Here is a 55900-nt window from a genome sequence, read left to right as displayed (position 1 = left end):
GATCGCTTCAAGGCGGTCAACGACACGCTGGGCCATCCGATCGGCGACCGCCTGCTCGGCCGCGTGTCGGAGCGGCTGGCGACCCTGGTCGGCGAGGGCGAGACCGTCGGGCGGCTCGGCGGCGACGAATTCGCGGTGGTGGTGCCCGATGCCGGCGACCCGCTGCGCGTCGAGCAGCTCGCGCATACGATCATCGACACCCTGTCGCGCCCCTATGAGGTCGATCAGCACACGCTCTACATCGGCGCGTCGGTTGGCGTCGCGACCAGCCCGCGCGACGGGCGCAGTGCCGAGACGCTGATCCGCTCTGCCGATCTCGCGCTCTACCGGTCGAAGGACCAGGGCGGCGGCGTCTTCCACGCCTATGAGCCGCAGCTCCACGCCGAGGCCGAGGAGCGCCGCGTGCTCGAACTGGCGCTGCGCAAGGCGTTGGAGAACGACGAGCTGTACCTCGATTACCAGCCGGTCGTCGACGCGCGCACCGGGACGCTGCGCGCGTTCGAGGCGCTGCTGCGCTGGCGCCACCCCGCCTTCGGGCAGATCCCGCCGTCCAAGTTCGTCCCCATCGCCGAGGAAGCGCGGCTGATCGCGCCGATCGGCGAATGGGTGGTCCGGACCGCCTGTGCTGAGGCCGCCGGCTGGCCCGATCCGATCCGCGTCGCGGTCAACGTCTCGCCCGAACAGCTCCACAATCCGCAGTTCGTCGCGATCGTCGCCGACGCGCTGACCACCAGCGGGCTGGCCGCGCGGCGGCTGGAGCTGGAGGTGACCGAAAGCGTGTTCCTGCGCGAGGGCACCGGCGCGACGCGGGTGCTGCGCGACATCCTCGACCTGGGCGTCGGGCTCAGCCTCGACGATTTCGGCACGGGCTATTCGTCGCTGGGCTATCTCAGCTCGACGCGCTTCTCCTCGATCAAGATCGACCGCAGCTTCGTGCAGACCGCCGCGACCGGGCGTGCGGAGGCGATCGCGATCATCCGTGCGGTCGTGGCGATGGCCGACAGCCTTGACATGACCACCACGGCCGAGGGGGTGGAGACCGAGGCGGAACTGCGCATGGTGCAGGAACTCGGCTGCCGCAGCATCCAGGGCTATTATTTCGGACGCCCGCTGCCCGTCGCCGACGCGCGCGCACTCGCCGGACGCTCGCTGCACACCCGCGCCGCATGATCGCGCCCTCGGGCGATGATGGAGGGACTTGACGCGCGCGGCCGATCCGGTAACAGCGGCGCCCGCACAGGAGTGTAGCTCAGTTGGTAGAGCATCGGTCTCCAAAACCGAGGGCCCACGGTTCGAGTCCGTGCACTCCTGCCACTTTCTCGACATTTCCGTCCGCGTTGCCGGCGTCACGGCGTGCGTTGCTATCGGCCTGAGCGGCCCCGGTCGGTCGATGGACCGCGCGCCGCAGCGTGAGCAGCATTAATTTGTAAGGAACGGAGCCAAGCCGCGCCTTGCGTGTTGTGCGTCGCAGCGCCATAGCGCGATCTGGGTTAAGTAACCTCAAGGGAGTTCCTCATATGCGTTCGATCCTCGCCGGCGCCGCTGCGCTCAGCCTCATCGCCACCCCGGCGCTCGCCGCCACCGGCAACCCGGCCTCGAGCCTGTCGGTCGCGCAGTCGCGCGCCGCGACCCCGTCGGCCAAGAAGAGCGAGCTGGCCGGTGCCGGCATCTTCGCCGCGATCATCGCCGCCGGCATCGCCGCGATCGGCGTCGTGGCGATCGTGAACGACAACGACGACGATTCGGACAGCAACTGATCCGGTCCGCGCGGCGCTCCGGCGCTGCGCGGTTCGTTGCACCGAAGGGGGTCGGACGCGGCGCGTTCGACCCCTTTTGCGTTCCCCGGGGTGGTATATTCGCCCGCCTTTGGGCACCGCTTGCGTTTTGGCGGGCACGATCCTATGTCCGCTGGCATATCCGACAGCGCGGACGGCTTGCCAACCGCTTCCCGGTTCTTCTCCGGGCAGCGGTAGCGGGCCCATGCCGGGACTTTTCTTTCAGGCTCAACCAGGGCCAGGGCTCAACGAGGGCGCAGATCCGTGGCGAAGACGACCCCGACCGAATTCATCCGGCAGGTCCGCACCGAAACCGCAAAGGTCGTCTGGCCGACCGGGCGCGAAACGGTGATGACCGGGGTGATGGTCGTCATCATGACCACCGTGCTGGCGCTGTTCTTCCTCTCGGTCGATTCGATCTTCAACGCCGTGGTCAAGGCGTTGCTGAGCCTGGCGCAGTAAGGACGGAATTACAGACGATGGCGCGCTGGTACATCATCCACGCCTACTCGGGCTTCGAGGGCAAGGTCCGCGATTCGATCATGAGCGAGGCGACCCGCATGGGCCTCGAGCAGCTGGTCGAGCAGATCGAGGTGCCGACCGAGACGGTGACCGAGGCGCGCCGGGGCAAGAAGATCGCGGTCGAGCGCAAGTTCATGCCCGGCTACGTCCTCGCCAAGCTGGCGATGAACGACGACGTCTACCACCTCGTCAAGAACACGCCCAAGGTGACGGGTTTCCTGGGTTCGTCGGGCAAGCCGCAGCCGATCTCGGATGCCGAGGCGGCGCGGATGTTGAATTCCAAGGAAGAAGCCGCCGCCGCGCCGAAGACCAAGGTCAAGGTCGATTACGAGATCGGCGATGCGGTCAAGGTGCTCGAAGGGCCGTTCGCCAGCTTCAACGGCACCGTCGAGGAACTCGACTTCGACAAGTCGAAGGTCAAGGTGTCGGTCAGCATCTTCGGCCGCGCGACGCCGGTCGAGCTCGACTTCGAACAGGTCGAACGCAGCAAGTAACCATCCCCGCAAGGTGCGGCATGTCGGGCGGGGCGTCGGTCGCAAGGCCGGTGTCCCGCCCGATGCGTTTGCGACCGATTTCCGGCGGGTTACGCCACCATGCCGTCGCGCGCGCCCCCCTCGTCGCGCCACGGCGCGGCGACGACGTGCGGCGCCAGGTCGACGCGCTTGCGCTGCTGGCGTACCTCCAGCCCCGGCGTGAACAGCATCGTCGCGGAGCGGCGGAATTGCGCCGGGGTCATGCCGACGAACTCGCGAAACTCGCGGTTCAGGTGCGAGGCGTCGTAGAAGCGCAGCTCGGCCAGTTCGTCGGCGGTCGGCACCGCCAGGCCGCGCATTACCGCCGCCATGTCGAGAAAGCGGCTGCGGCGCAGCACCGTCTTGGGCAGGTGCCCGAAATGGGCGCGCACCGCGCGGTCCAGCCGCCGCCCCGACATGCCGAACTCCGCGGCGATCTCCGCCACCGGGCGCACCGGATCGACGCGCGCGACGCGCTCGAACGCGGCGCTCACCGGGTCGGCGGGGGCGGCGCGCACGATCACCCGCTCGTGCACCACCTGCTCCATCCGCGCGAAGGTCTGTTCGTGGTCGTAGATGTCGGCGGTGGCCCAGCGCAGCGCCGCTCCCCAGTCGCCGCCGATGGGAACCAGCCGGTCCGCCATCGCGTCGGCGGGTTCGTCGCAGAAGGTGAACCAGCCGCCCGGACGGATCATGAAACCGGCCGCGACGACCGGACCGCGGCACCGCACCTCGAACCGCCGTTGCTGCGCACCGAACAGCATCGGCCCCTCGTACCCCGTCCACACGCCGTCGATCGACGTCTCCCACGTCCCGATCAGCGGGACGCGGACATAGGCATATTCATGGAGCAGGAAGTCCTCGAGCAGCGCGTCCTCGGGCCGCTCGATGATCGTCACGAAGAAGCGCGCGACGTGATCGGCGATCGCGCCGGGCGGGGTTCGGCTGAGCGACAGCGGCGCCCCGCCCAAAGATGCACCGGTCCGTGGAATCGCCCCCGCCATCCGCCGTGGCTAGGACGGTTCGCGACGCCAGGCAATGTCTCCTTTATCCAGATCAATCCAAGTTGGTCGCGGTGGACATCGCTCATCGCACAGGGCCGTTGCGCGACTCGGCCGGATCCGCTACGGGCGCACGCTTCCAGTCAGTATCGATCGGAACGTGCGGGAGGATGTCGCGACGCGGCGTCCGGACGAACCGCTAGACTTGAACCGGGCGTGACCCTTGCGGCTGCGCCCCGTAACAGAGTGAGACGCATGGCAAAGAAGATCACAGGCTATATTAAGCTGCAGGTCCCGGCCGGTTCCGCCAACCCGTCGCCGCCGATCGGCCCGGCGCTGGGTCAGCGCGGCGTGAACATCATGGAATTCTGCAAGGCGTTCAACGCGCAGACCGGCGACATGGAGAAGGGCGCGCCCCTCCCCACCGTCATCACCGTCTATGCCGACCGTTCCTTCTCGTTCGTGACGAAGACGCCGCCGGCGACCTTCCTCATCAAGAAGGCGGCGAACCTGAAGTCGGGCTCGAAGGAGCCGGGCAAGGTGTCGGCGGGCAAGATCAAGCGGTCGCAGCTGGCCGAGATCGCGCAGACGAAGATGAAGGATCTGAACGCCAACGACATCGACGCGGCGACCAAGATCATCGAAGGCTCGGCCCGCGCGATGGGCCTCGAAGTGGTGGAGGGCTGAGATCATGGCGAAGCTGACCAAGAAGCAGAAGGCCGTCACCGTCGATCGTGAGAAGCTGCACGGCGTCGACGAGGCGATCGCGCTGGCGAAATCGGGTGCGACCGCGAAGTTCGACGAGACGATCGAAGTCGCGCTGAACCTGGGCGTCGACCCGCGTCACGCCGACCAGATGGTCCGCGGCGTCGTCACGCTGCCCGCCGGCACCGGCAAGACGGTCCGCGTCGGCGTGTTCGCGCGCGGTGCGAAGGCCGATGAGGCGCGCGCCGCAGGGGCCGACGTCGTCGGCGCCGAAGACCTCATGGAGACGATCCAGGGCGGCACGATCGACTTCGATCGCTGCATCGCTACCCCGGACCTCATGGGCGTCGTCGGTCGCCTCGGCAAGGTGCTGGGCCCCAAGGGCCTGATGCCGAACCCGAAGCTGGGCACGGTGACGATGAACGTCGCGGAAGCCGTTAAGGCGGCTAAGGGCGGTCAGGTCGAATATCGCGTCGAGAAGGCGGGCATCATCCACTCGGGCATCGGCAAGGCGTCGTTCGCGCAGGAAGACCTGCGCCGCAACTTCGACGCGCTGGTCGATGCGGTGGTGAAGGCCAAGCCGTCGGGCGCGAAGGGCAAGTATGTCCGCAAGGTCGCCGTCAGCTCGACGATGGGCCCGGGCATCAAGGTCGACACGGCCGAAGTGGCAGGCGCATAAGGCGCGCGCGGATAGCAAAGGCTATCCGCGGGACGCCTGGCGCCGGCCGGCGCGGCCGAGGCCGCGTCCGACGTCGGGGACCGGATCCACGCCGGTCCCGCGCTGCAGGAAGAAGAGCCGGCGCACCCCGCAAGGGCGCGCCGGCTTTTTTCGTGCGGATCTGACAAAAGCAGCGGTCATCGCGCGGCGAGTGTAAAATCGGACCGGGGTGACTCCACTCCACGTCCAAAAGCCCGTTATCCGTGGCTCCTGCGCAGGCAGAGGCCCATCTCTGCTACAGGACCCTAGGCACACCGTGTCGTGTCCGAACCAACTCCGATCGCTTCAACGACGAATCCACTCACCGCACTCCGCTCGACAATCCACCCTACCCCGGCCACTCTCCCATCGCAGGAGAGGCACATGCCGCATTACGGCGACTATCAAAACGCGATCTACATCGCGGGCCTGTCGGGCACCGTCCCCGAATGGCCGGTCGACCACGTCACGCTGCGCGCCCGCGCGGAGGCGCACTGGCCCGCTGCGGTACGCGACTATGTCCAGGGCGGCTGCGGCGACGAGCATACGCAGGACGCGAACGCCGCCGCCTTCCGCCACTGGGGCATGATCCCGCGCATGATGGTCGACACCGGCACGCGCGACCTGTCGTGCACGCTGTTCGGCCACCCGCTTCCCTCCCCGCTGTTCATGGCGCCGATCGGCGTCAACGGCATCTGCACCGACGACGGACACGGCGATTTGGCCGCCGCGCACGCATCGGCCGCGACCGGCGTGCCCTTTTGCGCTTCGACGCTCGGCAACGATCCGCTCGAGGATGTGCGCGCCGCATGCGGGGAAACGCCCGCGCTGTTCCAGCTCTACACCTCGCGGGATCCCGATGTCGCCGCCAGCATCGTCGCGCGCGCGGAGGCAGCGGGCTATGGCGCGCTGGTCGTCACGCTCGATACCTGGGTGACCGGCTGGCGCCCGCGCGACCTGAACACCGGCAATTTCCCGCAGCTGCGCGGCCACGTGCTGGCCAATTACTTCACCGACCCCGCCTTTCGCGCGCTGCTCGCGCGCCCGCCGGAGGAAGATCGCCAGGCCGCGATCATGACCTGGGCGGCGACGTTCGGACGCGTCCTGACGTGGGAGGACATGGCCTGGCTGCGCTCGCTTACCCGAATGCCGATCGTGCTGAAGGGCATCTGCCACCCCGACGACGCACGCCGCGCGATCGATGCCGGTGCCGACGGCATCTACGTCTCCAATCACGGCGGGCGGCAGGCGAACGGCGGGATCGCCGCGATCGACCTGCTGCCCGGCGTCGCGCAGGCGGTCGCGGGGCGCGTGCCCGTGCTGTTCGACAGCGGGGTGCGCTCGGGTACCGACATGGTCAAGGCGATCGCGCTCGGCGCCGATCTCGTCGGACTGGGCCGGCCGTACTGCTATGGCCTGGCGCTCGGCGGGGCGGACGGCTGCGCGCACGTACTGCGCAGCGTACTGGCCGAGGCCGATCTGCTGATGGCGGTCAATGGCTGGCCGACGCTCGCCGCAGTGCGCGACGCCGGCGCACGCCGCACCTGACGCCGCTGTCCTACATCCTCCAACATCTGCGAGCCCGCGATTCGTAACACAGATCAAGGAATCGCAGATGCAGGAATGGGTGGAACAGGCGATCGACGCGCAGGGGCGGCGCGGTACCGGCGGGCGGCGGCGCGTCACCGTCAATCGTCGCGAATCGCCGCTGGCATGGCTGGCGGCGCGAGGGTTGGTCACCGCGCGCCAGAACGAGGCCGGCGAGCGGTTGCAGGCCGACCACGAACGCGCCGCGCTCGGCGCCGCGGTCACGATGCGCTGGACCCCGCGCGTCGACGGCACCGGCACGCGCCTCGACCCCGCCGAGGCGCAGCTGGCCGCCAGGCGCCGCTTCGACGCCGCGATCGCCGCCGCCGGCCCCGGCCTGTCCGACATCCTGTGGCGCGTGGTGTGCGCTGGCGAGGGCCTGCCCGACAGCGAGCGTGCGCTCGGCTGGCCGACGCGCAGCGGCCGGCTGGTCCTGACGCTCGCGCTTGACCGCCTCGCCGATCATTATCGCCTGCCCTGAACCCTTGCCGTGCGCGCCCCGCCGCCGCAGATAGCGCGCATGGAATGTCGCTTCATCAAATGTCACGGCTCGGGCAACGACTTCCCGCTGGTCGACGGTCGTGCGCTGACGCTGTCCGAAGCGGACTGGACGCAGCTCGCCCGCGCGCTCGCCGACCGCGCGGGGCCGGTCGGGGGCGACGGATTGCTGGTGCTGACCGGACGCGACGGCGACGCCGCGTTCGGCATGCGGATGTTCAACAGCGACGGGTCGGAGGCGGAGACCTGCCTCAACGGCCTGCGCTGCGTGGCGCGCGCCGGGTTCGAGGCGCTCGGGATCGACCGCGCCACCGCCCGGCTGAAGACCAGCCGGGCCACCGTCGCCGCCGCCGCGCCGCTGGCCGAGGGGGTCTACACCGTCGAGGAGACCGCCGGCCCCGCCACGCTCGACCTCGCGCGCTGGCCGCTGACCGGTGCGGGCGAGCGGTTGGTCGATGCGCCGCTTGCCATGCTCCCGACCGATCGCCGCTTCACTGCGGTCGCGATGCCCAACCCGCACCTGGTGGCGTTCGTCGACCGCGTCGACGAGGATGAGCTGGTGCGCGTCGGTCAGGTCTGCGAAGGCGCGCCCGACTGGTTGCCGAACCGCGCCAACGTTTCGTTCGTCGAGGTCCGCGACGACGCCACGCTGTTCGTCCGCACCTTCGAACGCGGCGTCGGGCTAACCGACAGTTGCGGCAGCGCGATGGCCGCCTCCACCTATGCCGCGTGCCTGACCCGGCGCATCGCCTTCGACCGCGACGTGACCGTCCTCAACCGCGGCGGTCTGGTCCGCGCACGCGCCACCGCGGCGGCGATGGTCACGCTCCACGGCAATGCCACCTGGGAGTGGGAGGGCGTGGTCGACGTCGACCTTTCGGAGGCGCGCGCCGGGAACCTGCGCATCCTGCACCGCCACGACGACGAGGTCGCCGCCTGGGCACGCGTCGCCGCCGCCGCGCGCTGACAGCTCGTCAGGCCCCCGCGCGCACGACCCGGTTCTTGCCGCCGTTCTTGGCGGCGTACAGCGCCAGATCGGCCGCGCTCAGCGCGTCGCCGCCCTCCGCCGCCGCCACCCCGGCGGAAAAGGTGATGTGTCCGATCGTCTGGCCGCTGTCCTGATGGATCAGCGAGCGTACCGACAGCCGCTCGCGCACATCGTCCAGCGCCTCGACCGCCTCGCCGGGGGTCATGTCCTCGAACAGCAGCGCGAACTCCTCGCCGCCGTAGCGGGCCACCACCACCTTGCGCTGCAATTGCGCGCGCAGGAAGCCGGCGACGAACTTCAGCACGCGGTCGCCCGCGGCATGGCCGAACCGGTCGTTGACCTGCTTGAAATCGTCGATGTCGATCAGCGCCACCGCCGCGCGCTGCCCCGCCTGTTCGATGCCGTGCAGCTTCTGCTCGAAACAGCGACGGTTAAGCAGGCCGGTCAGATGATCGCGCTCGGCGGCGCGCCGGGCGCTGTGCAGGTCGCGGCGCAGCGACTCGGCCTCCTCGCGGGCGCGATGCAGCTGCCCCTCCACCAGCCGCGACGCCGCTACCGCCGCCTCGGTCAGCGTGATGACCCGCGTCAGTGTCGCCTGCGGGTCCCGGCGCAGCTGCTCGGCCTCGGCGTGGAGCGCGCTGCCGAACGTCTCGGCATGATCGCACGACTCGCCGACCGCCGCGAGGCAGTCGCCGATCCGCGCCTCCAGCGCGTCGGCGATGCGCGACAGCGCGGCGGTTTCCTCGGCGTCCTGCGCCGCGGCGATCTGCGTCACGCCCGCATCGCTCAGCCCGGCACCGGTGCGCAACCGCTCCGCCACCGCGGCCCCGGTGCGCGGATCCTCGCCGGAGACATAGGCGTGCAGCACGCCATACGTCAGCGGCGAAGGGGTCAGATGATGCGAGAAGATCAGCGTGCCGATGTCGTCGAACAGCCGCCGGCGCAGCGCGCTGCGCTGTGCGCCGACGTCGCCGGCACGCGTCGGGCCGGGCTCCGCGCCGGTCGCGGACCGCTCGGCGCCGAACCAGCCGAGCACGCGGCGCCGGCGACGCGCGGCGACGGGGATCGAGGACGACGCGGTCATGTCGAAGCTCCCGGTACGAGAGGGATCGCTTGCAGCGGCGCGGTGCCCGCACGGATGGCCGCAGCGACTGCGCTCCACTCCGGGCCGAACCAACGCTCGCCGCATTCGGCGCGGTGGATCGGATCGGTATCGGGCGCGGCGATGATGTCGTGCTGCGGCACGAAGCTCAGCGCGGGAATGTCGTAGAAGACGCGGACGCGCGGCTCGGTGGGACGACGATCATTGCCCTCCATCACCAGCGCGAGCCGGCTCGAATGCAGCCGCACGAGTCCGCCGACCGGATGGATGCCGATGCTGTCGATGAAGCGCACCAGCAGGTCGGGGTCGAAATGCCCGGTCCACGATTGCATCCGCGCCAACGCCTCGCTGGGCAGCCACACGCGCTTGTAGGGCCGTTGCGAGGTCACTGCGTCGTAGACGTCGCAGATCGCGCTGATCCGCACCGCCAGGCTCAACTGCTCGCCGGCCAGCCGATGCGGGTAGCCGCGTCCGTCGATCCGCTCGTGATGGTGCAGGCATACGTCCAGCACGACGTCTGGCAGCGCCGCACCCGCGCTCAACATCGCATGGCCGCGCTCGGGGTGGTGGCGCAGCAACACCACCTCCTCCGGCTCGAGCTGGCCCGACTTCTGCAACAGTGCCTTGGGCACTGTCATCTTGCCGATGTCGTGGAGCAGCCCGGACAGACCAAGGTCGCGGACCAGTGGCTCGGGCAGGTTCAGCGCCTGCGCGAAATGGATCATCAGCGCCGCGACCGCGATCGAATGGAGATAGGTGTATTCGTCGTTGCTCTTCAGCCGGGTGACGTTCAGCATCGCTGCCGCGTCGCTGGTCACCGATGCGAAGATCCGGTCGATGACGGGCACCATCGCGCCGGCGTCGACCGCCTTGCCCAGTCGCACGTCCTCGAACATGTCGCGGACGGCGTGCTTGGAGGCATCGACGACCGCCTGCGCGCGCTGCTCCGCCGCCGGCGCGCGGCGGCGCCGCACCGGTGGTGCAACGTGCACGCACGCGTCGCCCGGTTCCGACGGTGTCGCCCCGGTCTCCCTATCCCATACGTCCGGTTCCTCGACGTGCGGCGTCATCGCCTGTGCGGCGGGCGCGGCCAAGGGGCCGACTCCCTTGCTCAGGTCGATCACGACCTCGCCGACACCGGCCTTGCGCAGCTTGTCGAGATCCCCCTGCTTGGTCAGCACGAACTGCCGCCGCCAGAACGGGCTGGCCATCCAGCCCCCGGCAACGGCGTGGACGAACATGCCGATCCGTAGGTCATCGGTCTTGATCGTCACCAACACGCGCCAAAATCCCCCGCTATCCCAGGACTATGGACGCGGAATTATTAAAGCCGGGTATCGTGGATCGAGGATTTTTCGGCGATGTCGCGGCGGACCGTCCGGCCCGGACGGATGGTGGAAGGGGCTGGATTCGAACCAGCGTACACTTGCGTGGGCAGATTTACAGTCTGCTGCCTTTAACCACTCGGCCACCCTTCCACGAGCGGCGCTGTTCAAAGCGAGGGCGCCCAATGCCCGCGCAATCCGGGCCTGTCAACGCCCGTACGTGCGATCACGCAACAAAATGCCGGGCGGTTGCGCAAGGGGCGCGCGGCGCATAGCGTCGCCCCATCCTCCCCGACAATCACGGACCCGCTTCGTCATGCGTTCTTTCCCGTCCGCCCCGGCCTGCCCCCGCCCCCACCCCCGCCGGGGGGCTCGCTGATGGCGCGGCGCGGCCATCGTCCGAGCCAGACGCAGGGCAATCGCCCGCGGCTCTGGGGTCGCCACGCGGTGACCGCCGCGCTCGCCAACCCGGAGCGCGTCGTCCGCAAGATCTGGGGCACGCGCGAGGCGCTGGGCGCGCTCGATCTGCCGCCGGTGCTGCCGGTCGTCTTCGCCGACGCCGCCGATCTGGGACGGCTGGTCCCCTCCGACGCGCCGCACCAGGGGCTGGTCGCGGAGGTCGATCCGCTTGAGGACGTGTGGCTGGGCGACCTGCTCCAGCAGGGCAGCGCCGGCGATCCGGCGCGCCCGCGCCCGCTGGTGGTGCTCGACCAGGTGACGGACCCGCACAACGTCGGCGCGATCCTGCGCTCGGCGGCGGCGTTCGACGCGCTCGGCATCGTCACGCAGGACCGGCACGCGCCGCCCGAATCGGGCGCGCTTGCCCGAGCGGCCAGCGGCGCGCTGGAGACGGTGCCGTGGGTGCGGGTCGTCAACCTGGCGCGCGCGCTCGAGGAAATGGCCGAGGCCGGCTATTGGCGGATCGGCCTGACCGGCCATGCGCGCCAGACGCTGCCGCAAACGCTCGCCGACATCGGCGCATCGCGCGCGATTGCGATCGTGCTGGGCGCGGAGGGCGAAGGGATGCGCCAGAATACCGAGACGCATTGCGACGAACTGGCGAAGCTCCCGATCTCGCCGAAGGTCGAGAGCCTCAACGTCTCCAACGCCGCCGCCATCGCGCTGTATGCGGTGACGGCGCGGTAGCGCCACCCCTGCGTTAGGGCGAGCGGCCTCAATCCTCCGCGGCGATCCGCACCCGCAACCCGTCCAGCGCCGGCCCGAACTCGATTTGGCACGACAGCCGCGAGGTCGCGTCGCGTTCCGCCGCCGAATCGAGCAGGTCGTTCTCGTCTTCGCTCATCGGCGGCAGCCGGTCGGCGAACGCCGGATCGACATGGACGTGGCACGTCGCGCAGCTGCAGCACCCGCCGCACAGCGCCAGGATCTCGTCGATCCCGGCGTCGCGGATCACCTCCATCACCGAGAAACCGGTCTGGCCCTCCAGTTCGCGTTCTTCCCCGTTGCGGGTCTCGACGATAAGCTTGGCCATATGAACTCCACCGATGATCGCGCCGCTGATGGCGGCAAGCCTCGGCGCTGGCAATGGGGCTGAGCGCCGCGGACCTCAACGCCGGGCTCGACGCGCTGGCCGCGCGCGAGCCGGCGTTCGCCGCGGCGCTGGAGCGCGTCGGCTATCCCGCGCCGCGCATCCGCGCGCGCGGCTATGCCACCTTGCTGCGCACGATCCTGGGGCAGCAGGTGAGCGTCAAGGCCGCCGACGCGGTCTGGCGCAAGCTGGAGGCGCTCGGCGACCCGACCGATCCGGCGATGATCGCCAGGCTCGATGACGACAGCTTGCGCGCCTGCGGCTTCTCGCGCCAGAAGACCGGCTATGCGCGCAGCCTTGCCGAAGAGGTGCTGAGCGGCCGGCTCGACCTCGACCAGCTGCCCGCCGACGACGAAGAGGCGATCGCGCAACTCGTGCGCGTCAAGGGCATCGGCCGCTGGTCCGCGGAGGTGTACCTGCTCTTCGCGGAGGGACGCCCCGACATCTGGCCGGCGGGCGACCTGGCGGTGCAGATCGAGACCGGCCGCATCCTCGGCCACCCGACCCGCCCCAGCGAGAAGCTGACCCGCGCGTTGGCGGAGGCATGGCGCCCGCACCGCGGCGCGGCGGCGATCTTCACCTGGCACCATTATGGCGCAGGAGCGGATGCGGCGCCCGTGTGACGGCGTTTACACTGCTTTAACGACGTTGGCGAATAAGGCGCGGACGACACGGGCTGCGGGCAAGGGGTGATGACAGCGTTCGATCGCGCGCGCCGCGCGCTCAACTTTCTCGAACTGCACCGGCTCGATCCGTCGCCGTCGCATTACGAATTCGCGCTGGCGGTGATCGGCGCGCCGGGCTCGGCGCTGTCGGAGGCGGTTGCCGCGCACACCGACGGCGGGCTGCGCCTGACCGTCGCAGCCGTGCAGGCGCTGGTCGAGCAGCACCTGTCGCCACGCCGCGAGCAGACGCTCGACCGTCGCGAGCGCACCGTCATGCGCCAGGCGCAGGAACTCGGCACGCTGACCCACGACGCGCACCATCTCACCGCCGCGCTCGGCCGCGACATGGGCGCGATGGTCGAGCGCGCTGCCGACCTGCCCGCCGCCGCCACCGACTTCGTCCACCGCCTGTCCGATGCGGAGCGCGAGTTGGCCGACCTGCGCAACGAAGTCGTCCGGCTGCGCGACAACATCGTTCCCGCGCCGCCGCCCGCGGACGCTGACCGCGACGGCCTGACGCAGGCGCTCAACCGCAGCGGCGCGGCCGGGGTGATGGCGCGCGCCGACGCCGGCGGGCTCGGGCATGTCGCGGTGACGTTCAGCGTCGACGCGCTCGATGCGATCAACGATCGCTACGGCCGCGCGGTCGGCGACAACGTCCTCAACGCCTTCGCCTCCACCTTGCAGCAGACCTTCGACGACGAGGAGCTGATCCGCTGGAGCGGCAACGAATTCCTCTTCATCATCCGTGACCTGACCGCGGACGCCACGCGGCTGCGCGCCGAACAGGCGCTCGCCACCTTCGCCGCCCGCCGGCTGCGGCTGCGCGGGTCCGGTGAGCCGATCGGACGGGTCACCGCCTCAGCCGGCATCGCGGAGGGGGCCGCCGGCCAGCAGGAGCAATCGCTGATCGCCGCCCGCGCCGCCGCCGCGCTCGCCGCCAGCCGCGGCGGCGACCAGCTGGAGGGCTAGGCGCGCCTTATTTCGCCGGGCGCCAGGTCTGCGTCTTGCAGAAGAAGGCGATGCAGCCCTTCACCGCCAGCGTGCCGTCGGCGTTCTTCGCCACGATCGACTTGTAGGTCTTGCCGTTGCGCGGATCGTAGATCTTGCCGCGCCAGTCCTTGCCGGCGTCGGTGAACTCCGACAGGATCGGCATTCCCAGGACGGGACGCTTGCGCAGCGCGGCGTCGCTGTTGTTGACGTCGGTGTCCGCCGCGCCGGGGCGCTTGCGGAGAATCGTCGTCAGCTTGCCGCACACGCTGCCGCCGCACGGGCCGATCGTGACGATTCCGGCACCGTCCTCGGTGACGTAGCGTCCGGCGATGGGGGTGGCGGCGTGTGCGGTGGCGGGCACCGTGGCGGAGAGCAGCGCAAGCGCGGCAGGGAGCATGATACGCATGGTGCGAACTATCGGAGATCGGTCGTGAACAGGCAATGGACGATCGGCATCATCGGCGGCTCCGGCCTGTATGCGATCGACGGGCTGCAGGACGCCGAATGGCGCGCGATCGAGACGCCGTGGGGGGTGCCGAGCGACCACATCCTCCACGGCCGGATCGGCGAGGTCGCGATCCGTTTCCTGCCCCGCCACGGCCGCGGCCATGTCCACCTCCCCGGCGACATCCCCGTGCGCGCCAATATCGACGCGCTGAAGCGTGCGGGCTGCACCGACCTCCTCGCCATCTCCTCGGTCGGCTCGTTGCAGGAGGCGCTGCCGCCCGGCACGTTCGCGATCGTCGACCAGTTCGTCGACCGCACCGTGGGCCGCCCCGCCTCCTTCTTCGGCAGCGGCCTCGTCGCGCACGTGTCGGTGGCCGACCCGACCTGCGAACGGCTCGGCGCACTCGCCGCCGCCGCCTTCGCCGCCGTGGGCGGCACGATCGCGGAGCACGCCACCTACCTCGCGATGGAGGGACCGCAATTCTCGTCGCGGGCCGAAAGCCGCCTCTATCGCGACTGGGGCTGCGACGTGATCGGCATGACCGCGATGCCCGAGGCGCGATTGGCGCGCGAGGCGGAGCTGCCCTATGCGCTGGTCGGCATGGTGACCGACTATGACTGCTGGCGCGACGATCGCGCCGCCGTCGACGTGGGCGAGATCGTCGCGCAGATGGCCGACAACGGCCGCATCGCGCGCGCCGCGGTCGCGCACCTGCTGCGCCACCTGCCCGCCGAGCGCACCCCCTCGCCGATCGACACCGCGCTGGACGGCGCGATCATGACCGCGCCCGCGCACCGGGACAATGCATTGATCCAGCGCAACCGGGCGATCCTCGCGCGCGTGCTCGGTTGAAACCGTCACGCTTCTCCCGCATTCCTCCTCGCACATGACTTCCCCCGTCCGCTCGCTCGGCGACAGCTTCGCCTCCGTGCCCGTGCCCAAGGGCGCGGGGTTCTGGCGCAAGCTGCTGGCCTTTGTCGGCCCCGGCTGGCTGGTCGCGGTCGGCTATATGGACCCGGGCAATTGGGCGACCGACATCGCCGGCGGCTCGGCGTTCGGCTATACGCTGCTCAGCGTGGTGCTGCTGTCGAACCTGATGGCGATCGTGCTGCAATCCTTGTCGGCGCGGCTCGGGGTCGGGGCGGGACTCGACCTGGCGCAGGCGTGCCGGCAGCAATCGTCGCGCCCGGTATCGTGGATGCTGTGGCTGCTCGCCGAGGTCGCGATCGTCGCCTGCGATCTCGCCGAGGTGCTCGGCACCGCCATCGCGCTGAAGCTGCTGTTCGGGATGCCGCTGCTTTACGGCGTGCTCGTCACTGCGCTTGACGTCTTCCTGATCCTCGCGCTGCAACGCTACGGCTTCCGCCGGCTGGAGGCGTTCATCGCCGCGCTGCTGATCGTCATCGCCGGCTGCTTCGCGTTCGAGCTGTTCTGGGCGCGACCGGACTGGGGCGCGGCGGCCGCCGGGCTGCTTCCCTCGCCCGAGATCGTGCGCAACCCTGCAATGCTCTACATCGCGATCGGCATCCTCGGCGCGACCGTGATGCCGCACAACCTCTACCTTCATTCCTCGATCGTGCAGACCCGCGCCTATGGCAGCGGCGAGCGCGACCGGCACGAGGCGCTGAAGCTCGCCACGATCGATTCGACCGTTGCGCTCGGGCTCGCCTTCTTCATCAACGCCGCCATCCTCATGCTGGCGGCGGCGACCTTCCACAGCGCGGGCCGGTTCGAGGTCGCCGAGATCGAGGATGCGCACCGCCTGCTCGCCCCGATGCTGGGCGTCGGCGCGGCCAGCGTGCTGTTCGCGGTCGCGCTGCTCGCCAGCGGGCAGAATTCGACCGTCACCGGCACGCTCGCCGGGCAGATCGTGATGGAAGGCTTCCTCGACATCCGCCTCGCGCCGTGGCTGCGCCGGCTCATCACGCGCGCGATCGCGATCGTGCCGGCGGTGGTGGTGGTCGCCTCGGCGGGCGACCGCGGTGCGACCGACCTGCTGGTGCTCAGCCAGGTGATCCTCAGCCTGCAATTGCCGTTCGCGGTGATCCCGCTGGTGCTCTACACGTCCAACCGCGCGCTGATGGGCAGCTTCGCCGCGCCGCGCTGGCTGGCGACCTTGGCGTGGGCGATCGCGGGCGTGATCGTCGTCCTCAACGGCTATCTGCTCTGGGGCATGGCCGCGGGCTAAGCTCCCCTCCCGTTCATGCTGAGCCTGTCGAACCACGTGCCCCGCACCGCCCCCTAGCCAGCGCCCGCCCCTTCCCTTATCTGGCGCGCTTTCCTCAGATCACGACAGGTTCTCCCCATGGGTTTCCGCTGCGGCATCGTGGGCCTGCCCAACGTCGGCAAGTCCACCCTCTTCAACGCGCTGACCGAGACGGCCGCGGCGCAGGCGGCGAACTATCCGTTCTGCACGATCGAGCCGAACGTCGGCAACGTCGGCGTCCCCGATCCGCGGCTGGCGAAGCTCGCCGCGATCGCCGGCTCGGCCAAGATCATCGAGACGCAGCTCGGCTTCGTCGACATCGCCGGGCTGGTGCGCGGCGCCAGCAAGGGCGAAGGGCTCGGCAACCAGTTCCTCGGCAACATCCGCGAGGTCGACGCGATCGTCCATGTCCTGCGCTGTTTCGAGAACGACGACATCCAGCACGTCGACAACCGCGTCGATCCGATCGCCGACGCCGAGACGGTCGAGACCGAGCTGATGCTCTCCGACCTCGACAGCCTCGAAAAGCGCGTGCCGAACCTCGCCAAGAAGGGCCAGCAGGGCGACAAGGAGGCGAAGCTCGGCGCCTTGGTGCTCGGCCGCGCGCTCGACCTGCTGCGCGACGGCAAGCCCGCCCGCCTGACCGCGACCAACGATGCCGAGGAAAAGCGCGTCCTCGACCAGGCGCAATTGCTCACCGCCAAGCCGGTCCTCTACGTCTGCAACGTCAACGAGGAGGATGCCGCGAACGGCAACGCGCTGTCGCAGAAGGTGTTCGACAAGGCCGCGGCCGAGGGCGCGCAGGCGGTCGTCGTCTCCGCCGCGATCGAGGCCGACATTGCGACCATGCCGCACGAGGATCGCGCCGAATTCCTCGCGGAGCTGGGGCTGGAGGAAACCGGCCTTGCCCGCGTGATCCGCGCCGGCTATGCACTGCTCCACCTGCTCACCTTCTTCACGGTCGGCCCCAAGGAAGCACGCGCCTGGACGGTCGAGGCGGGGTCGAAGGCGCCGCAGGCAGCGGGTGCGATCCACTCCGACTTCGAACGCGGCTTCATCCGCGCCGAGACGATCGCCTATGACGATTACGTCGCCTGCAACGGTGAGGCGGGCGCACGCGAGGCTGGCAAGCTGCGGCAGGAGGGCAAGGAATATGTCGTCCACGACGGCGACGTGATGCTCTTCCGCTTCAACGTCTGAGGCGGGGCACGCCGTCGACGCCCCTACCCGTTCGTGCCGAGCCGGTCGAAGCACGTGCCACGCGGCACGCCCTTCGACAGGCTCACGGCGAACGGTGTACTGCGCTCAGCGTCCGCCCTCCACCACCGGCTTGTTCAACAGGTTGCCATAGGGCGCCTTCAGGTCCGCCCCTCGATCCGGCCGCGGCTTCAGCCACGCCGGCGCCTTCCCCGGCGCAGGCGTGATCTGCATCACCGGGGTGCGCGGCGCGGGCGCGGTCGCGCTCGGCAGCGGTGCCGGCGGGGGCGCTTTGTCCTCCTTGTCACCGCCTTTTCCGCAGGCGGCCAGCATCAGGCAGGCGGGAAGGATCAGGCGGCGCATGGCCTTAACAAACCGCAACCGGCGCGCGCGTTCCAACAGGTCTTTGTTCTGCAAGACGCGCTCGGTAAGGCGCTGACATGACGCCTCGCTTTTTCACCGTCGCCGCGCTCGCCACGCTGTCCGCCTGCACCTATCCCTACGCGCCGCCGGCCCTGCCCCCCGTCACCCGGCCCGCACCGCCCAGCAGCTACGCCGCCGCCGCCGAGCAGCGTGCGCCGGTCACGATCCTGATTTCCATCGACGGCTTCCGCCCCGATTACCTGGACCGCGGCGTCACCCCGAACCTGTCGCGGCTCGCCGCCGCCGGCGTGTCGGCCGCGATGCGCCCGTCCTTCCCGTCGAAGACCTTCCCCAATCACTGGACGCTCGTCACCGGCGTCGTTCCCGACCGCCACGGCATCACCGCCAACAGCATGGAGGACCCCGCCCGGCCGGGCGAGACCTTCACCATGGCGACCGACGACCCCTTCTGGTGGAACGCCGCCGAGCCGATCTGGGTCACCGCCGAGCGCGCCGGCATCCGCACCGCGACGATGTTCTGGCCCGGCTCCAACGTCGCCTGGGGCGGGACGCGCGCCAGCGTCTGGCCCTACGAGACGACCGGCGGCATGCGCCCGCACGACTGGCAGCAATATGCCGAGCCGGTCGACGATCGCCAGCGCGTCGATTCGATCATCGACTGGCTGCGCCGCCCCGCCGCCACCCGCCCGCAATTCCTGACGCTGTATTTCGAGGAGGTCGACACCGCCGGTCACCGCTTCGGCCCGGGCGACCCGCGCACCACGCAAGCGGTCGCGCACGCCGACGCCGCGATCGGGCGGCTGACCGCCGAACTCGCCGCGCTCGGCCAACCCGCCAACCTCGTGATCGTCTCCGACCACGGCATGGCGCCCACCGACTCGCGCCGCACGATCGCGCTCGATCGCGTCGTGCCCGCCACCGACGCGCGCGTGGTCGAGGCCGGGCCCTATGCGACGCTCACCCCGCTGCCCGGCCGCGATGCCGCGGTCGCTGCGGCACTGCTGCGCCCGCATCCGCACATGCAATGCTGGCGCTCGCGCCAACTTCCGGCACGCTTCCGCTACGGTTCGAACTCCCGTATCCCACCCTATCTATGCTTGGCCGAGGACGGGGCGGGCGGCGCGTGGACGATCGCCAAGACCGCACCCACGGCCCAGAGATCGGATGGCGCGCACGGCTTCGACAATGACGCGCCGGACATGCGCGCGCTGTTCATCGCCAGCGGCCCGGCCTTCCGCGCCGGACGCAAGCTGCCGACCTTCGACAACACCGACGTGGCCCCGCTGCTGCGCGACCTGCTCGGGCTGCCCGCCGGACAGGGGCTCGACGGCAGCGACCGCCCGTTCCGGGCCGCGCTGATCGCTGGACCGCAAGCGCGCACCCTGCCACACGGGTCGTGATGAACGCGACGATCCTCCACAACCCGCGCTGCTCGAAATCGCGCGCGGCGTTGGCGCTCCTGACCGAGGCCGGCGCCGACGTCAGGATCGTCGACTATCTCAAGCGCCCGCCGTCACGCGACGAGCTGGCGCGACTGTGCGCGCGCGCCGGCATCGCGCCGCGCGCCGCGCTGCGTCCCGACGCGCCGAAGGTGGACAGCGACGACGCCGCGCTCGACCTGATGGCGCGCGATCCCGCCACCATCGAACGGCCGTTCGTCGAGACAAAGAAGGGCGCGGTCATCGCGCGACCGCCCGAACGCGTGCGCGACCTGCTGTGAAGATCCCGAGCGACGCCCGCTGGCGGGTCGAACAGGCGACGCGCGCCGCCGTCGTCGTCGACGCCGACAATTACTTCCGCGCCGCGCGTCAGGCGATGCTGAATGCCCGGCACCAGATCCTGCTGGTCGGCTGGGATTTCGACGCGCGCATCCGGCTCGCCTGGGACGACGATCACCCGGAAGCGCCGACCGACGTGGGCGCCTTCATCACCTGACTGGTCAAGCGCACGCCGGGGTTGCAGGTCCACATCCTGCGCTGGGACACCGGTGCGATGAAGACGCTCGGGCGCGGCAAGACGCTGTGGACGCTCCTGAACTGGCGCTGGCGGCAACCGCGCATCCACCTCAAGCTCGACGGCCACCATCCGATCGCCGCCTCGCAGCATCAGAAGATCGTCGTCATCGACGATTGCCTCGCCTTTTGTGGCGGGATCGACATGACGGACGAGCGCTGGGACACGCGCGAGCACCGCGACGACGACGTGCGCCGCCGCTCGCCGGGCGGGCGCGCGTACAAGCCGTGGCATGACGTCACTACCGCGCTGCAAGGTCCGATCGCCCGCGCGCTGGGCGACCTGTGCCGCACCCGCTGGCGGATCGCGGGCGGCGCGCCGATCACCCCGCCGCCGCGGCGCGACGGCGATTGCTGGCCCGAAAGCCTCGACGTCCAGTTCACCGACGTCGACGTGGCGGTCTCGCGCAGCCAGCCCGAACATGACGGGCAGCAGGAAGTGCTCGAGATCGAGCGGCTCTACATGGCGCTGATCGCGGGCGCGACGCGGCGCATCTACGCGGAAAGCCAGTATTTCGCCTCGCGCCGCATCGCCGAGGCGATCGCGAAGCGGCTCGCGGAGGACGATCCGCCCGAGATCGTCGTCATCAACCCCGTCACCGCGCAGGGCTGGCTGGAGCCGATCGCGATGGACACCGCGCGCGCGCGGCTGGTCGCCGAACTGAAGAAGCGCGACCGTCACGGCCGCTTCCGCATCTACCACCCGGTGACGACGGGCGGCGCACCGATCTACTGCCATGCCAAGGTGACCATCATCGACGAGGTCGCGCTGCGCATCGGCTCGTCCAACTTCAACAACCGCTCGCTCCGGCTCGACACGGAATGCGACGTGACGATCACCGAGGAGCCCGAGACGATCGCCGCAATCCGCGCCGACCTGCTCGCCGAACATCTCGGCGCCGACCCGGCCGACGTGGCGGCGCGGATCGAACGCGACGGCCTGATCGCGACGATCGAGGACCTGCGCGGCGCGGGCCGCACGTTGATCCCCTATGAGATCGACGACCTGAACGGCGTCGAGAAATGGCTCGCCGACAACGAGGTCCTCGATCCCGAAGGCCCGGGCGAGATGTTCGAAAGCTTCGAGAAACGCGGGCTGTTGCGGCGCTTGCGGCGGCGGCGGAAGAAATAATCCACGGTCATTCCCGCGAAGGCCGGAATCCAGAATCCATGCCGTCACGGCTTCAGCGAAGACGGCGCGTCTGGATCCCCGCCTCCGCGGGGATGACGAAAGACGGCGAACCCGTCGCCCCTGCCTCCGAAAGGGAGGGACGCACACCCACTGCGCGCCCCTCCGCGCAACCTTCGCCAACGTCCACCCGCACCACACCGCATCTGGCATCCGCGCACGCCTCCCGCTATGCGCGCGGGCATGACCGCCATCACGCCCCAGATCGTCGCCGACCACGGCCTGTCTCCGGAAGAATACGACCGCGTCCTCCACGCGCTCGGCCGCGAGCCCAATCTGGTCGAACTCGGCATCTTCTCGGTGATGTGGTCGGAGCATTGCAGCTACAAATCCAGCCGCATCCATCTGAAGAAGCTGCCGACCGAAGGCCCGCAGGTCATATGCGGCCCCGGCGAGAATGCCGGCGTCGTCGACATCGGCGATGGCCAGGCGGCGATCTTCAAGATGGAGAGCCACAACCACCCCTCCTATATAGAGCCGTATCAGGGCGCGGCGACCGGGGTCGGCGGCATCCTGCGCGACGTGTTCACGATGGGCGCGCGTCCGGTGGCGAACATGAACGCGCTGCGCTTCGGGCGGCCGGATCATCCCAAGATGCGCCACCTGATCTCGGGCGTCGTCCACGGCATCGGCGGCTACGGCAATTGCGTCGGCGTGCCGACGGTCGGCGGCGAGGTGAACTTCCATCCCGCCTATGACGGCAACATCCTCGTCAACGCCATGACGGTCGGCGTCGCGGAAACAAACAAGATCTTCTATTCGGCCGCCTCCGGCGTCGGCAATCCGATCGTCTATGTCGGTTCGAAGACCGGTCGCGACGGCATCCACGGCGCGACCATGGCCTCGGCGGACTTCGGCGAGGATGCCGATGCGAAGCGCCCGACCGTGCAGGTCGGCGACCCCTTCACCGAAAAGCTGCTGATCGAGGCGTGCCTCGAGCTGATGGCCTCCGACGCGATCGTCGCGATCCAGGACATGGGCGCGGCGGGCCTCACCTCCTCCTCGGTCGAGATGGCGTCGAAGGGCGGCGTCGGCATCGAGCTGGTCATGGACGACGTGCCCCAGCGCGAGGAGGGCATGACCCCGTATGAGATGATGCTGTCGGAGAGCCAGGAGCGGATGCTCATGGTCCTGAAGCCGGGCCGCGAGGATTTCGCGCGCGCCATCTTCGAAAAGTGGGAGCTGGACTTCGCGGTCATCGGCCACGTCACCGATACGGGCCGCATGGTGCTGAGGTTCAAGGGCGAGACGGTGTGCGACATCCCGCTCGGCCCGCTCGCCGACGACGCCCCGCTCTACGATCGCCCGCACGTCCCCACCCCGCCCGCCAAGGCGCTGGTCGACGTGCCGGAGAGCAAGGATCCCGCCGCCGACCTGCTCGCGCTGATGGCCTCGCCTGACATCGCCAGCCGCCGCTGGATCTGGGAGCAGTACGACCATATGGTCGGGGCCGACACCGTGCAGCGCCCGGGCGGCGACAGCGCGGTCGTGCGCGTCCACGGCACGGACAAGGCGCTGGCGATCACCACCGATTGCACGCCGCGCTATTGCTTCGCCGACCCGGTCGAAGGCGGCAAGCAGGCGGTCGCCGAGGCGTGGCGAAACCTCACCGCGGTCGGCGCGACGCCGCTTGCGATCACCAACTGCCTCAACTTCGCCAACCCGCAGCGCCCGGAGATCATGGGCCAGATCGTCGGCTGTCTCGACGGCATGGCGCAGGCGTGCCGCGCGCTCGATTTCCCGATCGTGTCGGGCAACGTCAGCCTCTACAACGAATCGAAGGCGACCGGCGGCGGCTCGGCGATCCTGCCCACCCCGGCGATCGGCGGGCTCGGGCTGCTCAAGGACTGGCAGAAGAACGCCACCATCGCCTTCAAGCAGACCGGCGATATCATCGTGGTCGTCGGCACGCGCTCGGGCCACCTCGGCCAATCGCTGTGGCTGCGCGAACTGCATGGCCGTGAGGAAGGCCCGCCGCCGCGCGTCGACCTCGAGCTGGAGCGCCGCACCGGTGACTTCATCCGTGCGCAGATCGCCGCCGGGCACCTCGGCGCGGTCCACGACGTCTCGGACGGCGGCATCGCGGTGACGATCGCGGAGATGGCGCTGGCCGGCAACATCGGCGCGATGATCGACCGCGCGTTGCCCTACGACACCGCCGCCTCGCTCTTCGCCGAGGATCAGGGCGTGTACGTCGTCACCGTCCACGACCATGCGCTGCTGGACTTCCTGCAGGCCGCGCTCGACGCCAACGTCGAGGCCGAGCCGCTCGGCCGCACGATCGGCACGCGCGTGATCTTCGAACTGGCCGGCGGCGACTTCTGCGTCCCGCTCGCGGAGCTGCGCGCGGCGCACGAAGGCTTCTTCCCCAAGCTGATGAGCACCGAAGCGGCACTGTAACCCCCTGCCCCGTCATTCCCGCGCCGGCGGGGTTCCAGAACCATGCCGGCGGCGTTCCCGCAAAAACCTGCGGATCCGGATCCCGCCGGCGCGGGGATGAGGGAAGGCGTTGACGAAATGACCGCCGCCCCCCGCCTCGTCGCGCTGGATTTCCTCCGCGGCGCCGCCGTCCTCGGCATCCTGATCGCGAACCTGCCCGGCTTCGCGCTGCCGACCGAAGCCTACTTCTCCCCCGCCGCGTGGGGCGGCACCGCACGCGCCGATGTCACCGCCTGGGCGCTCACCTTCATTCTCGTCGAAGGCAAGATGCGCGGGCTGTTCGCCGCGCTGTTCGGCGCGTCGATGCTGCTGGTCATCCAGCGCGCCGACGCGCGCGGCGACAGCGGCGCCGCGATCCACCTGCGCCGCATGGCCACATTGTTCGTGCTCGGCTGCGCGCACCTCTACCTGCTGTGGAGCGGCGACATCCTCGCGCTCTACGCCCTGACCGGCTGTATCGCGCTGCTCTTCACCGCCGCGCCGACGCGCCTGCTGCTCGCAGCCGCCGGTGCCGCGCTGCTACTGACGCTGTTCAACGGCCTTGCGCTCCTGAGCCTCGGCCCGGTCGTCGAGCAGGTCTTCGGCCGCACCACCCCCGCGGCGCTCGCGCGCGAGATCGCCGCGCTGCGCGGCCCGTGGCCCGCCAACGTCGCCTGGCGCTGGCACGAGGAAGCCGGCCCGGTCACCGCGCTCCTCGCCAACGGTCCCGAGACGCTCGCCTACATGCTGTTCGGCATGGCGGGGCTGCGCAGCGGCTTCCTGACCGGCGCCTGGCCCCGCCACCGCTATCGCCTGATCGCCGGCGCGACGCTGGTGGCGACGCTCCCCGTCTACGCGTTGCTCGCCTGGCGCACCGCCGCGGGCGACTTCGACGCGCATGCGGTGGTCCGCGCCAGCTTCGTCCTCACGCCGCTCCTCCGCCCGGTCACGGTCACCGGTTATGCCGCTCTGTTGCTGCTCCTCGCGCGCGAGGGACGGCTGGCGGCGACGGGGCGCGTGGCGCTCAGCAATTATCTTGCCTGCAGCATCGCGTTCACCGCGCTGTTCTATGGCTGGGGTGCCGCCCAGTTCGCCCGGTGGGACCGCGCCGCGCTCTACCTGCTGATCCCGCCGGCATGGGGCGCGATGTTGCTATGGCCGCGCTGGTGGCTGGCGCGCTTCACGCACGGACCGGTCGAATGGCTCTGGCGCTGCGCGACCCAGCGTCGCTGGCTGGCGCTTCGTCGCAAAAGTTGCGAACGCGACGCAAAATAGCTTGCGACCCATTCGCAGTAGCGGTACCGATCGCGGGTCGGAAGGGAGCCGCCATGGTTGTGTGCGTCTGCAATGCGATACGCGAGTGTCAGGTCCGCGAAGCCGCGCGCTCGGGCGCGACCACCGCATGCCAAGCCTATCGTTGCTACGGCCGACAGGCCAAATGCGGACAGTGCGTCGCGTTCGCACGCGAGATCATCGACGACGAACGCGCCGCTGCGTAAGCGGCTATAGTCTCCGGTAGACGGTTTTCATCTTCCGCCCGCGCGGTCACATCGGTATCCCGCCTCCATTGCATTGGAGGCAGACACGATGAAGGGTGACCCGAAAGTCATCGATTTCCTGAACGAGTCACTCAAGAACGAGCTGACCGCCATCAACCAATATTGGTTGCACTACCGCCTGTTCGATCACTGGGGCGTGTACAAGCTCGCCGAGTTCGAGCGGCACGAGTCGATCGACGAGATGAAGCACGCCGATTGGCTGGCGGAGCGCATCCTGTTCCTCGACGGCCTGCCCAATTTCCAGCTGCTGGGCCGCCTGCGCATCGGCGAGACGGTCGAGGAAGCGCTGAAAGCCGATCTCGCGATGGAGATCGAGGCGGTCGCGCAGCTCAAGGCGGCGATCGCCTATTGCGAAGAGGTCAAGGACTTCGTCAGCCGCGAACTGTTCGCGCGCATCCTCGCCAGCGAGGAAGAGCATGTCGACACGCTGGAGCGTCAGTTCGAGATGATCGAGCGGATGGGCATCCACAATTACATCCAGCTCAACTCCATCAGCGAGCACGACAAGCCCGAGAGCGGCGCCGCCCCCTACCTGAAGGGCTGAACCGAGAGCGGCGGCGGCGGTGACGCGCCGCCGCCGCTATCCCTGCTTGCGCCCGAAACCGCCTGGGCCGCGCGGCCGCACCAGCGGGGCCGGCGCGAAGACCGGCGCGGTCGGCGCCGGCGCGGGAACGGAGACGGGCACCGCCACCACCGGTGCGCCGTCGCGCTCCAGCAGCGCCAGCGTCTGCAACAGCACCGGGCGCAGCGCCACGACATCCTCGATCGCACCCTCGGGCGAATCGTGATGCTCGATGCACAGCCGCGCGTGATCCTCGATCTTCTCCGCCAGTGTCGCCAGCGCGGTCGCGCCGAACTGGCGCGCCTCGCCCTTCAGCGTGTGCGCCGGGATTACCATCGCCACCGCATTGCCCTTGCGCACCGCTTCTTCCAGCGCGCTCAAGGATTTGACGCCGTCCTCGCGAAAATAGCCGAGGATGCGCGCGAAATCGGTGCCCAGCTCGGCACGGGCGCGCGCCAGTGCCGGAGCGTCGACCAGATTGCTCGTTTCCACCGACACGTACGTCTCCTGTCGTCCCCCCGACACCACCCGTCGGATAAACGCGACCGGTAAACGTCCGGTAAGCGGATTACTTGCCAAACGGGTTCTTGGGTGCGCGCAGCGTCAGCCGCACCGGCACCGCGCCGAACCCCAGGTCGCGACGGATGCCGTTGATCAGGTAACGCTGGTAGCTCATCGGCAGTTCGTCGACGCGCGTGCCGAACAGCACGAAGCCCGGCGGCCGCGTCTTGGCCTGCGTCAGGTAGCGCAGCTTGATCCGCTTGCCGCCCGGCGCCGGCGGCGGGTTGGCCTCGATCGCGCGCTCGAACCAGCGATTGAGCTCGCCGGTCCCGACGCGGTGCGACCAGGCCGCGCGCGTTTCGAACGCCGCGCCGATCAGCTGGTCGATCCCCTTGCCGGTTGCGGCCGACACCGCCAGCAGCGGCACGCCCTTCACCTGCGCCAGTCCCTCGTCCAGCGCCTTCTTCACGCCGTTGAACAGGCTGGAGGCATTTTCCGCCACGTCCCATTTGTTCAGCGCGATCACCAGCGCGCGGCCTTCCTCCAGCACGCGGTCGGCGATGCGCAGATCCTGCGCCTCCAGCCCGAGCGTCGCGTCGAGCAGCAGCACGACGACCTCCGCGAAATCGACCGCGTGCAGCGCATCGGCGACCGACAGTTTCTCCAGCTTGTCCTGCACCTTGGCGCGCTTGCGCATCCCCGCGGTGTCGATCAGCCGCACCTGTCGCGCGCCGTCCGGCCCTTCCCATGTCCAGTCGATCGCGATCGAATCGCGCGTGATCCCCGCCTCGGGCCCGGTGATCATCCGGTCCTCGCCCAGGATCCGATTGACCAGCGTCGACTTGCCCGCGTTCGGCCGCCCGACGATCGCCAGCTTCAGCGGCGCATCGGGGCTCTCGATATCGACCGGCTCCTCCTCCTCGGGCTGGAGCGGTTCCAGATGCGGCCGCAGCCCCTCGAATAGCTCGACCAGCCCCTCGCCATGCTCGGCCGAGAAGGCGACCGGATCGCCGAAGCCGAGAGCCATCGCCTCGTACAGCCCGCCCTCGCCCGCGCGCCCCTCGGCCTTGTTGGCCATCAGCACGATCGGTGTGTCCGACCCGCGCAGCCAGCGCGCGATCTCCTCGTCGAGCGGCACCACCCCGGCCCGCGCGTCGATCACGAACAGCGCGACGTCCGCGGCATCGACCGCGGCCTGCGTCTGCTGCCGCATCCGCCCCGGCAGCGTGTTCGGATCCTCGTCCTCGTACCCCGCGGTATCGATGACGCGGAATTCCAGTCCGAGCAGATGCGCATCGCCCTCGCGGCGGTCGCGGGTCACGCCCGGCCGGTCATCGACCAACGCCAGCTTCTTGCCGACCAGACGGTTGAACAGCGTCGACTTGCCGACATTGGGTCGACCGACGATCGCGACGGTGGGGAGACGGGACATGCGCGTGACCTAAAGATTTATCCGCGCGTGCGATAGGGTGCGCGCGAGCGCCCCCGCGGAACGATGATGCCGGCCGATCGCACGCTCAAGGCGTTCGTGCTGCGCCTGTCGAAGCACGTAGCCGGAGCACCGCGCATTGCGTGTGACACGCCCTTCGACCGGCTCAGGGCGAACGGGACTCCGTGAGGACGACGGCGTGGTCGGCCGCTCACCGCCAGGCGGTGATCACGCCCTTCTCGTCCAGCGTGTAGAGCGTCTGGTTCGCCACGATCGGGTTCATCGAAAAGGCCTCGCCCGCCGCGATCGTCGTCTGCACGCTGCCGTCGGTGACCGACGCGCCGACGAGCTCGCCGCGCGAGTTGGTCAGCCACAGCTTGTCACCCGCCAGCACCGGCCCGAACCAGTTGTACGGATCGGTGCGCTTTTCCTCGTTCTTGAACCCGCGCAACTGGCTGATCCAGCGCAGCTTGCCGTTGGCGCGCGACAGGCAGACCAGCCGCGAGTCGTCCGTCACCAGGAAGATCCAGTCGCCGACGATCCACGGGGTCGAGATGCCGGCGAGGTTCTGCTCCCACATCCGCTGGCCCGTCGCGATCTCCAGCGCGACCATGCGTCCGCCCTGCCCGATCGAATAGACGCGTCCGTCCTCGATCACCGGATCGGCGTCGATATCGGCCAGACTCGATACCGAGGTGGTGATCGAGGTTCGTGACAGCGCATCCTGCCACAAGGTGCGACCGTTCTCGTAGCGATAGGCGTTCAGCTCGCCGCTGGAGAAGCCGGCGACGACCGTGCCCGAACTCGCCGCGGGTGCGGCGACCCCGAACACGCCCTGCGTCTCCAGGCTGGCGGACTGCGTCCACACGACCTTGCCGTCCGCCTGGTCGAGCGCGAAGATCTGATTGTCCTGGCTCAGCACATAGACCTGCCCGTTGGCCACGGTCGGCGCACCGCGCAGCGGCCCGCCCGGCTTGGCGCGCCACAGGATCTTGCCGTCCGCGGCGCTCACCGCGACCACATCGCCCAGCCCGTCGGTGGCGTAGAGCTTGGCGTCGTCGTAGCTGACGCCGCCGCCGAACCGCGCGTCGCGATTCTCGTCATTGTCGGGCAGCGCGCGCGTCCACAGCTTCGCGCCGGTGTCGGCGGCAAAGGCGTGGAGCGTCGCATCGACGTCGACCACGAAGAGCTTGTTCTCGGCGATCACCGGCCCGGCGGCTAGCCGCGCGCGGTTGCTGCCGCCGTTGATCTGCGCGCTCCACACCTTCGCCGGCGTCGCCGAGGCGAGCAGCAGGTTGCCCATCGACTTGGCGGCATTGCCGCCCGGCTGCGTCCAGGCATCGTTGGCGGCCGCGACCGGCAGGGTCACGGGCACGTTCTCCAGCCCCTTGTCGACCGTTGCCTGATTCTCGGACATCAGGATCGGTACGCGCTGGCCCACGGTCGGCGTCTTCTTGGGCGCGCCCTTGAAGATCCCGCAGCCGCTCAAGCTCACCAGCGCGGCGAGCGCCAGGCCGGTCGCCACCCGTGTCGTCATCGCGTCGTCTTACCTTCGATCGTCGCCGGCGCGGAGGGCGCGGCTGGAGTCTTTTCGTCCAATACGCCGGCCATCTGAACCGCACGTTGACGCAGCGAGCGCGGCACCTGCGCGTCGGCGGCGATGCGCGCGAACACCTGGGAGGCTAGGTCGCGCCGGCCCTGTTGCAGATAGGCGGCGGCCATCAGCTCGCCAGCGCTGCCCAGCCACGGATTGCCGACGACGGCCAGCGGACGCATCCGCTCGACGATCACCTCCGGCTTCAGCGTGTCGAACTCCGCGCTGGTCTGGCGGATCAGCGCGAGGTCGCGGAACGGCTGCGCCGCGCTCGCATCCTGCGCCACGCTGGCGAACCGGGCGGCGGCACCCTTCAGGTCGTTCTTCTGGAGCAGCACGTCGGCCTGGGTGAAGATCGCCATCACCCGGTACCCGTCGCGCTTCGACTGCGCGAGCGTGGCGAGCGGCGCCGCGGCGGACGCGGCGTCGTTCGCCGCCAGCGCGTCATAGGCGCTCTGCAACTGCTCGCCCTCGCGCCCCGCGGCCTGCTCCTGCCGGTGCTGCCAGAACAGGAACGCGGCGAAGGCGGCGAGCGCGATCACCAGCGCGGCGATCAGCGCCTTGCCGTAGCGGCGCCAGACGTGCAGCGCCTGGTCGCGCCGCAGCTCGTCGTCGACCTCGCGCAGGAACGCTTCATTGTTTTGCGGCGTCAGGGCCACCGAATACTCCGGACTTCACGGAAAAACGCCCGGCGTGTAGCCGGTCGCGGGGATAAGCGAAAGGCCCGGCTAGTCCTTGGGGGCGTAGAGCTGCTCCGCGGTGGGAAAGTCCCGCGCACGCACCTCCTGCGCATATTGCCGCGCGCGCTCCGCGACGAAGCCGGCCATGTCGCCGTAGCGCTTCACGAACCGGGGGGTGCGCTCGAACAGCCCCAGCATGTCCTCGGCGACCAGCACCTGCCCGTCGCACGCCGCCGACGCGCCGATCCCGATCGTCGGGATCGCGACCGCGTGCGTGATCTCGACCGCGATCGGCTCCACTACGCCCTCGATCACCAGCGCGAACGCCCCCGCCTCGGCGACCGCACGCGCGTCCGACACGATCTTGCGCGCCTCCGCCGGGCTGCGGCCGCGCGCGCCGTAGCCGCCCAGCGCGTTCACCGCCTGCGGGGTCAGCCCGATATGCCCGACGACCGGGATGCCGCGCTCGACCAGGAACGCGATCGTCGCGGCCATCGCGGTGCCGCCCTCCAGCTTCACCGCCGCCGCGCCGGTTTCCTTCATCAGCCGCGCCGCGCTCTCGAACGCCTGCGCGGGCGACGCCTCGTAGCTGCCGAACGGCATGTCGACGACGACCAGGGCATGATGGCTGCCGCGCACCACCGCCGCGCCGTGCGCCGCCATCATCTCCAGCGTGACCGGCACCGTCGAGGGCAGGCCGTAGATCACCTGCCCCAGGCTGTCGCCGACCAGCAGCATGTCGCAATGCGGGTCCATCAGCTGCGCCATGCGCACGGTATAGGCGGTCAGCATCACCAGCGGCTCGCCGCTGCCCGCCGCGATCGCCGCCTTGCGCGCGCGGATCGCGGGAACGGTCAATCGCTTCATCGGCGCGGACACGGGCGTGGCGCGGCTGGTGGCGGTGTCGATCGTGAAGGTCGTGGACATGGGGCCGCGTGCTACGCCACCCGCGTCAAACGATCCAGCCGCGTCGTCGCGCGACATGCGCCAGTTGCAGCGCCAGCGCGCCGACGGTCAGGATCAGCAGGGGAAAGTAGAGCACATACGGCCCTTTGACCGCGATGATGTCGGTCATCAGGAACATCCACCCGAACTGGATCATCACCGCCACCAGCGAAACGGTGAGCAACGCCGCCGCATGTCGCGAGCGCAGCAGCAGCGCGCATGCGCCGAGCAGCATCGCCACCGTCGCCACCGCGTAATCGAGGCGGTACCAGCCCGGCAGACGCGCGAACAGCGCGCGGTCGTAGTCGCTGGCCGGCCCCATCGCGTCGGCACCCTGCGTCAGTTGCGTGTAGCAGGCCCAGACGCCCATCGCGCCCCACGCCACCAGCACCACCGCCGCGATGCGGAACCACATCGGTCCGCGCTGTCTGCCACCCGTCTCCATGGACGCGAGCATAGCGCGAGCGCACCGCCAGGGACAGCGAGTCGCAAGAAACCGGCGATGTGGTGGAAAACTTGGTCGGGGCGACAGGATTCGAACCTGCGACCCCCACACCCCCAGTGTGATGCGCTACCAGGCTGCGCTACGCCCCGACCGAGGGGGCGCCTCTACGCGTGCTCGTTGCGGGATGCAAGCGCATTGGCCGCATGTTGCGTGCGCGGCCCCGCGATGATAGCGGCAGCGACTTCGCGCGGCCGTCTCCCGGCCGCCCAACGGTCATGCACGGAAACCGATGCTCATCTCTCCCGCTTATGCGCAGACCGCCAGCGGCGCCGCCTCCGGCGGCGGCCTCGCCGGCTTCATCAGCCTCGCGCCGCTGCTCCTCGTCTTCGTCGTCTTCTACTTCCTGATGATCCGCCCGCAGCAGAGCCGCATGAAGGCGCTCCAGGCGGCGGTCGCCGCGGTGAAGAAGGGCGATTCGGTCGTCACCGCCGGGGGGCTGATCGGCAAGGTCACCAAGGTCGAGGACACGTTCGTCGAGGTCGAGATCGCGCCCAACACCCGCGTCCGCGTCGTGAAGGCGACGCTGGCCGAGGTCACGCCGCTCGGCGGCAAGCCGGCAAACGACTGACATGCTGGACTTTCCCCGCTGGAAGGTCGTCGGCATCTGGCTGCTGCTCGCGGCGCTTGTCTCGCTGTCGATCCCGACCTTCATTCCCGAGAGCGTGACCGCGAAATGGGGCGTGAACCTGCCGCGCGTCAACAAGGGGCTCGACCTCGCCGGCGGCAGCTACCTGCTGCTCGAGGCGGACACCAACGATGTCGCCACCGCGCGCGTCGAGGCGATGCGCGAGCAGGTGCAGACCGAGATGCGCCGCCAGAACCCGCGCATCGAGATCGGCGACATCTCCAGCCGCGGCGGCCAGCTGTCGTTCCTGCTGCGCGACCCGCGCCAGGTCGATGCCGCGCGTGAGCGGCTGCTCCAGATCACCGGCACCGGTGCCGGCATGACCGGGCAGCGGCAGTGGGATATCCAGGTCGTCGACACCAGCCGCTTCGTGCTGACCCCGACCGCCGCCGGGCTGACCCAGGCGGTCGAGACCGCGATGGGCGACGCGACCGAGGTCGTGCGCCGCCGCATCGACGAAATGGGCACGCGCGAGCCGACGATCATCCGCCAGGGCAGCAACCGCATCGTCGTGCAGGTCCCGGGCCTCCAGGATCCGCAGGCGCTCAAGGATCTGCTCGGCAAGACCGCCAAGCTCGAATTCAAGCTGGTCGACGTCAACGCCGATCCGCAGGCGCTGGCCAAGGGTCAGGCGCCGGCGGGCGATCAGATCCTGCCCTATCCCAACAATCCCTCGGGCATCCCGCTGATCGCGGTGAAGCGGCAGGCGATCATCACCGGCGACATGCTGAGCGATGCGCGGCAGGAGTTCGAACCGCAGACGAATGCACCGCAGGTGTCGATGACCTTCGACAGCCAGGGCGGTCGCCGCTTCGCGCGAACGACGCAGGAAAACGTCGGCAAGCCGTTCGCGATCATCGTCGACAACACCGTGATCTCGGCGCCCAACATCAACGAGCCGATCATCGGCGGCCGCGCCGCGATCAACGGCGGCTTCACGGTCGAAAGCGCCAACCAGCTCGCGATCGCGCTGCGTTCGGGCAAGCTGCCCGTGGATCTGAAGATCGTCGAGGAATCGACCGTCGGGCCGGACCTCGGCGCCGATTCGATCCGCGCCGGCATCCTCGCCTCCGCGGTCGCGGTGGCGCTGGTCGTCGCGTTCATGCTGGTCACCTACGGCCGGTTCGGCCTCTATGCGAACCTCGCGGTCGTCATCAACGTGTTCGTCATCCTGGGCGTGATGGCGCTGCTCAAGGGCACGCTGACGCTGCCGGGGATCGCGGGATTCGTGCTGACGATCGGCACCGCGGTCGACGCCAACGTGCTCATCAACGAGCGTATCCGCGAGGAGCGCCACCGTGGGCGCGGCGTGGTGCAGTCGGTCGAACTGGGCTACAAGGAAGCGAGCCGCACGATCTTCGAGGCGAACGTGACGCACGCGATCTCGGGCATCATCATGTTCGTGCTGGGCTCCGGCCCGGTGAAGGGTTTCGCGGTCGTCCTGCTGATCGGCATCGCCACCAGCGTGTTCACCGCGGTCACCTTCACCCGCATGCTGGTCGCCGGCTGGCTGCGCCGCGCCAAGCCCAAGACGATCAACATATGATCGACCCGACCGCGCGCCCCATCAACCGTCACCCCGGCGCAGGCCGGGGTCCAGAGTCGCACGCGCTGCGCTCTGTAAGCCGGACCCCGGCCTGCGCCGGGGTGACGAGGAAGTCATGAAACTGCTCAAGCTCGTCCCCGACGACACCAACATCGACTTCGTCCGCCTGCGCGGCTGGGCGTTCGGCCTGACGCTGCTGCTCAGCGTGCTGGCGGTCGGGCTCACCTTCTACAAGGGGCTGAACTTCGGCGTCGATTTCGAAGGCGGCCTGATGATCGAGGAGCGATTCGCGCAGACGCCCGATCTCGACCGCGTCCGCAGCGTCGTCGATGCGCAGGGCGTCGGCGAGGCTTCGCTCCAGCAGTTCGGCGACCCGCGCACGATCACCATCCGCCTGCCGGTCCAGCAGAGCGGCGACGAAGGCGCGACCAACGCCGCGGTCCGCAAGGTCGAGGCCGCGCTGGCAAAGGCGTTCCCCGGCGCCGAATTCCGCCGCTATTCGACCGTGTCGGGCAAGGTGTCGGGCGAGCTGATCCGCAACGGCGTGCTCGCGGTCGTGCTCGCGATCCTCGGCATCGGCCTGTTCGCGATCTTCCGCTTCGAATGGCAGTTCGGCGTGTCGACGATCGTCGCGATCGTCCACGACCTGTTGATGACGCTCGGCTTCTTCGCGCTGACGCAGTTCGAGTTCGACCTGAACATCGTCGCCGCGGTGCTGACGATCATCGGCTATTCGATCAACGACAAGATCGTGATCGACGACCGCATCCGCGAGAACATGCGCCGCTATCGCAAGATGGAGATGCGCGAGATCATCAACCTGTCGGTCAACGAAACGCTGCCGCGCACCGTGATGACCTCGGTGACGATCCTGCTGGCGCTCGCCGCACTGCTGTTCCTCGGCGGACACGTGCTGCGCGGCTTCACCGCCGCCATGACGCTCGGCATCGTCGTCGGGACCTATTCCTCGATCTACGTCTCGTCGTCGCTGCTCATCTCGCTCGGCCTGCGCGCCGAGCCGGAAAACGAGAAGCCGGCGCGCGGCCGCAGCGCGATCGAGGGTGCCGAGCGTATCGGCCCGCGGACCTGACGTGACCGGATCGGAGCGCAGCGCATGAGGATGGACCGCGAGCGTGACGCCGCCGGCCCGCTGGTGCGCGGCTTCGGCCCGGCCGGGTTCAAGGTCGATGCGCCCGACGGCACGATGGGCGTCTACCCGGCGCTGCTGCTCACGGCCACGCGCGCCGACGCCTGGACGCCCCCTCCCCTCGAGTCGCTCGACGAGGCCGCGCTGGCACCGCTGCTGGGCGAACCGATCGAGTTCGTGCTGCTCGGCACCGGCGGCAACCTGCGCCGTCCCCCGCGCACGCTGGTCGCCGCGCTGGAGGCCAGGGGCATCGGGATCGAAGCGATGGACAGCCGCGCCGCCGCGCGCGCCTGGGGCGTGCTACGCGCCGAGGAACGCCGCATCGCCGCCGCGCTCTATCCGCTCGCGGACTAGACACCGGAAGAAGCTTCTCCTTCCCAAGGGCGACGATAACCCAACCGCTCGCCACGGCTTCCCGCCGCCGAGCGGGTGCGAAAAGGAACAAGCGCGCTTCCTCTGCACGCGTGCGGGGCGTCGATACCGGCTGGCCGGCTCGTACACCGGCGCTGGTCGAACTTCGCAGGTCATGCGGCCTTGCCAAGGCAAAGAGGGTCTTGTCGGATTGGGTAGTGGTGCCGCTTACAGGACTCGAACCTGTGACCCCCGCATTACGAATGCGATGCTCTACCAGCTGAGCTAAAGCGGCCAACGCGCCTCCGTTCGGGAAGCGTCGTGGAGGGGGCGGTTAGCAGCATCGTGGGCGTCTGACAAGCGCCTCGCGGCTTTACCGTGCGTTTACCATCCATCGCGCAAAAGCGGGCCTGCGACTCCGGCCGAATGACAGGCCGCTCGCCGGGACATGAGCATGGACAGCGCGCACGGCTACGACGATCTCCGGCAGGACGACGACCCGACCGAGGGCGGCGTGGGCGAGGCGCATACCCCGATCGGCGGCGACGAGCGGCGGATGCACGTCCGCGCCTACAACCACTGGGTCTCGCTGCTGCGCGGGCGCGCCTATCCGGCGATCGAGGATCTCGAGCCCGAGAGCATCGCCGATTTCGGCCCCAACAGCGTCCTGCTCGATTTCTCCGCCGGGATCGACAATCCCGCGATTCAGTTCATCGGCCGCGCGCTGCGCGAGGAGTGCGCGCTGGACCAGTCGATCGTCCACATCTCCGACGTGCCGTCGCGCTCGCTGCTGTCGCGGCTGACCGATCATTACCTGCAGATCATCGCCAACCGCGCGCCGATCGGGTTCGAGGCCGAGTTCACCGGCACGCGCGGCCACAACACGCTGTATCGCGGCATCCTGATGCCCTTCTCGTCCGACGCGCAGTCGATCGACTATATCTACGGCGTCATCAACTGGAAGGAACTGGCCGGCGACGTCGACCAGGCGGGGCTCGATGCCGAACTGGCCGCCGCGATCCGCGTGCCGCGCCACGATCCGGTGCCGAGCGGCGCCTGGGCGGACGGCCCGTGCGCCGCCGCCCCCGTCGCCGAGCCCGACGCCGCGCCGCGCACGCTCGACGAGCGGCTCGCCGCCGCGCGCGACAGCGCCGCCGTCGCTCGTGCCGCGCGCGCGCGCAGCCATGCCGCGCTCTACCGGGCGCTCGGCCGTGCGCACGACGTCGCGATCGCCGCCGCTGCCGATCCGCAACGCCTGACGGCCCTGCTCGCCGACGCCGGCATCCGCCCGCAGGCGCGCGCGCCGATGACCGCGATCGCCAAGCTCGTCTTCGGCGCCGACCATGACAAGACCCGCCTGACCGAGGCCGCCACCGTGCTCGCATGGGCGCAGCGCACCGGCATTGCCGAGGGTGCGCTCGCGCATGCGCTGGAGCGCGCCGAGGGCGGCGTGAAGGGCATCGTCGCGGCCGAGCGCGCGCAGCGCCAGCCGGACGGCCCGGAGACCGCCGCCGCGCTCCCGCTCGCCGACCGCGCCCCGCTTGCCGAAGTCGCGATCGACAGCGGCTGCGACGAAGGCGCGCCGGTCGTCCTGCTCGGCCGCGCCACCGCGACCGGGATCGTCGTCGTCGGCGCGATCGGCGACGATGCACGTCTCGCCGAGCAGGTGCTGCGCCGCCTTCACTGAAGCGCCTGCCGCGCTGCGCCTGCCCCACACGCCTGCAACGATGCAGCACGGGTCTGCAACGATGCAGTGCGGCAACGCTTGAGCTAGGCGGCACAGGCGCGCATAGCTGGCGCCATGCCCGAAAAGTCTCTTCAGATACTGTCTGCGGCGCTGGCGGCGCGGCTCACCTATCGCGCGCTCCCCGGCGAAATCGCCGGCTTCGGCGAGGACAAGCAGGCGGAGGCTGCGGCCTTCCTGGCACAGACCGCCGCGACGCGGCTCCCGGGCACCCCGGTGCTCGCGCTCGAACAGCTGCCGGGCGACGGCGCGCGGCGACGGATGCGGCTGGCGATCGTCAACGACGACATGCCGTTCCTGGTCGACTCGGTCGCCGCCGCGATCGGCGACCGCGACATCGCGGTCGACCGCGTCATCCACCCCGTCGTGCGCGTCACCCGCGACGCCGACGGGCATCTCACCGACATCGAGGCCGCCGACGGGCGCCCGGAGTCGATGATCTATATCGAGCTGGAGCGCGTCGACGCGCGCGATCGCCGCGCGCTGACCGACGAGATCGAGCGCCTGCTCGCCGACGTCCGCGTCGCGGTGCGCGACTGGCGCGCGATGCAGGGGACGCTTGCGGCGGACGCCGGCGTGATCGACGATGTCGGCGGCGATCCGGAGGGCGCGGCGCTGCTGCGCTGGTTCCTCGACCGTCACTTCACGCTGCTGGGGCATGAGCGCTGGCACGCCGACGGCCATGCGGACTCGGCCCCGGCCCTCGGCATCGTCACCAATCCGCATGACGTGCCGATCCTCGCCGAGCGCTCGCGGCGACTGGCGATGGACTATTTCACCGCCGGCAACGCCGCGCCGCTGCTGCTGAAATCCAGCCTGATCTCGCCGGTCCACCGCCGCGTCCCGCTCGACCTCTTGGTGGTGCCGCTCCACACCGGCGGGCGCGTCACCGGCCTGTCGATCCACGCCGGGCTGTGGACCTCGGCCGCGCTCAACGCCCCGCCGCGCAGCGTGCCGGTGCTGCGCCAGCGGCTCGCGGCCAGCGAGGCGAAGTTCGGCTTCGACCCCGCCGGCCACACCGGCAAGGCGCTGACCCACGCCATCGCCACGCTGCCGCACGATCTGATGATCGCGGTCAGCGCGGCGTCGATGGAGGAACTGGCGCTCACCGCGATGAGCCTGGCGGACCGTCCCCGCCCGAAGCTGGTGCTGACCCCCTCCCCGCTCGGCCGCCACCTCTACGCCTTCGTCTGGCTGCCGCGCGACGAGATGACCACCGCGCGCCGAGTCGCGATCGGCGAGATGCTGGCCGAGGCTGCCAACGGCCAGGTGCTGAACTGGTCGACCAGCGTCGAGGACGGGCGCGTCGCACTGTTGCGCTACACCATCGACCTGCGCGGCGCGGGCGTGCTGCCCGATGCGACGACGCTCGATGCGCAGCTCGAAAAGATGGTGCGCGGCTGGGCGCCGTCGATCGAGGCCGCGCTGGCGGACGAGGTCGGCCCGGCGCGCGCCGCCCGGCTTGCGCTGCGCCACGCCGCCGCCTTCCCGGCGCGCTACCGCACCGGCGCGACCGCCGACGAGGCGGCGCGCGACATCGTCGCGATCGCCAATCTCGACGGTGATGCCGATCGCGAGGTGCGCTTCACCGCCGGCGGCGACGGGATGCTCCACCTCAAGGTCTATCGGCAGGGCGGACCGTTGGCGCTCTCCGACGCGGTCCCCGCGCTCGAGCATTTCGGCTTCCGCGTGATCGAGGAAATGCCGACCGCGCTGACCGACGAGGAACGCAGCTCGATCCACGACTTCACGCTGGAGACGAAGGCCGATATCCCCGCCGTCCTCGCCGCCGCCGATACGTTGCAGGAGGCGCTGGCGCAGGTGCTGGAGGGCCGCGCCGAGGATGACGGCTTCAACCGGCTGATGCTGGAGGCCGGACTGTCGCCCTCCGCCGTCGTGCTGTTCCGCGCCTGGTATCGCTATCTGCGGCAGGCGGGCATGAGCTACGGCCCCGCCAACGTCGTCGACACGCTCACCCGCGTCCGCGACGTGACGCAGGCGCTGGTCGACCGCTTCACCGCGGTCCACGATCCGAAATCGATCGCCGACGCCGACGCCGCGCAGGGCGTGATCGACGCCGGGCTCGACGCGGTCACCGGCATCGACGACGACCGCATCCTGCGCGCCTTCCGCGCGGTCATCGACGCGACGCTGCGCACCAACGCCTTCACCGAGGCCGCGGACGAGGCGCTCGCCTTCAAGCTCGACAGCGCGAGGATACCCGGCCTCCCCGCCCCGCTGCCGTGGCGCGAGGTGTGGGTCTATTCGCCGCGTGTCGAGGGCATCCACCTGCGCGCCGGCCCGGTCGCGCGCGGCGGCCTGCGCTGGTCCGACCGCCGCGACGATTTCCGCACGGAGATCCTCGGGCTGATGAAGGCGCAGCGCGTCAAGAACGCGGTCATCGTCCCAACCGGCGCGAAGGGCGGCTTCTACGCCAAACAGCTCCCCGCGCCGTCGAACCGCGACGCGTGGCTGGCGGAGGGGACCGAGGCGTACCGCATCTTCATCCGCACGCTCCTGTCGATCACCGACAATATCGAGGGCGGCAAGGTCGTCCATCCGGCGGGCGTGACGATCCTCGACGGCGAGGACCCCTATTTCGTCGTCGCCGCCGACAAGGGCACCGCGACCTTCAGCGACGTGGCGAACACGATCGCGCTCGACCGAGACTTCTGGCTGGGCGACGCCTTCGCCAGCGGCGGCTCGCAGGGCTACGACCACAAGGCGATGGGCATCACCGCCAAGGGCGCGTGGGTCTCGGTCCAGCGCCATTTCGCCGAACGCGGGCTCGACGTGCAGCGCGAACCGATCCGCGTCGTCGGCTGCGGCGACATGTCGGGGGACGTGTTCGGCAACGGGATGCTGCTGTCGAAGGCGATCAAGCTGGTCGCCGCCTTCGACCACCGCCACATCTTCCTCGATCCCGATCCCGATCCGGCGGCCAGCTGGGACGAGCGCGCGCGGATGTTCGCCCTCCCGCGCTCGAGCTGGGCGGACTACGACACGTCGCTGATCTCCGCGGGCGGCGGCGTGTTCGCGCGCGACATGAAGTCGATCCCGCTCTCGCCGCAGGTGCAGGCCGCGCTCGGCATCGCCGCCGACCGGCTGGAGCCGACCGCGCTGATCTCGGCGATCCTCAAGAGCCCGGCCGACCTGATCTGGTTCGGCGGCATCGGCACCTATGTGAAGGCGGCGGCCGAGAACAACGCCACCGTCGGCGATCCCGCCAACGACCGCCTGCGCGTCGATGCCGAGGAACTGCGCGCGATCGCGATCGGCGAAGGCGCGAACCTGGGCGTCACGCAAGGAGCGCGCATCGCCTTCGCCGCGCGCGGCGGCCGCATCAACACCGACTTCATCGACAATTCCGCCGGCGTCGACTGCTCGGACAACGAGGTCAACATCAAGATCGCGCTCAACCGCGAGATGATCGAGGGCCGGCTGTCGTTCGAGGACCGCAACGCGCTGCTCGGCAGCATGACCGACGATGTCGCGCAACTGGTGCTGGAGGACAACCGGCTCCAGACGCTCGGCCTGTCGATCGCCGAGGGCGGCGGCGCGCAGGCGCTGCCCAGCTACGTCCGGCTGATCGAGGTGTTCGAGGAAGCCGGGCGGCTCGACCGTCAGGTCGAGGGGCTGGCCAGCAACACCGACCTGCTGCGCCGCACCGGCGAGGGCCGCGGCCTCACCCGCCCCGAACTCGCGGTGCTGCTGGCGACCGCCAAGCTGTCGCTCCAGGACGCGATCGAACATTCGCCGCTGGGTGAAGACGACGCGCTGGTCCCCGATCTCCACGCCGCCTTCCCGCGTGCGATGCAGGAGCGGTTCGCCGCCGCGATCGACGCGCATCGCCTGCGTGGGCAGATTGTCGCGACCAAGCTCGCCAACCGCATCGTCAACCGCATCGGCATCCTCCACCCGTTCGAGCTGGCCGAGGAGGAAGGCGCGACGCTCGCCGACATCGCCGCGATGTTCGTCGTCGCCGAGCGGCAGTTCGACCTCGCCGCGCTGTGGCGCGATATCGAGACGACCGCGATGCCCGAAGCCGGTCGCCTCGCGCTGTTCGACGAGGTCGCGGTCGCGGTCCGCTCGCAGATCGCCGACCTGCTGCGCGCCACCGCGCCGGGGACGATGCCGTCGGCGGTGCTCGCGCGGCTGTCGGGCGGGATCGACCGGCTGGCGGCCGCCACCGCCGAACTGCTGCTCGACGAGGCGCGCGCGCATTCGCGGCGCATCGCCGACACGCTGGAGGCCGCCGGCGCCCCGCGCGACCTCGCCCAGCGCGTCGTCCGCCTCTTCGAGCTCGACGGCGCGGTCGGGCTCGCCGACCTGGGCGAGCGCGCCGCGATCGACGAGACGCAGCTTGCGCGCGCCTTCACCCGGCTCGGCGAGGGGCTCGGGCTCGACTGGGCGCAGGGCACCGCGACGCGCATCAGCCCCAGCGACCCGTGGGAGCGGCTGCTGATCGCCGGGCTCGCGCGCGATTTCCAGCAGCTGCGGCTCGACTTCCTGGGCCGCGGCGGCACGGGCGACCCGGTCGCGCTGGTCGACGCGTGGCTGGCGCGCAACGCCGCGCGCGTCGGGCAATTCCGCGCCGTCATCGACCGCGCCCGCAACGCGCAGGCCCCCAATGCCGCGATGCTCGCGCAGATCGCCGGTCAGGCGCGCGTCCTGCTGGGACGCTAACAGCGCGCGCCCCCTCCCCCCGTTCGCCCTGAGCCTGTCGAAGGGGGCGTGCCCCAGGCGGCACGTGCTTCGACAGGCTCAGGGCGAATGGAGGCGGGGCGCACACCCACATCTGCCGCGGCCCAAGGAACCATCCTTAACTCAAATCATTGAGAAATAAGCGATTTCATATCGCCCCCTCAACGACTTATGCGTCGCTCGTGCATTGCCTCCCCGTCCCACAACGGAGAAGCACCATGTACTATCACGACAGGCGTCTTCAGTATCCCGTCACCGTCGAGAAGCCCGACCCCGCCTTCGCGCGGATGCTGCAACAGGCGATCGGCGGCGTCGAAGGCGAGATCCGCGTCTGCATGCAGTATTTCTTCCAGGCGTGGGGCAATCGCGCGCCGACGCCGAAATACCGCGACATGCTGCTCCACACCGCCACCGAGGAGATCGGGCATATCGAGATGCTGGCGACCGCGGTCGCGCTGAACCTCGACAAGGCGCCCGCCTCGCTCCAGGAAGAAGGCGCCGCCGACGGGATTGTCGGCGCGGTGATGGGCGGCGGCAACGGCCGGCAGGAGATCGAGGGGCTGATCCACAAGAACCTGCTGTCCAGCGGGCTGGCGGCGATGCCGATGGATTCGGACGGCGTGCCGTTCAACATGAGCCACATCTACGCCAGCGGCAACATCGCCGCCGACATGCACTGCAACGTCGCCGCCGAGGCGACGGGACGCGTGCTGGCGGTGCGCCTGTTCAACGCCGCGCACGATCCGGGCATGAAGAACATGCTTCACTACATGATCGCGCGCGACACGATGCACCAGCAGCAATGGCTGGCGGTGCTGGAGGAACTCGGCGGCCCCTCGGCCAACCTGCCGATCCCCAACTCCTTCCCGCAGGAGCAGGAGGATCAGGAGAACAACTACAATTTCTACGCCACCGCGGCGGACGGCAGCTACCCGGAAGGCCGTTGGACCAGCGGGCCGACGATCGACGGCCGCGGCGAGTTCACCGTCTTCCCGAACAAGCCGCTCGGCGAGGAACCGATCCTCGGCCCGGCGCGCCCGGACAGCGGCGCACAGGCCCAGCAGATCGGGTGATGTGCAGGGAGGGGCGGCGCGAGAGCATCCGCCCCTTTCCCATCATTGCTTCCCTGATCGCGATGACGAAGTTGCAGCGGTCCTATCGTCATCCCCGCGCAGGCGGGGATGACGATAGGACATATTGCCATCCGCTCCTACACCTCCGCCCAACGCCGCAGCAGGTTATGGTAGACCCCGGTCAGCCGCACCGCCGCCGCCGCGCCCTGCCCCTGCGCCGCCGCGACCTCCTGCACGCCCCGGTCCAGCTCGAACAGGATCCGCCGCGCGCCATCGTCGCGGACCATGGATTGGATCCAGAAGAAGCTCGCCGTGCGCACCCCGCGCGTCACCGGCGCCACCCGGTGCAGGCTCGATGCGGGATACAGCACCATATGCCCCGCCGGCAGCTTCACCTCCTGCATCCCGAACTGATCCTCGATCACCAGCTCGCCACCGTCGTAGCTGGCGGGATCGGCAAGGAACAAGGTCGCCGACAGGTCGCTGCGGATGCGGAAATCGCTCCCGCGCTTCATCCGCACCGCATTGTCGACGTGCAGCCCGAAATCCTGCCCGCCCTCGTAGCGGTTGAACAGCGGCGGAAAGACCTTCGCCGGCAGCGCCGCCGCCACGAACAGCGGCGATCGCCCCAGCGCGTCGAGGATCACGCCCCCCGCCGCGCGCGCCGCCGCGCCGTCCTCGGGCAACTGGCAATTGCGCTTGGCAAGCGCCGCCTGCGGACCGGAGGTGGCGTTGCCGTCGATCCACTCGGCCGCATCGATGACGGCGCGGACCTGCGCCAGCGCATCGGCATCGAGAACGTCGGGAATCGCGATCAGCATGAGCGAACCAGTTCCTGCGTCATAGCCAATAAGACTCCGCTCGCACTGAGCCTGTCGAAGTGCGTGTTCGGGGCACGTGCGTCGACAGGCTCAGCACGAACGGGAAGGGCGTTACGCCCAAAGTCACTTAGAAACTATAGAACAGGCTCAGCACCGCCTGCCGCCGGTCGCCCGGCATCGCCCAGCCGCCGGTGACCACCCCGGTGGTGGCGTTGATGTTGTTCCGCACGTTGGTCAGATACTTCTCATCCGTGAAGTTCTGCACGTTGAGCTGCATGGTCAGCCCCTCGCGGAAACTGTACGCCAGATACGCCCGGTGGATCAGGTAATCGTCGGTCTTCAGCAGCGCGGCATTGGCCAGTGTGGGGACATAGGTGGTGAACGCCCCCTGATAGGTCAGTCCATAGCCGACCTCCAGCCCGAACGGCAGCTTGTAGGTCGTGAACAGGCTCCCCGAATGCGGCGGCGTCTGCACCAGCGGGCTGTCGCGCTGCGGATCGGGGTCGGCCGCGGTGTTGCCGCACCCGCTACGTCCCGGGTTCGCGAGGCAGAAGTCGGAGACGGATTGCAGCACCTTGCTGTCGAGGTAGGTGTAGTTCGCGAAGATCGTCCAGTTGCGCGTGACGTTGCCCGACATGCCCAGCGCGATGCCGTCGACGCGGCTGCGCCCGTCGAGTACCTGCACGGTCGGCAGCGCCGGATCGTTGGACGGGATGCGGTAGTTCGTCCGCTCGTTGCGGAACAGCGCCGCGGTCAGCTCCAGCCGCCGCCCGAACAGCCCGGCCTTGGCGCCAACCTCGTAATTCTTCGCGGTCTCCGGCGCGACGTCGCAAGTGCTGGTCACCACCGTGCCCGACACGCTCACGCATCCCAGCCGCACCGTGGCCGACGACGGCGTCTTGGCATTGCCGTAGCTGGCGTACAGGCTCACGTCCTGAACCGGGTGGAAGACCAGCCCGGCACGATAGGAAAACAGCCGCTCGCGGTTCGGCTGGCGCGCCTGCGCGGGCAGCGGCTGCGTCACGCCCGGCGCGGCGGCCACCGGCAGCGTGTCGAACTCGGCATGCTGCTGCTCCCAGCGGACGCCGCCGTTCAGCTCGACGTACCGCCCCAGTTCCAGCGTGTCGAAGGCATAGACCGCGACGTTCCGCGTGGAGGATTGCGAGCGCCCGGTCGTCACGTCGTTGATCGAGCCGCGATAGACCGTGTCGGGGTTCGCGATCGACAGGAACGGCAGCGGCGCGGTCGCCGACCCGTCGGCATTGCGCAGCAGCGACCCGGCGCGGATCGTGTAATCCTCGACCATCCACGACACGCCGACGTTCGCGACGTTGCGGACCTCGCCCTTCGCTCCATGCTCCAGCCGGATGTCGGTCTGGTTGGCGAACAGCTGGTTCACCTGATCGCGCACCAGCCCGCGCGGACCGGACGGCAGCCATTGGCCGGCCGGCACCGTGATCGTCGCGCCGTTCACCGTCGTGGTGCACGGCAGACCCTGCTGGTTCGTCGCGCTGGTCGACACCGGCTGGCGGTTGGTGGCGGCCAGGCAGAACGTCCCCTGCGGTGCGCTGGTGACGCTATACTGGCCGACGCGCTGCCAGCGGGTCAGGTTGCGGATCGACAGGTGATCGTTCACCGCATGGCGGAACGTTGCGGTCAGGCGATCGACATCGACATCCTGCCGGTCGAGGTTGCGATAGCCGTAATAGTCGCTGCGATCCGATCCGGGCACCAGCCCGCCGACGAGGTCGTTGTTGAAATACGGCACGCCGTACAGCGGCGTGTTGCGGTCCTCCTGGTGGACATAGGCGAGCGTCAGGCTGGTCGGCCCGTCCATCCCGATCGTGACCGCCGGCGCCACGCCCCAGCGCTCGTACTTCTCGACGTCGCGACCCGGCACGTCGTTGCGGTGATACACCGCGTTCAGCCGCACGCCGACCATGTCGGACACGCGCTCGTTCGCGTCGATCGCGGCGCGGTAATATTCGTCGGTGCCGACCGCGGCCTGCGCGATCGTCAGGTCCTCGGGGCGCGGCTCCTTGCTGACCAGGTTGATCGTGCCCCCGACCGATCCCGATCCGTTGAAGACCGAGTTCGCGCCGTTGTAGACCTCGATCTGCTGCAGGTTGAACGGGTCGGTGCGGCTGTATTGCGCGCTGTCGCGGATGCCGTCGATCGTGATGTCGTTGTTCGCCGAGAAGCCGCGCAGGTTGATGCTGTCGCCATATCCGCCGCCGCCCTCGCCCGCGCCGAACGTGATCCCCGGCAGCGTCTGGAGCGCATCGCGCAGCGTCAGCAGGTTCTGCTTGCGCAGCACCTGGTCGGAAATGACCGTCACCGTCTGCGGCGTGTCGAGCAACGCGGCGGTCGCCTTCGGGCTTTCGAGCTGGTCGGGCGCCCGCTCGCGCGCACCGGTGACGACCACGTCGTCACGCTCGATCCGCCCGCGCCCGTCCTGCACCGACGCAGCGTCACGCGACGGCGTTTCGGCCAGCGCCGGCGCGGAGGCGATGAATCCGATGCACGACAGCGCCAGGAACGGCGCGCTCGACGACGACATGTTCTGCTTTCCCCTTTGTGTCGGGGACGCAGCTATTGCGAGTGACTTTCAGAGTCAATGCTATTGCGACGGGTTCTCACCATTGTCGCGAAACATGTCTGGCTGCGCGACCAGCCACGTCCGCAGCGCACTCGCGAGATTGGGCGGATCGTCCTGTGCGATCCGCAACGCATCGACCTGCGCGACCAGCGCCGACAGCGGCAAGCGACGCACCCCCGCCGCGCGCTCCAGCGCCGCCCAGAACACCGGCTCGAGGCTGACGGAGGTGGCATGGCCGGCGATCGTCACCGATCGCTTGACCGGCCCGATGAACCCGCCGCGAGGTGGGGAGATCATGGCCGAAGCCAGCTACCCCCACCCGTCATCCCCGCGCAGGCGGGGATCCAGACGCGCAGGTCTCTCCATGGAGGCGGGCGGTCGGACGTCCTGAGTCCTCGTCCGCACCGGCATGACGGCGGCGGTGCGGACACCTCACTCCGCATCGAACAGCGCGGCGAGCTGTTCGATGATCGTGCCCCCCAGCTGCTCGGCATCCATGATCGTCACCGCGCGGCTGTAATAGCGCGTCACGTCGTGGCCGATCCCGATCGCGACCAGCTCGACCGGCGACTTCTTCTCGATCCACGCGATCACCTGCCGCAGGTGCCGCTCCAGATACGATCCCGAATTGACGCTCAGCGTCGAATCGTCGACCGGCGCGCCGTCGGAGATCACCATCAGGATGCGCCGCTCCTCGGGCCGCGCGATCATGCGGTTATGCGCCCACATCAGCGCCTCGCCGTCGATGTTCTCCTTCAGCAGCCCCTCGCGCATCATCAGCCCCAGCGCGGTGCGCGCGCGCCGCCACGGCTCGTCGGCACGCTTGTAGACGATGTGGCGGATGTCGTTCAGCCGCCCCGGCTGCGGCGGGCGCCCGGCGGCCAGCCACGTCTCGCGGCTCTGCCCGCCCTTCCATGCGCGCGTCGTGAAGCCCAGGATCTCGGTCTTCACCCCGCACCGCTCCAGCGTGCGCGCGAGGATATCGGCGCTGATCGCCGCGATCGAGATCGGGCGCCCGCGCATCGACCCCGAATTGTCGATCAGCAGCGTCACCACCGTGTCGCGGAACTCGGTATCGCGCTCGATCTTGTAGCTGAGCGACTGCGTCGGGTTGACCACCACGCGCGCCAGCCGCGCCGCGTCGAGCAGCCCTTCTTCCTGGTCGAAGTCCCACGACCGCGACTGTTGCGCCATCAACCGCCGCTGGAGCCGGTTGGCCAGCTTCGACACCGCCGATTGCAGGTGCACGAGTTGCTGGTCGAGATAGCCGCGCAGCCGCGCCAGCTCCTCGGCGTCGCAAAGATCGGTCGCCGCGACCACTTCGTCGAACCGCTCGGTCCACACCTTGTAATCGAACTGCGCATGCGGGTCCGCGACCGGGCGGTTGGGGCGCACCGGCTGCATCCCCTCCTCGCCCTCGTCGCCGGGCTCGCCCTCGGCGTCGTCGATGTCGTCGCCCTCGAGCTCCTCGCTCTCGCCCTCCTGCGACTGGTCGTCGCGCTGTTCGCCGCGCGCCTCGACCTCGCTCTCGCCCTCCGAGCCTTCCGCATCGCCCTCGTCGGGGGCGTCGGTATCCTGCCCTTCCTCGCCTTCCTCGTCCTCGCCGCCCTCGTCGCTCTCCTGCGGCTGCTGCTCGCCCTCGACCAGTTCGAGCTGTTCCAGCAGCTTGCGGGTCAGCGCCTGGAAGCTGCGCTGATCGTCGAGCGCCAGCGCCAGCGCGCCCAGGTCGGTCTTCTCCCCGATCCAGTCGCGCACCAGCGCCAGCCCCGGCTCGGCCTCGACCGGCGGCAGCCGCCCGGTCAGCGCCTCGCGCACCATCAGCCCCAGCGCGGACGCCAGCGGCACCTCGCTCTTCGAGCGTGCGCGCGTGATCGGGTCGCTGCGCAACCGCACGTCCAGCGCATGCGCGAGATTGTCCGCGATCCCCTGATACCCGCGGCTGCCCAGCGCCTCGACCCGCGCGTCCTCGATCGCGTCATACACCGCGCGCGCGTTCGCCTCCGCCGGCGCGCCGCGGGCATGCAGCGCGATGTCGTGGTGCCGCAGCCGCAGCGCGAAGCCGTCGGCGAAGCCGCGCGCCTCCGCCACCTGCTCGGGCGGCAGCGTCCGCGCCGGCATCGGCACGCGCAGGTGCTTGCCCGATTGCACCGGCGCGTCGGCGGTGTACGCAAGCTCGACCTCCGCCTCGTCGGACAGCGCCCGCGCGGCGCCGCCCAGCACGGCCTTGAAGCGATCGAGGGGGGTATCGGTGGCCATCAGCGCTCCAGTGCCTTTGCGCACGACGTGCGCAATTCCGGCAGATCATCGCGCGCCGTGTCGAAGATGACGCGCATGTCGATGTGGCGATATTCGTGCCGCAGGCGGTTGCCGATACCCCGCACCTCCGCCAGTGAGACGGTGGGGGCGATCACCGCCAGTTCGTCCGCGCCGATCTGCACCAATGCTTCCGCGACGCGCTCGATACAGCGTTCCACGGCGTCGACCCGCATGCTATCGGCCGCAAAGGCGGCGAACGACATGTCGCCGACAAAGTGCGCGACGCGATCGGCATTGTCGACGACGTCGCGCAGACGCAGCAGCGTTCGATCAGAAAACGACGACACGATCGCGATCTATCTCCGCTTGCAGACGCGGGCGGTCGGAGGGCTCGGTCACCAGATCCACGCGCGTCCCCAGCATTTCCGCCAGCCGCCGTTCGAGCCGCACCAGCTTGAACGCGCCGAAGCTGACGTCGGGATGCAACGCCGCCGCCACATCGATGTCGGAATCACTTCGCGCGTCGCCGCGGGCCATCGAGCCGAAGAGCGACAGATGCGCAACGCCGACCGCCTGCAACTCGACCCTCGCACGCTTCAACGTCTCGATCGCGTCGGCGACGTTCATGCCATCACCCCTTCGCCACCACGCTCTCCGGCAGGTCCTTCCCGAACACCCGCTGGTAATATTCCGCCACCAGCGCGCGCTCCGTCTCGTCGCACTTGTTCAGGAACGACAGCCGGAACGCAAAGCCGACGTCGCCGAAGATCAGCGCGTTCTGCGCCCAGGTGATCACCGTCCGCGGGCTCATCACCGTCGAGATATCGCCGTTGATGAACCCCTTGCGCGTCAGGTCGGCGACGCGGACCATGTTCTCGACCAGCTTCGCGCCATCGGGCTTGTCATATTCGCCCGACTTGGCGAGCACGATCCGCGCCTCGGTCGCGGCGGGCAGATAGTTGAGCGTGACGACCACGTTCCACCGGTCCATCTGCCCCTGGTTGATCTGCTGCGTGCCATGATAGAGGCCGCTGGTGTCGCCCAGCCCGACCGTGTTGGCGGTCGCGAACAGCCGGAAATACGGGTTCGGGCGGATCACGCGGTTCTGGTCGAGCAGCGTCAGCTTGCCCTCGGTCTCCAGCACGCGCTGGATCACGAACATCACGTCCGGACGCCCCGCGTCATATTCGTCGAAGACCAGCGCGGTCGGCGTCTGGAGCGCCCACGGCAGCAGGCCCTCGCGGAATTCGGTCACCTGCTGCCCGTCGCGCAGCACGATCGCGTCGCGCCCGACCAGGTCGATGCGGCTGATGTGCGCGTCCAGGTTGATGCGGATGCACGGCCATTTCAGCCGCGCGGCGACCTGCTCGATATGGCTCGACTTGCCGGTGCCGTGATAGCCCTGCACCATCACGCGACGGTTGTGCGCGAAGCCCGCGACGATCGCCAGCGTGGTGTCCGGATCGAAGACGTAGGCGGGATCGAGATCGGGGACACGCTCGTCCGCCTCGGAGAAGGCGGGCACCTCCATGTCCGAATCGATCCCGAACAGGTCGCGCACCTTCACCATCTTGTCGGGCGCGTCGAGGATCGTGGTGTCGCGGCTGTCGGGCTGCGTGTTCGGGATATCGGTCATGCGGTACGCCGTCTTGCTGGTGTTGGTTGACCACTGCGAAGGCGATGCGCCCGCGTCAACCCGCCGCACGCATCGCCCGCGCCGGGTGTGGCTGAAGGACCCGGGATGAACGCGCACCCGCGCCCGCGGTTTCGCCGCTGGCCAGCGCCAATTGGGTACCCCCTCCCATCCGGCTCCAACCGGAACCGGTCGACGTTCAAGGCAGCCCTCCCCTACCGTCATTCCCGCGCAGGCGGGAATCCAGACGCGCCTCGCCTGCTTGTAGCGCCGCACCGTGCCGTCATTCCCGCGAAGGCGGGAATCCAGACACGCCTCGCTCGCTTGTAGAGGCGCACCGTGCCGTCATTCCCCCGCAGGCGCGAACCCAGACGCGCGTCGCTCGCTTGCAGAGCCGCACCGTGCCGTCATTCCCGCGCAGGCGGGAAGCCAGACGCGCCTCGCCTGCTTGTAGCGCCGCACCGTCAGGGGTTCTGGATCCCCGCCTGCGCGGGGATGACGACATTAGCCACAGAAGGAACGTCCTCGCCCCCGCACGGGGCTTGCCCCCCGCCCGCCGCTCGGCATGATGGCGCGCAACGACTCGGGGAGGGGCGACCTAAGATGCGGATGATCTTCATCAATTTGCCGGTGCGCGACGTCGCCGCCGCCACTGCCTTCTACCAAGCGATCGGCTTCACGAAGAACGCCGCTTTCTCCAACGACGTCGCCAGCGCGATGCAATGGTCGGACGCGATCAGCGTCATGCTGCTCGACCACGCTTTTTATGCGACCTTCACCGACAAGCCGATCGCCGACACCCACACGACCAGCGCGGCGCTGTTCTGCCTGTCGTTCGACGACCGCGCGCAGGTGGATGCGATCCACGCCGCCGCGCGCGACGCCGGCGGACGCGAGACCCGCGCCGTCAAGGACCAGCAGTTCATGTACGGCGGCGCCTTCGAGGATCGGGACGGTCATACCTGGGAAACCGTCTTCATGGACATGGCCGCCACCCCACCCGCCGACGCCGCGCCGGAGCACGCCGCATGAGGAACCCGCACGGCACGCCGATCTGGTACGAATATCACAGCCTCGACGCCGATCGCGCGCAGGCCTTCTACGAACAGGTGTTCGGCTGGCAGGTCGCGCCATCGGGGGATGTCGAGGGCATGGACTATCGCATCGTCAGCACCGCCGCGGGCGAGGGTCTGGCGGGCCTGATGCCGCGCCCCGATCCGTCCGCCCCGCCCGGCTGGCTCTTCTATGTCGGCGTCGACGACGTCGACGCAGCGATCGCGGCGGCGCAGGGGTCGGGCGGCACGCTCCTGATGCCCGCGGTCGACATGGAGGGCGTCGGGCGCATGGCGCTGCTCGCCGACCCGTCCGGCCAGCGCTTCTACGCGATGCGCGGCGCGATGGACGCTCCCTCGCGCGCCTTCGGCACCCCGCCGGACGCGATGCCGGGACAGATGGTCTGGAACGAGCTCGCCGCCACCGATCAGGAGGCGGCGCTCGCCTTCTACGCGGCACCATTCGGCTGGCGGCACGAAGGCGCGATCCCGATGGGGCCGCTCGGCGACTATCGCATGGTCCACGCCGGCGACACCTGCATCGGCGCGACGCTGCCGGTCGTCCCCGGCGGCACGCCCGGCTGGCTCTTCTATGTCGAGGTCGAGGATATCGACGCCGCGGTGGCGCGGGTCGCCTCGGCCGGCGGCACGCTGCTGGAGCAGCCGACCGAGATCCCGGGCGGCAGCTTCTCGGCGGTGGCCGCCGACCCGGACGGCGCGCGGATCGGCCTCGTCGGGCCGCGACCGGCATGACGGGTCGCGCATGACCGACAAGGTCACCACCTGGCTATGGTGCGACGGCACCGCCGAGGAACAGGCGCACTTCTATACCCGTCTGATCCCCGGCAGCGCGATCGGGCGCATCGTGCGCGCCGCGGTCGACTATCCCGGCGGCCCGGCGGGCAAGGTGCTGACGGTCGAGTTCACGCTCGCCGGCCGGTCGTTCGCGCTGCTCGACGGCGGCCCCGGCCCGACGCATAGCGAGGCCGTGTCGCTGTCGATCGACTGCGCCGACCAGGCCGAGGTCGACCGTTACTGGGACGCGATCCTCGAAGCCGGCGGGGCCGAGATGCAGTGCGGCTGGATCAGGGACCGCTGGGGCGTCGCCTGGCAGGTGATCCCGCGCCGCCTGACCGAGTTGATCGCCGACCCGCATCATGCCGCGAAGGCGATGGCGGCGATGATGGAGATGGTGCGGATCGACGTCGCCGCGCTGGAACGTGCGATCGCCTCTTGAGCCGACGGGTATAATGGCTAACTAGGCACGCGACGGACACGTTTGCGGGCAGGCCCGCCATCGTGTACCCGCCGCTGTGATAACGGCGCCGGTGCGCCCCCTGCGCGCCGACGATCCCTGACGAAGACGAGACGCGCGCATGGCCGAGTTCACGCTCCCGAAGAACAGCAAGATCAAGGGCGGGCAGAAGCACCCCTCGCCGCAACCCGGCGGGACGATGCGCAACTTCAAAATCTATCGCTACGATCCCGACTCGGGCGAGAACCCGCGCTACGACACGTTCGAGGTCAATCTCGACGAATGCGGCCCGATGGTCCTCGACGCGCTCATCAAGATCAAGTCGGAGCAGGATTCGTCGCTCACCTTCCGCCGCTCGTGCCGTGAAGGCATTTGCGGATCGTGCTCGATGAACATCGACGGCCGCAACGGGCTGGCCTGCACCACCGCGATCGAGGACGTGAAGGGCGAGATCAAGATCACGCCATTGCCCGCGATGGACGTCATCAAGGACCTCGTTCCCGATTTTACGCGCTTCTACGCGCAATATGCCTCGATCACCCCGTGGCTGCAGACCGTCACCCCGCCGCCCGCCGGCAAGGAGCGGCTGCAGTCGCCCGAGGAGCGCGCGAAGCTCGACGGCCTGTACGAGTGCATCCTGTGCGCCTGCTGCTCGACCTCGTGCCCCAGCTATTGGTGGAACAGCGACAAGTTCCTCGGCCCCGCGATCCTGCTTCAGGCGTATCGCTGGCTCGCCGACAGCCGCGACGAGATGACCGGCGAGCGGCTGGACGCGCTCGAGGATCCGTTCCGCCTCTATCGCTGCCACACGATCATGAACTGCGCGAACACCTGCCCCAAGGGGCTGTCGCCGGCCAAGGCGATCGCGGAGATCAAGAAGATGGAAGTCGAACGGCTGGTCTGACGCCCGCCGCGCCCGTCCTTGCGAACGTGACGAAGTGATCCAGCGCCCCACGCGGGGCGCTGGATTTTTTTTGCCCGCTTCGCGCAATCGGCGGTCCCTCGTGCGCCCGGATGGCGATCGACCCCGCCGATTGCCGCCGGGTTGCTGCCCCTGCGCTGCTATTTTCGGGGTCGCCGCGGCACCGGGCGCGCCGCTGGCGGCACCGGGCGCGACCGGGTCGCCTGCGGCTTGATCCGACGCGCCCGCTCCCGCAAAGCGGGTTCATTGTGCACGGCAGCATCGCCGCGGCCGCGATCCCGGGGAAGAAACGACATGGGCAAGGTGCTCGCCGCCTATCAGACGCTGATCGACGCCGACGAGCTGCGCCCCGACCCCGAACAGGCCGCCGGCGCCGCGCGGCTCGACGCGCTCGCCGCCGAGCTGGAAAGGCCCCGCACCGCCGGCCTGTTCCGCCGCCGCGTCATCCCGGCGCGCGGCATCTACATGTGGGGCGGCGTCGGGCGCGGCAAGTCGATGTTAATGGACCTGTTTTTTCAGCATGTCGCGATCGCGGCGAAGCGCCGCGTCCACTTCGCGGAGTTCATGCTGGAGGTCCACGCCCGCATCGCCGTCGAGCGCCGCAAGGAGGAAGGCGACCCGATCCTGCCCGTTGCGGAGGCGCTCGCCGGGGAAGCGCGCCTGCTCGCCTTCGACGAGATGATGGTCACCAACTCCCCCGACGCGATGATCCTCTCGCGCCTGTTCACCGCGCTGATCGAGGCGGGGGTGACCGTGGTGACGACCAGCAACCGCGCACCGTCGGATCTCTACAAGAACGGCCTGAATCGCGAGCATTTCCTTGGCTTTATCGCGCTGATCGAGGAACGGATGGACGTGGTCGCGCTCAACGGCCCGGTCGACTACCGCCGCGACCGCCTGGGCTCGCAGAAGACTTGGTGCGTCCCCAACGGCGAACAGGCCACCGCCGATCTCTCCGCCGCCTTCTTCCGTCTCACCGACTATCCCCCCGAGGACCGCCAGCACGTCCCGTCCGAGGAACTGGTCGTACAGGGCCGGACGCTGCGCGTGCCCAAGACGCTGAAGGGCGTGGCGGTCTTCGCCTTCAAGAAGCTGTGCGGTGAGGCGCGCGGCTCCGCGGATTATCTCGCGATCGCACGGCGTTACCACACCGTCATTCTCGTCGGCATCCCCGTGCTCGGCCCGGACAACCGCAACGAGGCGGCACGCTTCGTTCAGCTGATCGACGCTTTGTACGAACACAAGGTGAAGCTGCTCGCCTCCGCCGATGCCGAGCCCGACCAGCTCTACCCGCGCGGCGACGGCGCGTTCGAATTCCAGCGCACGGTCAGCCGACTGGAGGAGATGCGCTCGGAAAGCTACCTTGCCGAAGGGCATGGAGCAGCCTAATGCTGTTGCGAACCATGTGCAATTAAACTTCTGTCGCGCACGCTTTACGGGTTGCCCCGCGCGCCCGAAGGGCGTAGGCGGCATGACCATTCACACGTCAACGACGGAAGGGATGGGATGGCCCGCAAGAAGATCGCGCTGATCGGCGCCGGCAATATCGGCGGCACGCTCGCGCACCTCGCAGCACTCAAGGGTCTGGGCGACATCGTCCTGTTCGACGTCGTGGAGGGCGTGCCACAGGGCAAGGCGCTCGACCTGTCGCAATGCGGCCCCGCCGAAGGCTTTGACGCCTCGATCAAGGGGTCGAACGATTATGCCGACATCGCGGGCGCGGACGTCATCATCGTCACCGCCGGTGTCGCACGCAAGCCCGGCATGAGCCGCGACGACCTGCTCGGCATCAACCTGAAGGTGATGAAGGCGGTCGGCGAGGGCATCCGCGACAACGCGCCCGACGCGTTCGTCATCTGCATCACCAACCCGCTCGATGCGATGGTGTGGGCGCTGCGCGAATTTTCCGGCCTGCCGCACAACAAGGTCGTCGGCATGGCCGGCGTGCTCGACTCGGCGCGCTTCTCGCACTTCCTCGCCGAGGAATTCGGCGTGTCGGTCAAGGACGTGAACACGTTCGTGCTCGGCGGCCACGGCGACACGATGGTGCCGGTCCTCGAATATTCGACCGTCAGCGGCATCCCCGTCGCCGACCTGATCGAGATGGGCTTCTCCACCAAGGAGAAGGTCGACGAGATCATCAAGCGCACGCGCGGCGGCGGCGGCGAGATCGTCGCGCTGCTGAAGACCGGCTCGGCCTATTACGCGCCCGCCACCAGCGGCATCGCGATGGCCGAGGCGTATCTCTATGACCAGAAGCGCATCCTGCCCGCCGCGGCGCACCTGACCGGCCAGTACGGGGTCGACGACCTCTACGTCGGCGTGCCCGTTGTGATCGGCGCGGGCGGTGTCGAGAAGGTGGTCGAGGTCAAGCTGTCGGACGAGGCGAAGGCCAACCTTCAGGTCTCGGTCGACGCGGTCAAGGAACTGCTGGTCGCCTGCAAGGGCATCGACGGTTCGCTGGAGAAGTAAGCCTTTCCCGTCACCCTGGCGAAGGCCGGGGTCCAGTCCCGACCGCAGTCAGGGTGACGGCAGATGGAGAAGCGCGGTTACGTCTACATCATGGCGAGCGGCCGGAACGGGACGCTCTACATCGGCGTAACCAGCGACCTGTTGAAGCGGGT

General features: G+C 69.4%; 54 protein-coding genes, 4 tRNA genes and 1 pseudogene (2 of these 59 only partly in view). 37 read left to right on the top strand and 22 right to left on the bottom strand.

Annotated features, from left to right (window positions below):
• The 5 genes from J2Y58_RS09905 to nusG all read left to right on the top strand — a co-directional run.
• Positions 1 to 1170, top strand: partial view of an EAL domain-containing protein gene (locus J2Y58_RS09905; RefSeq protein ID WP_310102295.1) — the end only. It extends 1179 nt beyond the left edge of the window; the window shows 1170 of its 2349 coding nt (coding positions 1180-2349); the start codon falls outside the window, past its left edge; its stop codon occupies positions 1168 to 1170.
• A gap of 68 nt (positions 1171 to 1238) precedes the next feature.
• A tRNA-Trp gene (locus tag J2Y58_RS09900) sits at positions 1239 to 1314 on the top strand.
• A gap of 203 nt (positions 1315 to 1517) precedes the next feature.
• Positions 1518 to 1757 carry a hypothetical protein gene (locus J2Y58_RS09895; RefSeq protein WP_310102292.1) on the top strand — a complete coding sequence of 80 codons (240 nt, stop codon included), beginning with the start codon at positions 1518 to 1520 and terminating at the stop codon, positions 1755 to 1757.
• Positions 1758 to 2039: 282 nt separating this feature from the next.
• A complete protein-coding gene (gene secE, locus J2Y58_RS09890) occupies positions 2040 to 2237 on the top strand; it encodes a preprotein translocase subunit SecE (RefSeq protein ID WP_310102289.1) in 198 nt (65 codons plus the stop codon).
• Positions 2238 to 2254: 17 nt separating this feature from the next.
• On the top strand, positions 2255 to 2791 hold the full coding sequence (gene nusG, locus J2Y58_RS09885; RefSeq protein WP_022687599.1) for a transcription termination/antitermination protein NusG: 537 nt from the start codon (positions 2255 to 2257) through the stop codon (positions 2789 to 2791).
• Positions 2792 to 2880: 89 nt separating this feature from the next.
• On the opposite strand, the gene J2Y58_RS09880 is transcribed toward nusG, so the two are convergent.
• Positions 2881 to 3813 (bottom strand): helix-turn-helix domain-containing protein, encoded by a 933-nt coding sequence (locus J2Y58_RS09880; protein ID WP_310102279.1) that lies wholly within the window; start codon positions 3811 to 3813, stop codon positions 2881 to 2883.
• Between the two features lie 252 nt (positions 3814 to 4065).
• Here J2Y58_RS09880 and rplK point away from each other — a divergent pair, with 252 nt between their 5' ends.
• The 5 genes from rplK (at position 4066) to dapF (ending at position 8264) form a co-directional block, all read left to right on the top strand.
• Positions 4066 to 4497: a 50S ribosomal protein L11 gene (rplK, locus tag J2Y58_RS09875; RefSeq protein ID WP_310102276.1), complete on the top strand. Its 432-nt coding sequence runs from the start codon at positions 4066 to 4068 to the stop codon at positions 4495 to 4497.
• Positions 4498 to 4501: 4 nt separating this feature from the next.
• A complete protein-coding gene (rplA, locus tag J2Y58_RS09870; protein ID WP_310102272.1) occupies positions 4502 to 5194 on the top strand; it encodes a 50S ribosomal protein L1 in 693 nt (230 codons plus the stop codon).
• A gap of 402 nt (positions 5195 to 5596) precedes the next feature.
• The gene (locus tag J2Y58_RS09865) at positions 5597 to 6760 is read left to right on the top strand and encodes an alpha-hydroxy-acid oxidizing protein (protein WP_310102269.1); all 1164 of its coding nucleotides are present in this window, start codon (positions 5597 to 5599) and stop codon (positions 6758 to 6760) included.
• 67 nt (positions 6761 to 6827) lie between these two features.
• Positions 6828 to 7280 carry a DUF6456 domain-containing protein gene (locus tag J2Y58_RS09860; protein WP_310102266.1) on the top strand — a complete coding sequence of 151 codons (453 nt, stop codon included), beginning with the start codon at positions 6828 to 6830 and terminating at the stop codon, positions 7278 to 7280.
• 39 nt (positions 7281 to 7319) lie between these two features.
• On the top strand, positions 7320 to 8264 hold the full coding sequence (gene dapF, locus J2Y58_RS09855) for a diaminopimelate epimerase (RefSeq protein ID WP_310102263.1): 945 nt from the start codon (positions 7320 to 7322) through the stop codon (positions 8262 to 8264).
• A 7-nt stretch (positions 8265 to 8271) separates the two neighbouring features.
• On the opposite strand, the gene J2Y58_RS09850 is transcribed toward dapF, so the two are convergent.
• The 3 genes from J2Y58_RS09850 to J2Y58_RS09840 form a co-directional block, all read right to left on the bottom strand.
• Positions 8272 to 9369, bottom strand: coding sequence for a GGDEF domain-containing protein (locus tag J2Y58_RS09850; RefSeq protein ID WP_310102261.1), 1098 nt, complete (start codon positions 9367 to 9369; stop codon positions 8272 to 8274).
• A complete protein-coding gene (locus tag J2Y58_RS09845) occupies positions 9366 to 10661 on the bottom strand; it encodes an HD-GYP domain-containing protein (protein ID WP_310102258.1) in 1296 nt (431 codons plus the stop codon). Before J2Y58_RS09845 ends, J2Y58_RS09850 begins: the two co-directional genes overlap by 4 nt.
• A gap of 118 nt (positions 10662 to 10779) precedes the next feature.
• Positions 10780 to 10865: transfer RNA gene (locus J2Y58_RS09840), tRNA-Tyr, on the bottom strand.
• A 225-nt stretch (positions 10866 to 11090) separates the two neighbouring features.
• Here J2Y58_RS09840 and J2Y58_RS09835 point away from each other — a divergent pair.
• Complete coding sequence (locus J2Y58_RS09835) at positions 11091 to 11858, top strand: RNA methyltransferase (RefSeq protein ID WP_310102255.1); 768 nt, start codon at positions 11091 to 11093, stop codon at positions 11856 to 11858.
• A 28-nt stretch (positions 11859 to 11886) separates the two neighbouring features.
• Here J2Y58_RS09835 and J2Y58_RS09830 read toward each other — a convergent pair whose 3' ends face one another.
• Complete coding sequence (locus J2Y58_RS09830; protein WP_310102252.1) at positions 11887 to 12204, bottom strand: 2Fe-2S iron-sulfur cluster-binding protein; 318 nt, start codon at positions 12202 to 12204, stop codon at positions 11887 to 11889.
• Between the two features lie 53 nt (positions 12205 to 12257).
• On the opposite strand from J2Y58_RS09830, the gene J2Y58_RS09825 reads away from it, so the two are divergent.
• Together J2Y58_RS09825 and J2Y58_RS09820 are read left to right on the top strand one after the other, a co-directional pair.
• Entirely contained in the window at positions 12258 to 12884 is a 627-nt protein-coding gene (locus J2Y58_RS09825; protein ID WP_310102249.1) for a DNA-3-methyladenine glycosylase 2 family protein, read from the top strand.
• 69 nt (positions 12885 to 12953) lie between these two features.
• Positions 12954 to 13898 (top strand): diguanylate cyclase domain-containing protein, encoded by a 945-nt coding sequence (locus J2Y58_RS09820; protein ID WP_310102246.1) that lies wholly within the window; start codon positions 12954 to 12956, stop codon positions 13896 to 13898.
• 7 nt (positions 13899 to 13905) lie between these two features.
• Here the strand turns inward: J2Y58_RS09820 and J2Y58_RS09815 are convergent, their stop codons facing one another.
• Positions 13906 to 14325 (bottom strand): DUF2147 domain-containing protein, encoded by a 420-nt coding sequence (locus J2Y58_RS09815; protein ID WP_310102244.1) that lies wholly within the window; start codon positions 14323 to 14325, stop codon positions 13906 to 13908.
• A 24-nt stretch (positions 14326 to 14349) separates the two neighbouring features.
• Here J2Y58_RS09815 and J2Y58_RS09810 point away from each other — a divergent pair, with 24 nt between their 5' ends.
• The 3 genes from J2Y58_RS09810 to ychF all read left to right on the top strand — a co-directional run bounded on the left by J2Y58_RS09810 (position 14350) and on the right by ychF (position 17773).
• Positions 14350 to 15219 (top strand): S-methyl-5'-thioadenosine phosphorylase, encoded by an 870-nt coding sequence (locus J2Y58_RS09810; protein ID WP_310102241.1) that lies wholly within the window; start codon positions 14350 to 14352, stop codon positions 15217 to 15219.
• Between the two features lie 34 nt (positions 15220 to 15253).
• Positions 15254 to 16555, top strand: coding sequence for an Nramp family divalent metal transporter (locus J2Y58_RS09805; protein ID WP_310102238.1), 1302 nt, complete (start codon positions 15254 to 15256; stop codon positions 16553 to 16555).
• Between the two features lie 117 nt (positions 16556 to 16672).
• On the top strand, positions 16673 to 17773 hold the full coding sequence (gene ychF / locus J2Y58_RS09800; protein ID WP_310102234.1) for a redox-regulated ATPase YchF: 1101 nt from the start codon (positions 16673 to 16675) through the stop codon (positions 17771 to 17773).
• A gap of 105 nt (positions 17774 to 17878) precedes the next feature.
• Here ychF and J2Y58_RS09795 read toward each other — a convergent pair whose 3' ends face one another.
• Positions 17879 to 18187, bottom strand: a complete 309-nt coding sequence (locus J2Y58_RS09795; RefSeq protein ID WP_310102232.1) for a hypothetical protein — start codon at positions 18185 to 18187, stop codon at positions 17879 to 17881.
• 23 nt (positions 18188 to 18210) lie between these two features.
• On the opposite strand from J2Y58_RS09795, the gene J2Y58_RS09790 reads away from it, so the two are divergent.
• The 7 genes and pseudogenes from J2Y58_RS09790 to bfr all read left to right on the top strand — a co-directional run bounded on the left by J2Y58_RS09790 (position 18211) and on the right by bfr (position 25876).
• Entirely contained in the window at positions 18211 to 19554 is a 1344-nt protein-coding gene (locus J2Y58_RS09790; RefSeq protein ID WP_310102229.1) for an ectonucleotide pyrophosphatase/phosphodiesterase, read from the top strand.
• Positions 19554 to 19874 (top strand): ArsC/Spx/MgsR family protein, encoded by a 321-nt coding sequence (locus J2Y58_RS09785; protein WP_310102226.1) that lies wholly within the window; start codon positions 19554 to 19556, stop codon positions 19872 to 19874. The genes J2Y58_RS09790 and J2Y58_RS09785 overlap by 1 nt, the downstream gene beginning before the upstream one ends.
• Positions 19871 to 21298, top strand: a pseudogene (locus tag J2Y58_RS09780) (phospholipase D-like domain-containing protein). The gene J2Y58_RS09785 and the pseudogene J2Y58_RS09780 overlap by 4 nt, the downstream one beginning before the upstream one ends.
• A 240-nt stretch (positions 21299 to 21538) precedes the next feature.
• Complete coding sequence (gene purL, locus J2Y58_RS09775; RefSeq protein WP_310102223.1) at positions 21539 to 23755, top strand: phosphoribosylformylglycinamidine synthase subunit PurL; 2217 nt, start codon at positions 21539 to 21541, stop codon at positions 23753 to 23755.
• Between the two features lie 117 nt (positions 23756 to 23872).
• Complete coding sequence (locus J2Y58_RS09770) at positions 23873 to 25048, top strand: DUF418 domain-containing protein (protein WP_310102220.1); 1176 nt, start codon at positions 23873 to 23875, stop codon at positions 25046 to 25048.
• Positions 25049 to 25101: 53 nt separating this feature from the next.
• Positions 25102 to 25272, top strand: a complete 171-nt coding sequence (locus J2Y58_RS09765; protein ID WP_310102217.1) for a (2Fe-2S)-binding protein — start codon at positions 25102 to 25104, stop codon at positions 25270 to 25272.
• 88 nt (positions 25273 to 25360) lie between these two features.
• Complete coding sequence (gene bfr / locus J2Y58_RS09760) at positions 25361 to 25876, top strand: bacterioferritin (RefSeq protein WP_310102213.1); 516 nt, start codon at positions 25361 to 25363, stop codon at positions 25874 to 25876.
• Between the two features lie 36 nt (positions 25877 to 25912).
• On the opposite strand, the gene J2Y58_RS09755 is transcribed toward bfr, so the two are convergent.
• The 7 genes from J2Y58_RS09755 to J2Y58_RS09725 all read right to left on the bottom strand — a co-directional run bounded on the left by J2Y58_RS09755 (position 25913) and on the right by J2Y58_RS09725 (position 31637).
• Complete coding sequence (locus J2Y58_RS09755) at positions 25913 to 26392, bottom strand: Hpt domain-containing protein (RefSeq protein ID WP_310102211.1); 480 nt, start codon at positions 26390 to 26392, stop codon at positions 25913 to 25915.
• 70 nt (positions 26393 to 26462) lie between these two features.
• Positions 26463 to 27827, bottom strand: coding sequence for a ribosome biogenesis GTPase Der (der, locus tag J2Y58_RS09750; protein ID WP_310102209.1), 1365 nt, complete (start codon positions 27825 to 27827; stop codon positions 26463 to 26465).
• A 208-nt stretch (positions 27828 to 28035) separates the two neighbouring features.
• Complete coding sequence (locus tag J2Y58_RS09745; RefSeq protein ID WP_310102206.1) at positions 28036 to 29361, bottom strand: PQQ-binding-like beta-propeller repeat protein; 1326 nt, start codon at positions 29359 to 29361, stop codon at positions 28036 to 28038.
• Positions 29358 to 30077 carry a tetratricopeptide repeat protein gene (locus J2Y58_RS09740; protein ID WP_310102202.1) on the bottom strand — a complete coding sequence of 240 codons (720 nt, stop codon included), beginning with the start codon at positions 30075 to 30077 and terminating at the stop codon, positions 29358 to 29360. Before J2Y58_RS09740 ends, J2Y58_RS09745 begins: the two co-directional genes overlap by 4 nt.
• A 69-nt stretch (positions 30078 to 30146) precedes the next feature.
• Complete coding sequence (gene panB / locus J2Y58_RS09735) at positions 30147 to 31025, bottom strand: 3-methyl-2-oxobutanoate hydroxymethyltransferase (RefSeq protein ID WP_310102199.1); 879 nt, start codon at positions 31023 to 31025, stop codon at positions 30147 to 30149.
• Between the two features lie 25 nt (positions 31026 to 31050).
• Positions 31051 to 31458, bottom strand: coding sequence for a hypothetical protein (locus J2Y58_RS09730; RefSeq protein WP_310102196.1), 408 nt, complete (start codon positions 31456 to 31458; stop codon positions 31051 to 31053).
• Between the two features lie 102 nt (positions 31459 to 31560).
• A tRNA-Pro gene (locus J2Y58_RS09725) sits at positions 31561 to 31637 on the bottom strand.
• A gap of 140 nt (positions 31638 to 31777) precedes the next feature.
• Here J2Y58_RS09725 and yajC point away from each other — a divergent pair.
• From yajC to J2Y58_RS09705, 4 genes are all read left to right on the top strand, one after another.
• Positions 31778 to 32116, top strand: a complete 339-nt coding sequence (gene yajC / locus J2Y58_RS09720; protein WP_310102193.1) for a preprotein translocase subunit YajC — start codon at positions 31778 to 31780, stop codon at positions 32114 to 32116.
• Position 32117: 1 nt separating this feature from the next.
• Positions 32118 to 33719 (top strand): protein translocase subunit SecD, encoded by a 1602-nt coding sequence (secD, locus tag J2Y58_RS09715; protein WP_310102190.1) that lies wholly within the window; start codon positions 32118 to 32120, stop codon positions 33717 to 33719.
• 115 nt (positions 33720 to 33834) lie between these two features.
• Positions 33835 to 34809 (top strand): protein translocase subunit SecF, encoded by a 975-nt coding sequence (secF, locus tag J2Y58_RS09710; RefSeq protein WP_310102188.1) that lies wholly within the window; start codon positions 33835 to 33837, stop codon positions 34807 to 34809.
• Between the two features lie 24 nt (positions 34810 to 34833).
• Positions 34834 to 35220: an Mth938-like domain-containing protein gene (locus J2Y58_RS09705; RefSeq protein ID WP_310102184.1), complete on the top strand. Its 387-nt coding sequence runs from the start codon at positions 34834 to 34836 to the stop codon at positions 35218 to 35220.
• A gap of 216 nt (positions 35221 to 35436) precedes the next feature.
• On the opposite strand, the gene J2Y58_RS09700 is transcribed toward J2Y58_RS09705, so the two are convergent.
• Positions 35437 to 35512 (bottom strand) — tRNA-Thr (locus tag J2Y58_RS09700).
• A gap of 159 nt (positions 35513 to 35671) precedes the next feature.
• On the opposite strand from J2Y58_RS09700, the gene J2Y58_RS09695 reads away from it, so the two are divergent.
• From J2Y58_RS09695 to J2Y58_RS09685, 3 genes are all read left to right on the top strand, one after another.
• A complete protein-coding gene (locus J2Y58_RS09695) occupies positions 35672 to 36904 on the top strand; it encodes a hypothetical protein (protein ID WP_310102180.1) in 1233 nt (410 codons plus the stop codon).
• Between the two features lie 114 nt (positions 36905 to 37018).
• Positions 37019 to 41647, top strand: a complete 4629-nt coding sequence (locus J2Y58_RS09690) for an NAD-glutamate dehydrogenase domain-containing protein (protein WP_310102178.1) — start codon at positions 37019 to 37021, stop codon at positions 41645 to 41647.
• A 236-nt stretch (positions 41648 to 41883) separates the two neighbouring features.
• Positions 41884 to 42738, top strand: a complete 855-nt coding sequence (locus J2Y58_RS09685) for a manganese catalase family protein (RefSeq protein ID WP_310102173.1) — start codon at positions 41884 to 41886, stop codon at positions 42736 to 42738.
• Between the two features lie 137 nt (positions 42739 to 42875).
• On the opposite strand, the gene J2Y58_RS09680 is transcribed toward J2Y58_RS09685, so the two are convergent.
• From J2Y58_RS09680 to cobS, 7 genes are all read right to left on the bottom strand, one after another.
• On the bottom strand, positions 42876 to 43559 hold the full coding sequence (locus J2Y58_RS09680; protein WP_310102171.1) for a Fe2+-dependent dioxygenase: 684 nt from the start codon (positions 43557 to 43559) through the stop codon (positions 42876 to 42878).
• 127 nt (positions 43560 to 43686) lie between these two features.
• On the bottom strand, positions 43687 to 46119 hold the full coding sequence (locus J2Y58_RS09675; protein ID WP_310102168.1) for a TonB-dependent receptor domain-containing protein: 2433 nt from the start codon (positions 46117 to 46119) through the stop codon (positions 43687 to 43689).
• A gap of 60 nt (positions 46120 to 46179) precedes the next feature.
• On the bottom strand, positions 46180 to 46455 hold the full coding sequence (locus J2Y58_RS09670) for a ribbon-helix-helix domain-containing protein (protein WP_310102164.1): 276 nt from the start codon (positions 46453 to 46455) through the stop codon (positions 46180 to 46182).
• 135 nt (positions 46456 to 46590) lie between these two features.
• Positions 46591 to 48414 (bottom strand): cobaltochelatase subunit CobT, encoded by a 1824-nt coding sequence (cobT, locus tag J2Y58_RS09665; RefSeq protein WP_310102161.1) that lies wholly within the window; start codon positions 48412 to 48414, stop codon positions 46591 to 46593.
• Positions 48414 to 48761 (bottom strand): HepT-like ribonuclease domain-containing protein, encoded by a 348-nt coding sequence (locus J2Y58_RS09660; RefSeq protein ID WP_310102158.1) that lies wholly within the window; start codon positions 48759 to 48761, stop codon positions 48414 to 48416. The genes cobT and J2Y58_RS09660 overlap by 1 nt, the downstream gene beginning before the upstream one ends.
• Positions 48745 to 49041 (bottom strand): nucleotidyltransferase domain-containing protein, encoded by a 297-nt coding sequence (locus tag J2Y58_RS09655; protein ID WP_310102154.1) that lies wholly within the window; start codon positions 49039 to 49041, stop codon positions 48745 to 48747. Before J2Y58_RS09655 ends, J2Y58_RS09660 begins: the two co-directional genes overlap by 17 nt.
• A gap of 4 nt (positions 49042 to 49045) precedes the next feature.
• A complete protein-coding gene (cobS, locus tag J2Y58_RS09650; protein WP_310102151.1) occupies positions 49046 to 50050 on the bottom strand; it encodes a cobaltochelatase subunit CobS in 1005 nt (334 codons plus the stop codon).
• Between the two features lie 600 nt (positions 50051 to 50650).
• On the opposite strand from cobS, the gene J2Y58_RS09645 reads away from it, so the two are divergent.
• The 7 genes from J2Y58_RS09645 to J2Y58_RS09615 all read left to right on the top strand — a co-directional run.
• Positions 50651 to 51079 carry a VOC family protein gene (locus J2Y58_RS09645; RefSeq protein WP_310102148.1) on the top strand — a complete coding sequence of 143 codons (429 nt, stop codon included), beginning with the start codon at positions 50651 to 50653 and terminating at the stop codon, positions 51077 to 51079.
• The gene (locus J2Y58_RS09640; RefSeq protein ID WP_310102145.1) at positions 51076 to 51852 is read left to right on the top strand and encodes a VOC family protein; all 777 of its coding nucleotides are present in this window, start codon (positions 51076 to 51078) and stop codon (positions 51850 to 51852) included. Before J2Y58_RS09645 ends, J2Y58_RS09640 begins: the two co-directional genes overlap by 4 nt.
• A gap of 10 nt (positions 51853 to 51862) precedes the next feature.
• Complete coding sequence (locus J2Y58_RS09635) at positions 51863 to 52336, top strand: VOC family protein (protein ID WP_310102143.1); 474 nt, start codon at positions 51863 to 51865, stop codon at positions 52334 to 52336.
• A 139-nt stretch (positions 52337 to 52475) separates the two neighbouring features.
• Complete coding sequence (locus J2Y58_RS09630) at positions 52476 to 53258, top strand: succinate dehydrogenase iron-sulfur subunit (RefSeq protein WP_310102140.1); 783 nt, start codon at positions 52476 to 52478, stop codon at positions 53256 to 53258.
• Between the two features lie 312 nt (positions 53259 to 53570).
• The gene (gene zapE / locus J2Y58_RS09625; protein ID WP_310102138.1) at positions 53571 to 54665 is read left to right on the top strand and encodes a cell division protein ZapE; all 1095 of its coding nucleotides are present in this window, start codon (positions 53571 to 53573) and stop codon (positions 54663 to 54665) included.
• Positions 54666 to 54782: 117 nt separating this feature from the next.
• The gene (mdh, locus tag J2Y58_RS09620) at positions 54783 to 55748 is read left to right on the top strand and encodes a malate dehydrogenase (protein ID WP_310102135.1); all 966 of its coding nucleotides are present in this window, start codon (positions 54783 to 54785) and stop codon (positions 55746 to 55748) included.
• 63 nt (positions 55749 to 55811) lie between these two features.
• Positions 55812 to 55900, top strand: the 5' end (the start) of a protein-coding gene (locus tag J2Y58_RS09615) for a GIY-YIG nuclease family protein (RefSeq protein WP_310102132.1). It continues 202 nt past the right edge of the window; the window shows 89 of its 291 coding nt (coding positions 1-89); it begins with the start codon at positions 55812 to 55814; the stop codon falls past the right edge of the window.

Origin of the sequence: Sphingomonas sp. BE138 (assembly GCF_031456125.1) — a bacterium.
Classification (GTDB): Bacteria; Pseudomonadota; Alphaproteobacteria; order Sphingomonadales; family Sphingomonadaceae; genus Sphingomonas.
Note: the sequence above shows the minus strand (reverse complement) of the source record. Positions and strands in the feature narration are given on the sequence as shown.

Excerpts from the sequence above, each read along its gene's own strand:
- rplK (WP_310102276.1), top strand. The coding sequence starts at position 4,066 with ATGGCAAAGAAGATCACAGGCTATATTAAGCTGCAGGTCCCGGCCGGT.
- yajC (WP_310102193.1), top strand. The coding sequence starts at position 31,778 with ATGCTCATCTCTCCCGCTTATGCGCAGACCGCCAGCGGCGCCGCCTCC.
- J2Y58_RS09825 (WP_310102249.1), top strand. The coding sequence starts at position 12,258 with ATGGGGCTGAGCGCCGCGGACCTCAACGCCGGGCTCGACGCGCTGGCC.
- zapE (WP_310102138.1), top strand. The coding sequence starts at position 53,571 with ATGGGCAAGGTGCTCGCCGCCTATCAGACGCTGATCGACGCCGACGAG.
- J2Y58_RS09655 (WP_310102154.1), bottom strand. The coding sequence starts at position 49,041 with ATGAACGTCGCCGACGCGATCGAGACGTTGAAGCGTGCGAGGGTCGAG.
- J2Y58_RS09850 (WP_310102261.1), bottom strand. The coding sequence starts at position 9,369 with ATGACCGCGTCGTCCTCGATCCCCGTCGCCGCGCGTCGCCGGCGCCGC.
- J2Y58_RS09765 (WP_310102217.1), top strand. The coding sequence starts at position 25,102 with ATGGTTGTGTGCGTCTGCAATGCGATACGCGAGTGTCAGGTCCGCGAA.
- J2Y58_RS09670 (WP_310102164.1), bottom strand. The coding sequence starts at position 46,455 with ATGATCTCCCCACCTCGCGGCGGGTTCATCGGGCCGGTCAAGCGATCG.
- J2Y58_RS09835 (WP_310102255.1), top strand. The coding sequence starts at position 11,091 with ATGGCGCGGCGCGGCCATCGTCCGAGCCAGACGCAGGGCAATCGCCCG.
- J2Y58_RS09680 (WP_310102171.1), bottom strand. The coding sequence starts at position 43,559 with ATGCTGATCGCGATTCCCGACGTTCTCGATGCCGATGCGCTGGCGCAG.
- panB (WP_310102199.1), bottom strand. The coding sequence starts at position 31,025 with ATGTCCACGACCTTCACGATCGACACCGCCACCAGCCGCGCCACGCCC.
- der (WP_310102209.1), bottom strand. The coding sequence starts at position 27,827 with ATGTCCCGTCTCCCCACCGTCGCGATCGTCGGTCGACCCAATGTCGGC.
- J2Y58_RS09860 (WP_310102266.1), top strand. The coding sequence starts at position 6,828 with ATGCAGGAATGGGTGGAACAGGCGATCGACGCGCAGGGGCGGCGCGGT.
- J2Y58_RS09895 (WP_310102292.1), top strand. The coding sequence starts at position 1,518 with ATGCGTTCGATCCTCGCCGGCGCCGCTGCGCTCAGCCTCATCGCCACC.
- bfr (WP_310102213.1), top strand. The coding sequence starts at position 25,361 with ATGAAGGGTGACCCGAAAGTCATCGATTTCCTGAACGAGTCACTCAAG.
- mdh (WP_310102135.1), top strand. The coding sequence starts at position 54,783 with ATGGCCCGCAAGAAGATCGCGCTGATCGGCGCCGGCAATATCGGCGGC.
- J2Y58_RS09865 (WP_310102269.1), top strand. The coding sequence starts at position 5,597 with ATGCCGCATTACGGCGACTATCAAAACGCGATCTACATCGCGGGCCTG.
- J2Y58_RS09745 (WP_310102206.1), bottom strand. The coding sequence starts at position 29,361 with ATGACGACACGGGTGGCGACCGGCCTGGCGCTCGCCGCGCTGGTGAGC.
- J2Y58_RS09635 (WP_310102143.1), top strand. The coding sequence starts at position 51,863 with ATGACCGACAAGGTCACCACCTGGCTATGGTGCGACGGCACCGCCGAG.
- J2Y58_RS09820 (WP_310102246.1), top strand. The coding sequence starts at position 12,954 with ATGACAGCGTTCGATCGCGCGCGCCGCGCGCTCAACTTTCTCGAACTG.
- J2Y58_RS09770 (WP_310102220.1), top strand. The coding sequence starts at position 23,873 with ATGACCGCCGCCCCCCGCCTCGTCGCGCTGGATTTCCTCCGCGGCGCC.
- secF (WP_310102188.1), top strand. The coding sequence starts at position 33,835 with ATGAAACTGCTCAAGCTCGTCCCCGACGACACCAACATCGACTTCGTC.
- J2Y58_RS09695 (WP_310102180.1), top strand. The coding sequence starts at position 35,672 with ATGGACAGCGCGCACGGCTACGACGATCTCCGGCAGGACGACGACCCG.
- J2Y58_RS09815 (WP_310102244.1), bottom strand. The coding sequence starts at position 14,325 with ATGCGTATCATGCTCCCTGCCGCGCTTGCGCTGCTCTCCGCCACGGTG.
- J2Y58_RS09805 (WP_310102238.1), top strand. The coding sequence starts at position 15,254 with ATGACTTCCCCCGTCCGCTCGCTCGGCGACAGCTTCGCCTCCGTGCCC.
- J2Y58_RS09645 (WP_310102148.1), top strand. The coding sequence starts at position 50,651 with ATGCGGATGATCTTCATCAATTTGCCGGTGCGCGACGTCGCCGCCGCC.
- J2Y58_RS09705 (WP_310102184.1), top strand. The coding sequence starts at position 34,834 with ATGAGGATGGACCGCGAGCGTGACGCCGCCGGCCCGCTGGTGCGCGGC.
- J2Y58_RS09630 (WP_310102140.1), top strand. The coding sequence starts at position 52,476 with ATGGCCGAGTTCACGCTCCCGAAGAACAGCAAGATCAAGGGCGGGCAG.
- rplA (WP_310102272.1), top strand. The coding sequence starts at position 4,502 with ATGGCGAAGCTGACCAAGAAGCAGAAGGCCGTCACCGTCGATCGTGAG.
- J2Y58_RS09730 (WP_310102196.1), bottom strand. The coding sequence starts at position 31,458 with ATGTGGTTCCGCATCGCGGCGGTGGTGCTGGTGGCGTGGGGCGCGATG.
- J2Y58_RS09640 (WP_310102145.1), top strand. The coding sequence starts at position 51,076 with ATGAGGAACCCGCACGGCACGCCGATCTGGTACGAATATCACAGCCTC.
- J2Y58_RS09685 (WP_310102173.1), top strand. The coding sequence starts at position 41,884 with ATGTACTATCACGACAGGCGTCTTCAGTATCCCGTCACCGTCGAGAAG.
- dapF (WP_310102263.1), top strand. The coding sequence starts at position 7,320 with ATGGAATGTCGCTTCATCAAATGTCACGGCTCGGGCAACGACTTCCCG.
- J2Y58_RS09790 (WP_310102229.1), top strand. The coding sequence starts at position 18,211 with ATGACGCCTCGCTTTTTCACCGTCGCCGCGCTCGCCACGCTGTCCGCC.
- purL (WP_310102223.1), top strand. The coding sequence starts at position 21,539 with ATGACCGCCATCACGCCCCAGATCGTCGCCGACCACGGCCTGTCTCCG.
- ychF (WP_310102234.1), top strand. The coding sequence starts at position 16,673 with ATGGGTTTCCGCTGCGGCATCGTGGGCCTGCCCAACGTCGGCAAGTCC.
- secD (WP_310102190.1), top strand. The coding sequence starts at position 32,118 with ATGCTGGACTTTCCCCGCTGGAAGGTCGTCGGCATCTGGCTGCTGCTC.
- J2Y58_RS09830 (WP_310102252.1), bottom strand. The coding sequence starts at position 12,204 with ATGGCCAAGCTTATCGTCGAGACCCGCAACGGGGAAGAACGCGAACTG.
- J2Y58_RS09690 (WP_310102178.1), top strand. The coding sequence starts at position 37,019 with ATGCCCGAAAAGTCTCTTCAGATACTGTCTGCGGCGCTGGCGGCGCGG.
- nusG (WP_022687599.1), top strand. The coding sequence starts at position 2,255 with ATGGCGCGCTGGTACATCATCCACGCCTACTCGGGCTTCGAGGGCAAG.
- cobS (WP_310102151.1), bottom strand. The coding sequence starts at position 50,050 with ATGACCGATATCCCGAACACGCAGCCCGACAGCCGCGACACCACGATC.
- J2Y58_RS09880 (WP_310102279.1), bottom strand. The coding sequence starts at position 3,813 with ATGGCGGGGGCGATTCCACGGACCGGTGCATCTTTGGGCGGGGCGCCG.
- J2Y58_RS09675 (WP_310102168.1), bottom strand. The coding sequence starts at position 46,119 with ATGTCGTCGTCGAGCGCGCCGTTCCTGGCGCTGTCGTGCATCGGATTC.
- cobT (WP_310102161.1), bottom strand. The coding sequence starts at position 48,414 with ATGGCCACCGATACCCCCCTCGATCGCTTCAAGGCCGTGCTGGGCGGC.
- J2Y58_RS09785 (WP_310102226.1), top strand. The coding sequence starts at position 19,554 with ATGAACGCGACGATCCTCCACAACCCGCGCTGCTCGAAATCGCGCGCG.